Here is a 57,068-nt window from a genome sequence, read left to right on the forward strand (position 1 = left end):
AAGAGACAACGCGCGAAGGCCAGTCCGTCTACCTCCGGGGCTGGGCCGAGTGGCTGCACTCCAGCCTGATCGTCACCGAGGCCAAGGAGTCCGGCGTCGGGCGCATCGGATGGCGCACTTACGGTGCCGAGGATCCCGAGACCATCGCCAAGCGCCTCGGCGACACCGAGGAGCACGTGGGCTGGGTCGACGACTGGACCGGTCATGGGCGCACCTATCAGTACCGCTCGGCCTTCGGACGCCATCTCCACGAGGTGTTCTGGGACGTAGACCTCTACGAGGCGCCCGAAGACAAGAAGGACCACGCCGTCCCCAACCGTCCGCAGAAGATCCCTGCCACAGGAGGAGCGGCCGTGCGCTACCTCGACCACGTCACGATGCCCAGCGCCAACATGAGGGGCGACATAGAGTTCTACAAGAGGCTCGGTGCGCGTCACACCGCCGCGACAGAGGTCGAACCGGGCTTCTCGGTGTTCTCCACCCTCACGTGCAACGGCATCCGCTCGACCCACGACATCGCCCTCGTCCCCGACTTCAGTGGTGTGACCGGTCGTGCCCACCACATCGCGTTCCGTGTCGACCAGCGTGTCGACGTTGAGCGCGTGGCCGAGATCGCGGTCTCGCACGGCACGCCGATCGAGCTCGGGCCCGGCGTGCACGGCATCGACGAGATCACCTACCTCTACCTCCGGGAGCCCGGCGGCTTCCGCATGGAGGTGAACTCGGGCGGCTGGGTCAACAGCATGCCCGACTGGGAGCCCAAGACCTACCAGGCCGCCGGTGGCAATCCCGGTCAGTCGATCTACCGCAACGTCACCATGCCCGAATCGTTCTACGAGGCGTGGCCGTTGCCGCCCAAGGAGGCTGCCGAGAAGGAGCAGGCCGCAGTCAACGACGAAGCACTCGCCGACTTCTTCCAGCAGAAGCCCGCGGAGCTCAGCTGAGCTGAGCAACCTCCGCAATCGAGAACCGAGATCAACGACGATTTCAGAAGGGAGACCGCAATGGCTGCGGTTACTAAGGTGGCGATCGCCGGAAGCGGGGTCGCGGCACTGGCGGCGGCGATCCAGCTCGCCAAAGCGGGAGTCGAGGTCGATGTCTTCGAGAAGAAGCCCGAGCTCACGGCACTGGGGTCCGGCATCTCGCTTCAGGGCAACGCCCTGCGTGCGCTGGACCAGCTCGGAGTATGGGAGCAGGTGCTCGAGTCGGGCTACCCCGGCGATGGTCTTGTCATCCGAGCGCCCGGCCCCGGCGCGGCGGTCGTGATGTCGCTGCCGGAGGTGAAGACGGGCGGCCCCGACTACCCGGCGGGCCTGGGCATGTACCGGCCCGACCTCACGCGGATCCTCTACGACGAGGCGGTACGCAGCGGCGCCGCATTCCGCTTCGACGCGGAGCTCACCGGTGTCGCCCAGGACGGTGACACGGTCATTCCGACTGTCAACGGCGAGCCCGTCGGAGCTTACGACCTGCTGATCGGAGGGGATGGCCTGCACTCCGCGACGCGGGACCTCATCGGCATCGACGTGAAGCCGCAGCGGACCGGAATGGGGGCCTGGCGGGCGTTCGTGTCACGGCCCCCGGAGGTGACCGCGTCCGAGATGTTTTACGGCGGCCCGGTCTACATTGCCGGCTACACGCCGACCAGCGAAGACTCGATGTACGCGTTCCTCGTCGAAGCGGCGCAGGATCGCTCCGCACTTTCCGACGAAGAGCATGCGCGCCTCATGTACGAGACGTCGCTGGCGTACGAAGGGCCGTGGGAATCCATCCGGGCGGACCTCCTCGCCTCGCCGCGGGTGAACTACACATGGTTCACATCCCATCTCGTGCCGGATGCGTGGAACCGCGGCCGCGTCGTGATCATCGGCGACGCCGCGCACAGCTGCCCCCCGACCATCGCGCAGGGCGCAGCTCAGGCTCTCGAAGACGCGCTGGTTCTGACGGAACTGCTCGTGGCGCGCGACCAGGTGGATCAGGAGCTCTGGGACAAGTTCCACGCTCGGCGCCTTCCACGCGCAGCCGCGGTGGTCGCGGCATCCGTGCAGCTCGGACAATGGCAGATCGACGGTGACCAGCATGCGGACGTCGGCGGTCTGATCTCCTCGATCGCGCAGCAGATGGCCGTACCGGCATAACGATGGGTCGATCGGGCTGGACAGCAGCATGAGCGCCGCCGTCTCCGATGCGTCGGCGGAGGATCCCCGGCGCGTCATGGCTGAGGCGCTTTCCGTGGCGGGCCTCGCGCCCGCCACGGAGGCTGTGCGGTGGCTTGCCCTGGCCGGGGGCGTCTCGAACGACGTATTCCTGGCGGAGGTGGGAACCCAGCGGTTCGTCGTCAAGCGCGCTCTCGCCACGCTTCGGGTCGCGCAGCGGTGGGATGCCTCTCCCGAACGATCGTTCACGGAAGCAGCGGCGATCACCTGGGCCGGGCGCGCATCGCCGGAGCATGTGCCAACCATCCTCGCCGTCGATCGCGAGCGCAATGTGATCGTGGAGACGTGTGCCCCGGACGGCTGGCAGAACTGGAAGGTCTTGCTTCTGCGTGGCGAGGTGGATCCCGGAGTCGGTGCAGAGCTCGGTGCGGCGCTGGCGGTCTGGCAGAGAGCGTCGGCGGCCGACCCCACCGTGGCAGAACGATTCGGCGACGCTGAAGCGTTCCGGCAACTGCGCGTCGATCCCTTCTACGGAGCGTCGGCAGCCCGCAATCCTGCGGTCGCGGACCAGATCGATCGACTCGTCCGCAGGATGTCACAGAACCGATCCGTCGTTGTACACGGCGACTACTCGCCCAAGAACGTTCTCACTGGCGACAGCGGCTCATGGGTCATCGACTGGGAGGTCGCCCACTACGGCGATCCGGTCTTCGACGTCGCCTTCCTGCTGCACCACCTGCTCTGCAAGGCGATCGCGCTGCCGGAATCGGCTCGAGAGCTCGAGGAGACAGCGCGCGCATTCCTCGATACCTACACCGACAGAGGCCCTTCCGATCCCATGCCGTCGTCGTATCTGGCAGGGCACACGGCGGCACTTCTCCTCGCGCGCATCGACGGGAAGTCGCCTGTCGAGTATCTCTCCTCTTCACAGCGGGAAGTCGGTCGCCGCGTCGCGGTCAATGCGCTTGCTGACGGTGCCGAGGACGTTTCCGAACTCTGGAGGATGATCCATGTCTGACCCGATCGAGACGATCACGGCTTTCGAGGCCCTAGACTCGCGCGGCCGCCCCACGGTGGGGTGCACCGTCGTGACGCGAGGAGGCGCCCGCGGCCGTGCGATCGTGCCGTCCGGCGCCTCGACGGGCTCTCATGAAGCGCGCGAGTTGCGGGACGGCGGCGAGCGCTACGGCGGCTACGGCGTACGGCGCGCGGTGGCGAACGCGGAGGGTGAGCTGCTCGACGCGGTACGTGGGATCGATGTGACGGATCAGGATGTCGTCGACCGCGCTCTGCGAGAAGCCGACGGCACTGCGGACGGCGGTCGGCTCGGCGCCAACGCGATCCTCGCGATCTCCGTCGCCGCCGCTCAGGCGGCCGCGGCCGTTCGACGTCTTCCGCTCTACGCCGCCGTCGGTGACGGCCTTATGACCCTCCCGATGCCGATGATCAACATCATCTCGGGCGGCGCGCACGCCGCCCGGGCGCTGGACGTGCAGGACTTCCTTGTGGTCCCCGTCGGAGCCGCGACGTTCGCCGAGGCCATCGAGACAGTCGCCCGGGTGCGTGCCGCGACCGGCGATGTGCTGCGCGATCGCGGCGCGACCTGGGCCCTCGTCGCCGACGAGGGCGGCTACGGGCCGCAGCTGTCGTCGAACCGCGAGGCGCTCGAGGTGCTGTCGGCCGCCTTCGATCGCGCGCATCTGATCCCCGGCGACGACATCGCGATCGCGATCGATGTCGCCGCGACGCAGTTCCACTCCGCCTCCGATGGGACCTACCACTGGCAGACCGAGGATCGACGGATGCGGTCCGCGGAGCTCGTCGAAGAGCTCGCTGCATGGTCGGCGGACTTTCCCGTCGTCTCCATCGAGGATGCACTGGCGGAGGACGACTGGGACGGCTGGCGCACGGCGACGGAGCACCTCGGCGGCATCCAGCTGCTCGGCGACGATCTCTTCGTGACCTCTCCCGACCGACTGCGCCGCGGCATCGCCGAGGACGTCGCCAACGCCGTGCTCGTCAAGCCCAACCAGATCGGCACCCTGAGCGAGGCGCGGGAGGCGGTGGGGATCGCCCACGCCGCCGGGTACGCCACGGTGCTCTCGGCGCGTTCGGGCGAGACCGAGGACCACTGGCTGGCCGACCTCGCCGTCGGGTGGAACACCGGCCAGCTCAAGATCGGGTCGACCATGCGCTCAGAGCGCACGGCGAAATGGAACCGCGTGCTCGAGATCGAACGCGAACTCGGCGACGACATCGCCCTGGCACGGCCGATGTTCGGGCGAGGCTCGTGACATGGCGACGATCGTGATCACCGACATCGCCTGGCCGAGCCCGGCGATCGAGACCGGCCTGGCGCACGCGGCCAGGCACGAGATCCTGCTGGCCGAATCCGACGAGCACCTTCTCGCCCTCGCGCCGCAGGCGGATGCGATCCTCACGTGCTTCCGGCGGGTGCCGGGGGAGGTGCTCGACGCCGCGGAACGCTGTCTCACCGTCGCTCGCTACGGCGTCGGCGTCGACAACATCGACGTCGCTCGCGCAACGGACCTCGGCATCCTGGTCAGCAACGTTCCCGAGTTCTGCACGGAGGAGGTCGCCGACCACACCCTCGCCCTCACGCTCGCGACGCTGCGCAACCTCGTGCCCGCCGTCGACGCGACGCGCGGGGGAGGGTGGATGCCGCAGACGCAATCCCCGCCTCGACGGCTGCGCGGTCTCGTGTTCGGCGTCATCGGCTTCGGTGCCACGGGGCGGGCAGTGGCCGAGCGCGCCGCGGCGTTCGGATTCGAGGTGGTCGTATCGTCGCGTGCGCTCGCAGCCGAACCCGCTGCGGTGCCCCCGACGGTCGCGCGCGTCCTGGATCGCGACGACCTGCTGCGCGTCGCGGACGTGGTGTCGCTCCACGTGCCGCTCAACGCCCAGACGCGCCACCTCATCGGTGCCGGGCAGCTGGCGCAGATGAAGGACGGCGCATTGCTCATCAACGTCGGTCGTGGCGGTCTCGTCGACACCGAAGCGCTGCGGCCGGAGCTCGAGAGCGGACGGCTGCGTGTCGCCCTCGACGTCACCGACCCCGAGCCGCTCCCCGCCGATCATTGGCTCCGCTCGAGTCCGGCGGCCATCGTCACGCCACATGTCGCGTTCGCCTCCGACGGTTCTCTGGTCGAACTGGCCACGAAAGCGACGTCCAACGCGCTCGCCGTCCTCGCCGGGCGTCGCCCGTCGTCCATCGTCAATCCCGAGGTGCTCACCTCAGGCATCTCCCGCTCCAACCCGCAGTAACCCACCACACCGCACTCGACGAAGAGAGCAGGCCACACATGAACACCATCCCGTCCGAACCCGTTGCCGTCATCGGCGCAGGTCCCGCAGGCATCGCGACAGCTCTCGCAATGCACGCCGTCGGCATCCCCGTCAAGCTCTACGAGCGTTACGCGAGGCCGCGTGCCGCCGGCAACATCGTGAACCTCTGGCCGCCGGCGGTGCAGGCGCTCGAGCAGATCGGAGTCGACGTCGACGACATCGGCGCGTTCTGCGAGACCGAGTTCCGTAACGCCCGCGACAAGGTGCGCGCCCGCGTGCTCTTTCCGCCGTCGGTGGTCGACAAGTACGGGAACGGCGGCTTCATCGGCCTGACTCGTCCAGACCTCTACGAACGTATGGTCGACGCGCTCCCGGACGACATTCTTGTCGGGAACAAGGAGGTCGTCGGCATCGAAGACGAGGGCCGTCGCGTCGTGGTCCGCTTCAAGGACGGGTCGAGCATCACCACTCCTCTCGTCGTCGGCGCCGACGGGATCAACTCGTTCGTCCGCGAGAGCGTCTGGGGCCTGCCTCCCATCCGCGAGCACAACCTCCACGTCATCGGCGGCTTCACCTTCGACCTGCCGGCCGGCGTGAATCCTCGCGAGGCGATTCTGCGTCACTCCCGCACCATCCAGGCCAGCCACACGGGCATCCGCAGCAAAGGACGGGACGGCTCGGAGTGGTGGGTGCTCCAGGCGTGGGACGGGCAGAGGCCCGCTCCCGCCGATCTCAAGGCGCACGCGCTTTCGCTCGCGAGAGAGTTCCCACGTGAGATGGCGCAGCTGGTCGCGAACACGCCCGAGGAGCACATCTTCCGCTGGCCGATCCGGGACCGTGGGGACGTGCCGAAGGTCTGGAGCAAGGGCCGCGTCACCTTCGCCGGTGACGCCGTGCACGCCACAAGCCCCTACGCCGCCTATGGCGCGGGCATGTCGATCGTCGACGGCTACTTCCTCGGTCAGACGCTGAACGGTGTCGACCTCGGCGATGCCCCCGCGCTGCGCAAGGCGCTCGCGCGCTACGAGAAGCTTCGTGTCGAGCACACGGCGGGTCAGGTGAAACTCGCGTACATGCTAGGACGCAACTTCCACCACGTCCCCGCGCCGATGCGACCGCTCCGAGATGCGATCTTCGACCACACCAAGTTCCTGCAGAAGATGGTCGGCGACTCCAACCCGGCCGAAATCAGTGCTCAGCTCGAGATCATGGGTCCCGACCTCCGCACGCCAGCGCCGGTCACCGCGCAGCGCGCTGGGCGCGGCATCTGAGACACGACTTTCCGGCACGGCTGAGGACCAGCATCCGGATACACCGCGTGCGCGCACGCAGATTCAGAGAGGAATCCATATGTGCATTGACATTCCCGCTACGGCGTCCGGCGCCACTCGCCGAGGCTTTCTCGCCGGACTCGGGGTGACGGCCGCCGTGGGCGCGACGTTCCTCGCTGCTCGGCCCGAACCCGCTGCAGCCTCGACGCCGGGTACTCGAGGGCGTAGTAGCCGAACGCAGATCGTGCCCCTCGGAACGGCCGGCGGCCCGATCTATCAAGGAAGCGGCCGCAACGGCACGTCGACGGCGATCGTCGTCGGCGAACGCGTGTACATCGTGGATCTCGGTCTTGGTTCGCTGCAACAGCTGGCGTCGAGCGGGCTTGCTGCGTCGGCGACACTCCCGAGTTCTCTGGCGAACGTCTCGGGCGTCTTCTTCACACACCTCCATTCGGATCACACGGCGGAATGGCCCGCCATGTTCGCGACCTCACCGTCCAACATCAACGGTCGAACGGGACCGGCGATCCGCGTGTACGGCCCGGGGAGCCGAGGTACCCTCCCGCGGGTCTATCCCGCGGGGCGTCCCGAGCCCGCCGTCATCTCTCCAGAGGATCCGGCTCCGGGAATCACCGCGATGACAGGCTATTTGACCAAGGCGTTCGCGCAGGATCTGAACGACAGAATTCGAGACAACAACGCCCCGCCGCCGTCGTCGCTGTTCGAGATGCACGACATCGACATCTCGTCGATGTGGGCTGTCGACCCTGAAGGCATTCCGCCGCGCATAGATCCGTTCCCCATCTGGGAGGACGGCGACGTGAAGATCACAGCGACGCTCGTGGATCACCGGCCCACTGCACCCGCATTCGCCTACCGGTTCGATACGCCGGATGGATCGATCGTGGTCTCCGGCGACACGACTGTCAGCGCGAACCTCATAGCACTCGCCCATAACGCCGACTATCTCGTGCACGAGGTGATCGACGCGGCATGGATCGACGAGGTCGCGGCGAGTGTGCCCGAGCCGATCCGGGAGGGACTTCGTCAGCACCTTCTTGTGTCTCACACGACGATCGAGCAGGTGGGGAGAGACGTGGGCGAGCCCTCAGGAGCCAAGAATCTTGTCCTCACCCACCTTGCGCCCTCCGACAACCCCGACGGCAGATGGATGCAGGCTCGGCGCGGCTACAGCGGCAAGGTCATCGTCGCGCGGGAGTTGGTAGCGATCCCGGTCCGTGCGTGACGTGGCTGACGACGATCGCATGCCCCGGGCACCAGAACCGTTCGAGACGATAGAGCTCCCGGTCCCCTGAATGCCCCGCGGGGCTCGGCTTACTGGGTGGAACGCGCGTTGCCGGGCAATCGTGTCGCGCCTACAGTCCCGAGCAAAGAAGCACGACCGATCGAAGGAGATCACGTGAGATCGCTCATTCGCTCCGGAGTCGCACTCGTCGCCGCGGCAGCACTCGGCGGAGGGCTGGTGCTCGCGGGTTCCGCCGTGAGCAGCGACAAGGGCAACGGCAACGGACTCGGCGGCCAGCCGGCCACCGCGAACCAGATCTATCAGGACGGCGTGAAGGACTATGGCGTCTGTCGCGGAACGGATCCCGTCTGCTACCACGACTGGGGCGGCGGCTGGGAGGAGGGTGAGGAGAAACGCATCCTGATCTGGAGCCGCACACCGGGGCCCCGCCACGCCCATCTCGGTACCCCGCTCGGCCCGGGACTGAACCCGCCGCTGAACGCCGACAACGTTGCGCAGGCCGCGCTCAAGGCGTGGGCCGAGGAGCGTGGAATCGCGGTGGACTACACCGAGGATCTCGCGAGCTTCAGCCGCCTGAACAACTATCAGGCCGTGGTCTTCCTCAGCTCGAACCGCGACACGCTCGATGACACCGCACAGACCAGCCTGCTGCAGTACGTGCGACGTGGCGGCGGGTTCGTGGGCATCCACAACGCCTTCGGTGCCGAGTATCACTGGCCCTGGTACGAAGGGCTGCTCGGCGGTGCGAACTTCTACGACCACGCCCCGCACCGCGATGGCACGGTCGAGACGATCGACGGCGACGATGTGTCGACGTCGTTCATGCCGTCCGAGTGGGCGTTCAAGGACGAGTGGTACAACCTCGAGCCGTACCCCAGCTATGTCAACGTCCTGCTCGAAGTCGACGAAGCCACGAGTCTCAACGGCCGGGACTCCGGACACCCGGGTCACGGCGACGAGCACGCGATCAGCTGGTGCCACTACTACGACGGCGGCAAGGCCTGGCTGACGACTCTCGGACACGACCCGGCGGCGTGGACCGACGCCGCCATGGTCAACGACGACCTGTTCAAGCAGCACGTCATGGAAGGGCTGGAGAGCGCCATGGGGATCAAGCCGTTCTGCGCGGCCTGACGTCATCGATGCACGGGCTCGGGGTCGGATCGCCGACCTCGAGCCCATGCCATGTGCGGGGCTACGGGGCTCGTTCCACTGAATGGGACCATCGGACGGATGCCGCGGCGGAATCTTGCCTCGCCGACTCCGGCCGCCCATACTGCACACATGCGCACCGCTCAGTGGGACGAGCCGGTGTCGGTGCTCGACCGGATCATCGCCGTCCTCGAGGCGGTCCGCGAGTGCCACGGCACCACCACGATCTCGCAGCTCGCCCGTGCCACCGGCATCCCGAAGTCCACCGTGTCACGGTTGGTGGGCGACCTCGTCCGCCAGCGCTACCTCAGCCGTAGCGAGGACGGTGTGACGATCGGTCTGCGACTCTTCCAGCTCGGAGCGCGGGCCAGCACTCCGCGGCGGCTGAGCGTGGCCGCGCTGCCCGTGCTGGCCGAGCTCTTCCATGCCACCGGCGAGCACCTCAACGTCGCGGTGCAGGAGGGTCACGACATGCTCTCGGTCATCTCGGTACGCGGGCGCCTGCGTCCCGCGCCGTCGCGCGCCGGTGTGCGGGTGCCGTCCGCCACCACCGCGCTCGGCAAGGCGGTGCTCGCGTTCACGGACGACGAATCGGTGCTGCGGGGTGTCACGACCGGGTTCGACCTGCGGGCGCGCCGGACCTTCGAACGCGAACTCGACGTCGTGCGGGCCAGTTCGGTCGCGATCGACCGCTGCGAGACGTTCCCCGGCGTGGTCGGGGTGGCCAGTCCGGTCCTGTCGCCGGAGCGGCGCCCGGTGGCCGCGATCTCGGTCGCCGGCCCCGTCACCGACATGGACCCGAACCGGATGGTGCCGCTCGTCCGCCATGCCGCGCTCGCGCTGACCCGCCGGCTGGCGTCGAAGGTCGCCTGAGCGCATGTCGGGTTCCGTGGACGAGACGGTCGGCGTCCTCGACCGCGTCACAGCGATCTTCGAGGCGTTTGACGATGACGACAGCGGCCTCGGCGTCTCAGAGCTCGCGCTGCGATCGGGACTGCCCAAGTCCACGGTCTCGCGGCTGGTGGCCGATCTCGTCCGACAGCGCTACCTCGAGCGCGACGGGAGGCTCGTTCGCCTAGGCCTGCGGCTATTCGAGCTCGGCCGGCTCGCGGATGGTCCGCACCGACTGCGCGCGGCCGCACTGCCGGTGCTTGCTGAGCTGCGCCATGCGACCGGAGCGACCCTCCACCTCGCGATCCTCGAGGGGCGCGAGTTGACGTACGTCGCGGTCCTGCGCGGACGCGATCCCCTGCGCGACTCCGCGTGCGTCGGCGGGCGGGTGTCACCGACAACCGCCGCGCTCGGGCGCGCAGTGCTCGCCCGTTCGCCGGCGGCCGAAGTGGAGGTTGACGTCGAGGACCGAGGGATCTCCACTGTGGCGGCTGCGGTATTCGCGTCCGCTGGGAATGTGGTGGCGGCCGTAGCAGCGTGCGGCCTGACCGTTGCCTTCGATGTCGTACAGGCCGGCGCTGCACTGCAGGCCGCTGCGCTCGCCATCCAGGGCCGGCTTGCACCCGGCGCAGACAAGGCCTGACCGGACGCGTCACATGGCGGGGCGTCTCGCCGTCGTGTCGGTCATCGTGGCCACGACCATGTCTCCGATGAGCCTCCGATGCGAATCCTGCAGCGCGCCGTCGAGCAGATCGCGTTTGAAGATCGCCGCGAAGGTGTGGCGGTTGGCGACGTGGAAGCAGGCGTAGGCGCTGATGATCATGTGCACGTCGAGCGCATCGACGTCGTCGCGGAAGATCCCCTGCTCGACGCCTCGCGCGATGACCTGCTCGAGCAGGGTGATCGCAGTGGCGTTCTCTCGGAGGATCGTCTCGGACTGGCGCAGGTGCTCGGCGCGGTGGATGTTCTCGATGCTCACCAGCTGAATGAAGGCCTCATGCGTCGTGTGGTGGTCGTACGTCGCCTCGGCGAGCCGGCGCAGCGCCTCATCCGGCGAGAGCTCGTCGACCTGCACCCCGCGCTCCACCCGGCGGATCTGCGCGTACACGCGTTCCAGCACGGTGAGGTAGAGACCCTGCTTCGAACCGAAGTAGTAGTAGATCATCCGCTTGGTCGTGCGGGTGCGGGCAGCGATCTCGTCGACGCGCGCACCGGCGTAGCCGTTGGCGGCGAACTCCGCGGTGGCGACGTCGAGGATGTCCTCACGCGTGCGCTCGGCCCGCGGAGTCGCGGCGGCGCGGACCTCGCGCAGCTGATCCGTCATCGAGAGCTCCCCTTCGCGCCGTCCGACATCATGGTGTCCGCCACGAGGGCTCGGAAGTGCGCCTCCATGCGGTCGCGATCGGGCATTCTGCCCGTGATGATGTGGAGACTAGCGTAAGCCTGACCGACGGCCATCCGGCCCCCGTCCAGCACGGGGTGACCGCGCCGCGCCGCAGCGCGGACGAGCTCGGTCTCGAGCGGGCGGTAGACCACATCCGAGACCCACGCGCCGGGTTGCAGCAGCGCGACGTCGAACGCGACGCCCGGGTGATGCAGCATGCCGAGCGGGGTGGCGTGCACGACGCCGGACGCGCGGGGAATCGCATCGGTCAATCCACCCGCAGGCACCGTCTCGACAGGATGCGAGGGAAACAGCGACCGCATCCGCGCGGCGAGCTCTTCTGCTCGGCCCTGCTCGACGTCGAACAGCGCGAGTCGTCCCGCACCGTGTGCGAGCAGCGCATAGGCCGTCGCCGCGCCGGCCCCGCCGCAGCCCACCTGCACGACACGGTCGAATGACGCGCCGGGCAGACCGGCGACAAGGCTGTCACGGTAGCCGATCCAGTCGGTGTTGTGGCCGACCAGGCGCCCGTTGTCGAACACCACGAGGTTCACCGCGCCCAGGCGCGCGGCATCCGGATCCAGCTCGTCCACGATCTCGACGACCAGCTGCTTGCAGGGGTGGGTGATGTTCATGGCGGCGAAGCCGTCGTGCTGCGCCTTCGCGAGCAGGCGCGCGACGTCCGGTGCCGGTAGGCCAAGCTCGATGAGGTCGAGGATGCGGTACTCGTACGAGAGGCCGAGCGCGGCCGCTTCGGCCTCGTGCAGCGGAGGAGACAGGGATGCCCCGATCCCCTCGCCGATGAGACCGACGACGTAGTGAGCGGGCGGTGGTGCCGCATGTGGAGAGGGGTGTGTCGTCATGACGGGTCCGGCACCTCGAAATCGACGGTCGCCAGCGAGACTTTGACGGGGGTCGAGATCGCCAGCACCTCGGCGTGGGCCGGGTGCCGGGTATACGCGTCGAGACCCTCGAGGTCGTCGAAGTCGGCGACGATGGCCAGCTCGTTTGACGACGGTCCGCCGAGCACGTCGACTCCGACGCTCATGCGGCGAAGCTCCGGGATCTGCTCGGGCAGGGACCGCAGCATCGCCATCCAGGCGTCGCGCTGCGCGTCGGTGAACGACGGCGCGAACCGGAACACTGCGACATGGCGGATCACGCGGATGACTCCGCGTGGCGGCGCTGATGGTATTGCGCAGCGAGCCGGACCGGGGCGTTGAGCGCCCCATACCCCTCGTATCCGCCGCGCCGCTCGAGGACCTCGAGGAACACCGTGCCGATCGGCGGCGTGTAGAAGTGCAGGAACTCGCCGGACTCGTCTCGGTCGTACATCACGTTGAGCTCCCTCAGCTCGTCCAGCAGCAGTGGGTCCATCGCGTGTCGCGCCTGCAGGTCGTCGAAGTAGTTGGCCGGGATGTCGAGCGGACGGAACCCGCGTTCTCGCGCGGATCGGGCGAGGGAGAGCACATCGGATGCGGCGAACGCGATGTGCTGCGGCAGGATGGCCTCGCCACGCTCTCCGGAGGGCACGAGGTTCAAGGCGATGCGCACGATCCCGTCGGCGCTGCGCAGAACCTGGCTGCGGACGAGCCCGACGGGGGCGGCGACGTCAGTCGACGGCTGCGTCTGCAGATCGAGCACCGAGTGCAAGAAGAGCACGCCGGCATCGAAGTGCTGCCAGGGCTGCGCCAGATTGAGGTGGTCGACCCGCTCGATGAGGGGCGTCCCGCCGGCTACCGGGTCGCCGAACTCGTGCACCCACGGCGGCTGCGTCCGGGTCGCAGCGCCGAAGAAGACCTCCGAGCCGTCGGGGGCGCGCACCCCCACCAACGGCTCGTCGCCGGCGTCCTGCTCCCGAGGGACCTCGTTCGCGAACAGCTCGATCGCGCGGCGGAGAGCGGTGCCAGGGTCGGGCACCGAGAGCCCGATCCCGGCGACCGTCGGCTGCGGGGCGTCCGTGCGCGGGCGCCCGAGCACGATCCGCGCCCCGCCCTGCGACCACAGCTCCACGCTCTTGGTCCGATGACGCCCCTGCGACTGGAACCCGAGCTGTCCGAGGAGTTCCCGCATGTCCTCGAGGGCCTCAGTGCGCAGCTCGACATAGGCGACCTCGGATGCCGGCCGCACGCCAGGCAGTTCAGTGACCGACATGCGTGCCGCACGACCGCCCGAGGCGCCCAGGAATGTCGACGCCTCGTGCTCGAGCCAGCGCAGGGATCGGCGTGCCTCGATCGCCGTTGCGCCGGGCTCTGCCTGGCGGAAGGTGTCGTTGAAGATCTCCAGCGACACCGGTCCGTCGTACCCGGTGCGCACGAGGTGGGCCATGAACGCGCCGAGTCCGAATCCGCCCTCGCCGGGGAAGAGCCGGTGATGACGGCTCCACGAGAGGACGTCCATCGACAGCAGCGGGGCGTCGGCGACCTGCACGAAGAAGATCTTCTCGGCGGGGATGGTCTCGATCGCCTCGGGGTTGTGGCCTTTCGACAGGATGTGGAAGCTGTCGAGGCACAGCCCGATGTTCGCGTGGTCGGCGAGACGGACGATGCGCGCCGCTTGCTCGTAACCGTCCACGAAGCGGCCCCAGGCCAGCGCCTCATACGCCACGCGGACTCCGAAGCGCTCGGCGAGGTCGCCGAGCTCGCGCAGCTGTGCGGCCGCGAGCTGCTCGTCGCCGCTGCGGGCGGTCGCGACGTTGCTGCACAGCAGCATGGTCTCGATGCCGAGGCGGTTCATCAGCGCGAACTTCGAAGCGGCCCGCCGCAGGTTCTGCTCGAGCAGGTCGGGACCGACGCCCTCGAAATCCCTGAAGGGCTGGTAGAGGTCGAGTGACAGGCCCAGCTCCTCGGCGCGAGTCCGGATCTGCTCGGGAGAGTCGGAGGACGCGACCAGATCCGGCTCGAAGATCTCGACGCCGTCGAACCCGGCGTCCCGGGCTGCGACGAGCTTCTCGTCCAGCGTGCCGCTCAGGCATACCGTGGCGATCGACGTCCGCATCACACCTCCGACGGATCAGGCCGGTCTCCGCCCGAAACATCCATTGCACCAGAACGTACTAACTAGTACGTTCGATCGCACAGCACCGATGTGGGGGCGATCGACGTCGATTCAACCTTGCGGAAGGGGATCCTCGATGGGGAGTCTCGCCGAGTGGAACACGCAACCGGCCACGCCGGTGGCGCCGGTCGCCGTGCTCGACCGGATCATCGCGATCCTCGACGTCGTCAAGGAGCACGGCGGGACGGCGTCGATCACCGAGATCGCGCTGGACACCCGGATGCCGAAATCCACGGTTTCGCGGCTGGCCGCCGGTCTCGTGCACCAGCGCTACCTCGAGCGCACGGACGAAGGCGTGACGCTCGGCCTCCGGCTGTTCGAGCTCGGATCCCGCGCACGGCTCCCGCGGCGGCTGATCGCCGCGGCAGGCCCGGTCATCAAGAACCTGTGGGATGCCACCGGCGAGCGGATCGTGCTGTGGGTTCCCCAGGGCGCGCACATGGTGTCGGTCGCGGCCGTCCCGGGGCGGCTCCCCATGCTGCCCACGCACGCCGGCATGCGGACCCCCGCCCTCACGACAGCCAGCGGCAAGGCCTATCTCGCCTTCTGCGCGGACCAGCGTCTCGTCGATCGTGTGAGCGCACCGCTGGTCGACGACGACGCCGACCACTTCCGCGACGAACTGAACCAGGTTCGCGCCGCCGTCGTCGCGACCGATCCGGGTGTCTCCTACCCGGGGATCGTCGCCGTGGCGAGCCCCGTTCTCTCAGCGGATCGGGTCGTCCTCGGCGCCATCTCGATCGCGGGACCCAACGGCGAGATGAACCCCGACCGGGTCGCACCATTGGTGCGCGCCGCCGGCGCCACCCTCACCGCCCGGTTGACCGCCGCGTAGAACGATGCGCACCGCCGGATGGACCGACTCGGTCAGCGTGCTGGACCGGGTCACGGCCGTCTTCGATGCGTTCGGCGACGACGACGCCCTGGGAGTCTCGGAACTCGCCCGTCGCGCAAACCTGCCGAAGTCGACGGTCTCGCGGATCGCCGCAGATCTCGTCGAGCAGCGTCTGCTCGATCGCGACGGTGACAAGCTCTCGCTCGGCGTGCGGCTGTTCGAATTCGGCCAGACCGTCGAGCAGCCCCGTCTGCTGCGCAGGCACGCACTCCCCGTGATGGCCGAACTGCGCAATCAGACCGGCCTCGCCGTACATCTCGGGGTGCGCGACGGATCGGATGTCGTCATCGTCGCCGCGCTCCGCGCGCCCGGCGCCGCCGCGCCGCCGTCCCGCGTGGGCTCCCGGCGGCCGGCACATGTCACCGCCCTCGGCAAGGCCCTGCTCGCAGGCTCACCTCCCGACCCGAGCGACCCGCCGGGCCTCCGGCACGACTTGGCGGATGTGCGACGGGTCGGCGTGGCGGTCCAGGGCGACGATTGCGAGATCGGCACGGTAGGCGTCGCGGCCGCCGTACTCGGCTACGCCGGGCTCGTGGTCGCGGCGCTCGGGGTGACGGCATCCGTTGACGACAGTGGCTCGGTCGAGGTGCTGCCGCAGCGCTCGGCTCCCGCGGTGCGAGCGGCAGCCCACGCGATCGGGCGACGGCTCGTCGCGCCGCGCGTGCCGTGAGCCCGCCGCGGCACAAACATGATCGGGGGTCGGCGCGCATCCACGCGCCGACCCCGAGGCGTGACGACTCAGCCGGCCATCTCGCGGATGGCCTCGTAGGCTTCCAGGCTCTCGCCGGTGAAGTACTCGCCGAAGAACTCCTCCGACTTGGTGATGAAGGCATCCATGTCGATGTCCTCCTGCTCGATCACCGTGAACGCATCGTTCGCGCGGTACTCGTCGAGGATCTCCTCGGTCGCCTCGTCGACGCACTGTGCGTTCTCGGGGCGGATCTCGTGAATGGTCTCCTCGAGGAGCGCGGCCTGCTCGTCGCTCATCTTCTCGTAGGTCTTGTCGCTGACGAGGATCCAATGGATGCCGACGTTGTGGTTGTTGAGCACCGCGACGTTGAGGATCTCGTCATAGCTGGACGAGCGGGTCGCGACGATGGGATTCTCCTGACCGACGGCGATGCCCTGCTGCAGAGCGGTGTAGACCTCCTCGACCGCGACCGAGACGGGGTTGGTGACGCCGAGAGCTTCGGCGTTGGCGAGGAACGCCGGCGAGTTCGGGAAGCGGATCGGCACGCCGTCGAGGTCGCCCGGGCTGCGCACCTCGACGTCCTTGGTCGTGAAGGTGCGGTTGCCGAAGAACCAGCCGTCGACGATGCTCACGCCCGTCGCCTCTTGGAAGGAGGCGAAGAGGTCCTCCGACCCCTCGTCGATCCAGCGGAAGGCGTGATCGACATCGTCGAACGCGTAGGTCGCATCCACGACGCCGATCGGCTCGAATGTCGAGCTGAGCGCCGACGCGCCCTGCAGATCGATGTCGATGTCTCCGGCCTGCACGAGCGGGAAGCGGTCGGCGTCGGGTCCGAGTTGACTGGCCGGGTACAGCTCGACGGTGAAGCCGAGGTCGGCTTCTTCGAGCCGCTCCTTGAGCAGCTCCACGCCGCAGTAGTAGTTCGGGGTCTGCTCGTTCTGGCTGGTGGCGACGGTGAGCGTGACCGGGTTGTTCTCCGATCCGCCGTCATCGCCCTCGGTCGCTTCCGGCGTACCGCCGCCGGCGCAACCGGTCACGGCGAGGACGGCTGCGGCGAAGACCGACACGGCGATGGTGCCTCGGCGTGTCGAGCGGGCTGTGCGCATGTGACTCTCCTCTTCTTCGAGCACGTCGTGCGGTGTGCCGTCGACGTGTCGTTCGGCGGCCGCTGCGGCGACGCGTTCGACGAGGTCCCGGCACGGGTGAGGGGCTTCGTCGCCCACGCCATCGGCAGACGGCCCGGTGACAGTGCCGACTCTGGCCGAGCGGGATCGGTTCGCAAAGCGATGTCCCGACGAGTGGAACATGCGGTCGGCGCGATCCGGTGGTCGCCCCGTTCAGTGGAACGACGCGTGTGATGCCGTTTCATGCTGGCATAGCCTGACCCTCACTCGTCAGCCCGAACGACGAAGGAGCGCCCGTGACCGCATCTGACACTCGACCGATCCGCATCGGGGTCGTCGGCCTGGGGTTCATGGGCCGGCAGCACGCCGAATTCGTGCGAACCGCACGCGGCGCCGAGCTGGCCGCCGTCGCGGATCCGGCGCTCGAGCGAGCCTCGGCGCGCGATGCCGCGGCGGCGGAGTCCGACTGTCCGCGCTACGCGGACGCCGTCGCGATGGTGAACGCCGAAAGGCTGGATGCGGTGATCATCGCCAACCCGAACGGGCTCCACGTCGACACCGCGATCGCCTGCCTCGAGGCGGGCGTCGCGGTGCTCGTCGAAAAGCCGGTCGCGGTCGACTACGCAGAGTCGCTCCGGCTTGTCAGCGCCGTCGCGCGGCTCAGCGGGCGACTGCTCGTCGGCCATCACCGTCGCCACCATCCCGCTGTGGCACGGGCACGCGACGCGATCCACTCGGGCGCGCTGGGAGACCTCGTCGCGGTGAGCGGCATGTGGTCAGCTCGCAAGGAGGACACGTACTTCACGGACACGCCGTGGCATCGCAGCCCGGGCGCGGGCGTGCTGCTCATCAACGCGGTGCACGACCTCGACCTGCTCCGTCATCTGTGCGGCGAGGTGTCCGACGTGAATGCGGTCGTCAGTTCGCACGCGCGTGGGTGGGTGGTGGAAGACACCGCTGCGATCACGCTGCGATTCGAGAACGGCGTGATCGGCAACCTTCTGGCGTCGGATGCCGGCGTCTCGCCTTGGGGATGGGACCAAGCCACCGAAGAGACACCGGCGTTCCCCTTCCTTCCCGACGGCGAGGCCTACCGATTCGTCGGGACGCGCGGCGCCCTCTCGGTGCCGAACCTCGCGCTGTATTCGTACGCCCCCGCGGTGATGCCGGACTGGCATTCCCCACTGTCGCGGACATACTTGCCCACCCGGCCGCAGAACACGTTCGCGGTCCAGCTCGGCCATTTCCTCGATGTGGTGCGAGGCGTCGCCGAGCCGCTCGTCTCGGCCGACGACGCGTCGCAGACCCTCGCCCTCGTCGAGGCGGCGGCTCTCGCCGCCCGCACCGGACGCACGGTGGAGATCGAGCGCTTCCGCGCCGACGCAGGCGCCCGCTGACCACTCGGGCGCCGGCCGATCCCGCCGGTTCGCCTCGGTCGGCTCGCCCCGGTCAGTCGGCACCGGTCAGGCGGTTGGCCGCACGGATCGCCAGTTCGTACCCGTAGACGCCCGCACCGGCGATCACGGTGCGCGCGACCGACGACACCAGCGAATTCCGGTGCGCCTCGTCGCGCGCGTGGATGTTCGTGATGTGTATCTCGACCACCGGGGTGCGCAGCATCCGGAGTGCGTCCAGCACCGGTATCGAGCGAAAGCTGAAACCTGCGGGGTTGATGACGACCGTCGCTTCTTGCCGATACGCGTCGTGCAGCCACGCGATGATCTCGTGCTCGGCGTTGGTCTGAGCGAAGAACAGGTCGAAGTCCAGTTCGTCCGCGACGCGGACGCACTCCTGACGCACGTCGTCCAGGGTCGCGCTGCCGTACAGCTCGGGCTCGCGCTGGCCGAGCATATTCAGGTTCGGGCCGTTGAGCACGAAGAGTTTTCTGGTCACGGAGCGTTCCTTTCGAGGGATCTGGATCACATGAGGCCGAGAAGCGTCGGCACGATCGTGACGATCGGCTCGAACACCGTCAGCAGCAGCAGCACGATCCCGAGGGGGATGAGGAAGGGCAGGATGCCGCGGAACAGCTCGCCCATGGGCCTTCGCGTGATCGACCCGACCACGAACAGGACGGCGCCGACCGGCGGTGTGAGGGAACCGATCATGAGGTTCAGGATCATGATCACGCCCAGCTGCACCGGGTCGATCCCGAACTGGCCGATGATCGGCATCAGGATCGGTACGAGGACCAAGATCACCGGCGGCGCCTCGAGGAAGATCCCGAGGAGGATCAGCAGCACGTTCAGCAGCAGCAGGAAAACGATGGGGTTGTCGGTGAGCGCGGAGAGCCATTCGCCGAGGTTGCGCGACACCTGCTCGCGGGCGAGCACCTGACCCATGAGGTTCGACGCCCCCAGGATCAGCAGGATGCCGCCCGAGATGACGACCGTCTCTTTGGCCGCACGCCAGAACACCTTCAGCGTGAGCGTGCGGTAGATCAGCCCGAGCAGCAGCATGTACGCCGCGGCGATGCCCGCGCTCTCCGTGGGGGTGAACCACCCGCTGAAAATGCCGCCGAGGATGATGACGGGCAGCAGCATCGGCCCGATCACCCGCACGGAGGCCTTGCCGAGCATCCGGCCGTCGAATCGGCGGCTCGTCGCCACCTCGGGGTGCAGGCGCACCCACACGAAGATGTAGACGGCCAGGCCGACAGCCATGAGCATGGCGGGCAGGATCGACCCCGCGAACAGCGCGCCGGTGGAGATCGACGCCGTCGCCGCGAAGAGGACCGCGGGAATGCTCGGCGGCATGACGGTGCTCATGAGGGAGCCCGAGGCCGTCAGGCCGGCCGAGAAACCGTAGGGGTAGCCCGCCTTCAGCATCTGCGGGATCTGGACCTTGCTCGTCGACGCGGCGTCGGCGAGCGCCGAGCCGCTGATCCACGAGAACCCGATGGCGGTACCGAGATTGACGTAGGCGAGGTTGCCCGGCAGGCGCGGGAGCAGCGCCTTCGCGAAGTCGTAGAGCCGAGTCGCGATGCCGAGGTGGTTCGCAATGGTGCCCACGAAGATGAACAGCGGCACCGCGAGCAGCGGGAAGCTGTTGATGCCGTTGACGATCGACGAGATGGCGTAGCCCGACGACAGTCCGTGGCTGTAGAAGTACAGCATGCTGGGCGCGATCATCGCGAAGGCGACGGGCACGCGCAGCAGCAGAAGGACGACGAGCAGGAGGAGGTAGAGCCAGAGGTCCAACGCCTAGCCCTCCATCTCGGAGATGTCGAGCTTTCGTTCCGGACGGTGGGCGTAGGGGATCTTGAATCCCGAATGGACGGCCGCGGAGAGGAAGCCGATGAAGGCGAAGATGTACAGCACGCCGAGCGGCACGTGCATCGCGGCGCTGGCCCGCCCCCACTCGGTGTCGATCTTGACGAACGCCTCGTAGACAAGCGCCAGGCTCGTGATCACCATGATCACCGCCGAGATGACCCGGAGAGCCACGAAGAGCTTCTTCCCTGCGAGCAGCTCGTCGAACACCTCGAGCACGATGTGGCCGTTGCGGCCGACGAGGTAGCCGGTCGTGATGAACGTCATCGCGACCATCGACATGAGCGCGAGCTCGCCGGCGCCGACCCACGCGATTCCGGGGAGATACCGCCCGATCACCTGGTACATCACGCCGATGACGATGAGAGCGAACAGGACGACTCCGAGCGTGACCTCCACGGCCGAGAGACCTCGGATGAGGGCGGGGTCGGGCGGCACGCCCTGGTTGAGCTTCGGGACCGTGTAATACGTGTCGGTGTGCCCGTAGATCGACTGCTCCGCCGCCGGCACGGCGCCGGGCGCGTCCGGGTCCTCGCCCCCGCGAAGCTCGTCGGGATCCTTGTCGGAAACCATGGCCAACCTCCCTGTTGGTGCGCGACCTGCGCACTCCTGCGCGGCCGCCCCCTGCGACTCTGAATCGTCAGGCCGACGTCTGCAAAATCGTGTTTCGACGAATGGGACACAGCAGGCACCGGACGGCACGCGCGCAGCGCGCCGTCCGGCGCCTTCGATGTGAACGGTCTACTTGACGACTGTGACGATCGCCGACGAGCTCAGCCGCTTCTGCGCGCCGTCGGGACCTGTCACGTACGCCTGCACCGTGAGCGTGACCTCCCCTTCGGGCACGTTGTTGTCGACGGCGGCCTTGTCGAACTGGACGATCAGCCGGTTCTTGTTGGCGGTGACCTTCACCGCCGGCACCGGCGTCTGCGAGAGCGGCGTGATCAACACGGCCCCGCTGTCGTACGCAGCACCTTCCGGTAGTTCGAAGTGCGCCGTGACAACCCCCTCCACCCCGGTGAAGATCCCCGTCTCCGACCCCAGGTCGAGCCTGCCGGGCCGGAACGTCAGCGCACCCGGCTGATCCTGCGGATCGAGGTAGACCTCGATTTTGCCGGTCGGCCGCGGGTCGGTGCAGTCGTTGAAGAAGTACTCACCGGCTCGGTCGAACGTGTGCTGATAGCTCTCGCCCGGTTGCAGCTTCACGTTGAACTCGCCCTCGAAGAACTGCGTGGCGCAGTGCGGTTTCAGGTTGGGGAAGCTCGGGAAGGTCTCCGCGCCGGGGTTGAGGAAGGTGACGGTCGTGCCCACCGGAACGCGCAGGTGCGTCGGCTGCATCGCGTTCTGCGCCGTGGCATCGCGGGCGGCAGCGGTGTCGGCCGTACGGCTGCTGCGCGCCAGCAGCACCGTGTTCCCGACCGTCTCGCCTGCGACGGCGGCACCGCTGACCGGGCGGCGGATCGACAGCGGTGCGGTGGCCGGACCTTCCTGGCTCCCCGAGTCGGTGGTGTACGCGCCGTCGAGCTTGAACGCCCACAGCGAGTCGCCCTGGGTCACGGATCCGCCATACGGATTCGTCGAGCCGGCCGCGAACACCGCGACGTACTGCTCGCCGTCGACCTCGTACGTGACCGGCGCCGCGGCGATGCCCGAACCGGTCTGGAAGTCCCACAGCACATCGCCGGTCGCAGCATCCATCGCCAGCACGCGGCCGTCGATCTGACCGACGAAGAGGAGATCGGATGCCGTGACCAGAGGTCCCTGGCCGTGCGACATGTCGGTGCCCAGGTGATTGCGCCATTGCACCTCGCCGGTGGATGCGTCGTATGCGAGGATGCCGCCGGTCTGGTACTGCCCCATGGCGCGCTGACCGTTGGCGGAGGCGCCGTTCCAGTGGGCGACCGGGTTCGTGCCGTACGGGTAGTAGACCAGGTTCGTGCGGTGACTGTAGGCGTTGTTCGACCAGTCCGCGCCGCCGTTCTGGCTCGTCGTGGACAGGATCGGCAGATCCCACTGGGGGTCGTACATGCAGCCCTCGCGGTGGCCCGACGAGCCCTCGGGATAGGTCAGGAACGGCTCGTCGGCGGCGACATAGCTGTCGGGGTTGAAGACGAGGTTGCCATCGGCGTCGGGCTGGTAGCCGTTGTAGTTGGGCACCGCGCGCCAGGGGTCCCCCGGGATGTTGTCGGGGTCGAGCTTCTCCCATACCAGACACTCCGGCAGGAGCCGCTGCACAGGGAAGGGCTGTGTCTCGGCGTGGGCCTGACGCGAGTCGGTGATCATCGGCTTCTGGATCACCGGGAGCACGGGCTCACCGTCGGTGCGATCGAGGACGAACTGATGTCCCGACTTGCTGCCGTAGAAGAGCACCTTGCGCTCCTCGCCGTCGACTTCGACATCTGCCAGCGTCGGCGGGTGCACGTTGTCCATGTCCCACACGTCGTGACGGATGGACTGGTAGTGCCACTTGTACTCGCCCGTGTCGGCGTCGGCCGCAACCAGGGTGCTCGAGAACAGGTTGTCGCCGGGACGCTGCGAGCCATCCTGCGACGACGTGCAGCTGCGGGCGTTCCCGAACGTCATGTAGTACATATCGAGTTCGGGGTCCACCGCGCCGTGGATCCATGGCGTCGAGCCGCCGACCAGCGCGCACTCGGTGCCGTCGGGAAGGGTCGGTCCCCACGTCTCGCCCGCGGCGACGGTGTTGCCGTTGACGTCCGTGTACACGGCATCACGGTCGGGCCCGCCGAAGAAGTGCCAGACATAGCTGCCGTCGCTCGCGTTCAGTGCGACGACCGCGGCGCGGTCGCCGTTGGCGGCGTGGGCGTAGACGATGCCGTCGTGGTAGACGGTCGCCACCCGCTCGAGGTTGCCCAGGAACTCGCCGTTCGGACCGGTCGGCTGCACCACCCAGACCTGCTCGCCGGTCGCCTGGTCGAGGGCGACCACGCGGTCGCCGTCGGCGTGGGTGAAGATCTTGCCGTCGCCGGCGGAGACGCCGCGCCTTGTCTGCGCCGTGGCGAACTCGGTGGGCTCCCACTTCCAGACGGCCTCACCGGACGCACCGTCGACGGCGATGACACCGCCGCTCGGGGTGTCGAGGTAGAGCACGCCGTCGACAACGATGGGTGTCGTCTGCTGGCCCAGGTCGTCCGTGGCCGGCGCGACGGCGGACACGTGCGTGCGCCAGGCCGGTCCAAGCCGGTCGAGGGTGGACTGGTCGATCTGAGTGAGACCGCTGTAGTGCTGATTGCCCAGGTTGCCCCCGACGGTCGGCATATCGCTCCCGGTCGGTTCGAGGCCGGTCAGCCCCGATGGCGGAATGGGCTCGGCGGGCCTGGACAGCCCGTAGGCCGGTCCGGCGAGCGCGAGCACGACGATCGCGCCGATCCCCGCTGCTCCCAACCTGGTGGTCAGACGTGTACGCATCCGTTGACTCCTTGATCGTCACTGATCCGATGACAGCGCGCTGGCGTTGTGCCCTGGACGCTAGGGCCACCGGATGGGTCCGGCAAGGCTGCGGCCCACCGAGTGGTACACCCTCACGCGCGGCGAGTGCTTCCGCGGGATCCGGCGTATCCCCACGTGGTGCCCACATCCGAGCGAGATCGAGCACGCACGAGGAGCATCGGAAGCAGGACGCTCGGGCGACGAACCCGCATGAAACCCCGGAATGGGGCCTCGAAGGACTGAGATATCTGTAGGCGGAGCGCCTGAGCGGGGCTAATTCCCTCCGTCCTTCGCGGCGGAGGGTCGGGCATCCGGTGCTCTCCCGGCCGCCACACGTGTGCATGGGCGCTATCGACCTCCGTCGGGGCGGAACGAGCAGGATCGAACCTCGTTGGGTTCAAATCCCACCATCATCGCCAGAAAACCCCTGCTTAGCAGGGGTTCTCTATTTCACCGTGGCAACGGTTGGCAACGGCGCCCGACCTCGGCGGACAGCACCCATGTGACTTCGACCAGATCAGGGTGCAGGCTGTCAGCGCCCGCCGACCTCACACCCCGCGGAGTACGGTCGCCGGAAAGGCCGCCGTGGACCGGGACCGCTGTGTATCAGGAACCACGCCACCTGCCCTCTTCCCTCTGAGCGACCGAACCGGTCGCGGAATCCAGAAGGAAGGTTCTCATGAGCACTCTGCACGTGGAGAATTTCGGGTCCGTGGAGCTTCTGCGCGCGCACCGGACGCTGGGCATCTCACCCGGCGATCTCGCGTCCGTCATCGAGGACGAGGCCCGGCGCGTCATCGAAGAGGCTGGTGGAAGCCGCCAGCGGGCGATCGGCCTCGGCATCCGGCGACTACGCGCCCGCGGCCTGATCACCGACGTCGACGTGAAGCGGCTGGAGCAGGCGAGTCGGATCGTCTCCCTGGTCGACGCGGGCAAGCAGCCGCCCGAGGAGGCCGCGGCCACCCTCGACACGCTCTTCCGGGAGTCGCTGGACGACCCCGGCGCAAGCGAGATGGGATCGACCATGGTCGGCGTCACTTACGCTGCGCGCAACAGCACGGTGGCGCCGGCGATGGGGCTGTTCGGGATGCTCATCGGCGGACTCCTCACCGGAGGTTCGGGCGGGATGCTGATCGGCGGTCTCATCGGTTGGGGCGTCGGCAAGGTCTGCGGAGATGAGGAGGAGTGACATGGCCATTCTCAGGCTCACGTCAATCACCTGCCAGGGGCAGGCGGAGACGTTCACCGACGAGCTGTATGTGACCTTCAACGGCACGAAGCGCTCGCTGCCGAACATGACCAAAGGGCAGACGAAGTTGCTCGGAGACGAGTTCATCTTCGAGGGGACGCGGCAGCTCAGCCTGTTCGAGAACGACGGAGACCACTGGTATGACCGCGACGATTTCATCGCGGCGCACATGATCACCGAGTCGCCGGGGGATGCGTCCCTCGAGTTCGCGACGAACAGCGGCAACGCAGCCGGCGCACGCTACACGCTCGGCGTCCGCGTGGGCGAGCCGAGCGGAACGGTCGTGCTACGCCTTCGGTCGATCACATGCGTCGAGCAGGCGGAGACGTTCACCGATGAGCTGTACGTGACCTTCAACGGCACGAAGCGCTCCCTGCCCAACATGACCAAGGGCCAGACGCTGCCGCTCAGTGACGAGTTCCGCTTCGTGGGCTCGCGGGATCTGAGCCTGTTCGAGAACGACGGCGATCACTGGTACGACCGCGACGACTTCATCGCGAAGCGCACGATCTCGACCTCGCCCGTTGACGGGACCTTCGAGTTCGTGGCAAGCAGCGGAAACGCCAAGGGCGCGCACTACTCGCTCAGCCTGAGCGTCAGCCCGGCTCCCTAGGCACGGAAAGGATTGGGATCATGCCTGTCCGAGAGAAGTTCGTCCGCGCGGGGGACTGGCGGACGCTGGAGACGTTCTGGAACGTGTCGACGACCGCCTGGCTCCAGATGCCCGCCGGCGCCGAGGTCAAGATCCGCTACTCGGGGTGGTGGTTCGGCGCCGACCGGCAGCGCACGCGGCTTGACGGGACGACGGTGAAGCGGCTGGTGATCAGCCGGTGGTCGGTGTTCACTGCTCGGCTCCAGATGAAGGTGCCGGCCGACACTGCGGTGATCTACGTGGTCGAACCGGGGAACGTCGCCAACCTCCCGCCCGGCATCTCATTCTGAGCCCGAAGCCTCGCGTCAGCGGCAACGCCGTGGCAACGACTCATGCCGAATGAGGCCGATCTGCCTGATTTGCTAGTGCCCCTGGTCTGAGCGAATCCGGGAAGCCAGCGGTTCTTGATCGCGGTTGTTAGGATTGATCCTACCAACACTTACGGAGTTAAGTGTTGGTAAGATGGTCTCATGACCACACGTACTGACAGCCTGGTCCCCATCCATGCGGTGTCGTACGAGACCTTCGATTGGCGGCCGCGTGCGCCCGAGATGCACTCGCGCGCGGAAGTGGAGCGCCAGACCGGTCCCTACGACGCCGCGATCACGCCGCCCGTCGCGACGTGGTCGCCGGTCATCTCGAGCGAGGACTCAGCCAACGTCGAGGATGCGACGCGTCAGCTGGTCGAATTCGACCACCACGCCCAGAAGAAGCTGGGCACGGACAACCCAGCGCTCGGGCCAATGACGGCGATGCTGCTGCGCACCGAGTCGGCGTCGAGTTCGCAGATCGAGCAGCTGACAACATCGGCCAAGCAGCTCGCCCTCGCCGAGATCGACGAGGGCGACAAGCAGAACGCGCTCACCGTCGTCGGCAACGTGCGCGCCATGGAAGCCGCGCTCGCTCTGGCCGACGACATCAGCGAGAACTCCATCCTTGCGATGCACAAGGCGCTGATGCTTCACCACACGGGGTTCCCTCCTGAGGACGCCGGCCGGTACCGCCAGGAGCAGGTATGGATCGGCCCAGGTGAGGCTGGTCCTCGACTGGCTGACTTCGTCGCCCCGCATCATGACCGCATCCCCGGTGCGATCGACGATCTCGTCAGCTTTGTCAGGCGTCAGGACATCCCCGTGCTCGTCCAGGTCGCTGTCGCGCACGCCCAGTTCGAGACCATCCACCCGTTCCCGGACGGCAACGGCCGGGCTGGCCGGGCGTTCGCGCAGTCGATCCTCCGGAACAAGGGTCTCGTCGGCTCAACCGCGGTGCCGATCTCGGCCGGCCTCCTCGTCGATGTCCGCAGGTACTTCGACGCGCTCTCTGAATACCGGAAGGGTGACACCGGCCCGATCATCCGCGACTTCGCCAACGCGAGCCGGATCGCCGCGACCACGGGAACGCTGCTCGTCGACGAGCTCGTCGAGCAGCTTGAGGAGTCCCGCAAGAAGATGGCAGGCATCCGTGCGGACGCCGCAGCGTGGAAGATCCTGCCCACCCTCGTCGGCCAGCCCGCGGTCAACGTGAAGTACCTCAAGCGCGCGATCGGCCTCGGCGAGATGGCCGCGCTGCGCGCGCTGGACGCGCTCACCGAGCGGAAGGTCCTCACCGAGACCACGGGGAAGAGTCGCGGTCGTGTCTGGCAGCATGGCGGCATCTTCGATGTACTCGACTCGTACGCCTCAATGATCCGCCGGATGTCAGCGCGCTGAACGAGAGCCTCGAGGGCGCCCGTCGCCCACGCGGGGGCGGGGTTTCTTCTGAGGCTCGGCCGTCCCGGCTGCAGTCGGGGTTGCCGCATGCGCCCGCGACCGAGAGCTCGAAGCGACACTCAGGGCACAATCCACCGCGGCGCTTCGGTGTTGCTCCACTCATCGGTCGAGAGTCTCGCCCACCGGCCGCGGCTTCCCGGTCGACTTCACGATCGAGATGTCGGTCGAGATTCTGAGCTCAACCCGAGCCCGCGATGTGGGTAGGGCGCGAGCAAGAACCTGAGCATCAAGCATCACCTTGGGACAGGGCCCAAATCCCGCCGTCGTTACCATGAAAAGCTCTGGTAAAGCGGGGAATTTGCATGTCCGCACGTCGTGCGTTGCTTCTGCGGTGCAGCCCCGGTGGTCCGGGATGGCATGTTGCGGAGTTCGACAGCGTCCAAATTGCAGCCGCCATCCGGAAGAGGTGGACTGCGTTGTCAGCCCACCCGTCAGCCGGGGTGATCCGTCTTGCCTCGTCAGACCGGCTGCCCGACCGGTCGGATCGTGAGCGTGTTCACATCGACGCCCGCGGGCTGATCGATTGCGAAGCCGATGGCCGCCGCGACGTGCCGTGGTGCGAGCGCGAAGTCGGGGGCTGCGCCATGCCAGAACGCGGTGTCGATCATCCCGGGGTTGACGAGCGTGACTCCGATGCCGCGGGTAGTCGCGTGGAGTCGGAGGTTCTCCGCCAGGCCCACGACGGCCCATTTGGTCGCACCGTAGAGGTTGCCGGGAGCGTTCTTCACTCCCGCGACGCTCCCCAGCAGCACGAGTCGGCCGCCTGTTGCCTCGAGATGCGGTAGCGCTGCCTTCGCCAGCAGGGCGGGGCCGAGCACGTTGGTGAGCACCATCGGCGCCCACAGCTCCGGGTCGCCTTCCGCCACAACCGCCGCGCCTGGCCGGGCGAATTGATCGCTCGAGGTGAAGCCGGCGTTCGCCACCGCCGCGTCGAGCGAACCGAAGTGCTCGACGGCCCGGTCGACCGCCGCACGGGTGTCGTGCCAGTCGGCCGCGTCCGAGACCAGGCCGAGCACGCGATCGGGTTCGCCAACCTGGTTCAGGAATGCCTGGAGCTTCTCGCCGTCGCGGCCGGTGACCGCCACCCGGTGGCCGCGGTCGAGCAGCAGGCGGGCGGTGTGAGCGCCGATGCCGCTCGTGCCACCAGTGATCAGGATCGTCTTCTGCGTCGTGTTCATGTCTTCGACCCTGCGTCTCGGGGATGCCGCGTGGCAGTTGCTGCCGAAAGGGGGGACGGCATCCCCTGGTCGAGCAGGCCGCCAGGGCGTCATGCTGGCCCCATGCCGAACACCAGATACACCGAACTGGGCGCCTTCCTGCGCGCACGGCGTGAGCGCATCCGTCCGCAAGACGTCGGGCTTTCGCCCGGTCCGCGCCGCCGGGTCCCCGGGCTGCGCCGCGACGAGGTCGCCGTTCTCGCGGGCGCCTCGGTCGAGTACTACACCGAGCTCGAACGGGGCGCCGGCTCGCAGCCATCGGATCAGATGCTCGCCGCACTCGCTCGCGCGCTGCGCCTCAGCCGCGACGAGCGCGACCACCTCTATCGCCTAGCCAATCGCCCGATCCCCTCCCAGGGTGGGACGAGCTCACATGTGCATCCTGGCATGCTCGACCTGCTCTCGCGCATTCAGGCGACCACGCCGGCCATGGTGATCACTGATCTGCATACCGTTCTGCTGCAGAACCCGCTCGCGGTCAGCATGCTCGGCGACCTGTCCGTTTATCGCGGGCGCTCGGCGAGCTTCCTCTACCGCTGGTTCACCGACCCTGCATCGCGGCGCATCTATCCCGAGGAGGACCACCGACCGCAGTCCGGCTCGTTCGTCGCCGATCTGCGTGCGGCGATCGGACGTCGCGGACCCGGAGACGCCGAGGTCGCGGAGCTGCTCGAGGAGCTGCTCGGGATGTCGCCCGAGTTCGCGACCCTGTGGGCCGCGCACGATGTGGCGGTGAGGCGGGACGAGCGCAAGCGCATCCTGCACCCCGCCGTCGGTCTGCTCGACTTGCACGTCCTCAATCTCTTCAGCGAGGACAGCCGGCAGCGACTGCTGTGGTTCACACCCCGAGCAGGCACCGACGCGGCCGAGAAGCTCGAGCTCCTCACCGTGGTTGGCACTCAAGCGATGCAATCCCCGCAAGAAGGTCCGGTCCTATGAAGTCGACGCCATTGCTGCGCATATGGCTTGCAGTGGGGGCGCTCTCTTTGATCCTCGCCGGGTGCGCGCCCTCGACGGTCGAGCCGGATCCGGCAGGTTCGCCGGCGTCGGGTGGCTCGGCGTCGGCCACGCTCGGCGAGCCGGTCGAGATGTCGACCGGCCTCGAGGCGCCGTGGGGGCTGACCTTCCTGCCGGACGGGTCGGCGCTGGTGTCGGAGCGGATCAGCGGCCAGATCGTGCGCATCGCGGCCGAGGGCGGAGATCCCGAGACCGTCGGCGTCGTTCCCGACGTGACGGTCAGCTCAGAGGGCGGCCTGCTCGGGATTGTCGCGTCGCCGCGATTCACCGAGGACCGCACGGTGTTCGCATCCGTCTCCGGGGCGGAGCAAAACCGGATCGTCGCACTCACCATCGCGGAGGATTTCCGCTCCCTCACAGTCGAGCGTGTCCTGCTCGACGGGATTCAGACAGCTGACCGCCATCACGGCGGCCGGCTTGCGATCGGACCGGACGGGCACCTCTGGATCGGCACCGGAGACGCGTTCGAGCCCGAGAACGCCGCGACGGCCGACTCGCTGAACGGCAAGATCCTGCGCATCGCCGTGGACGGAAGCATTCCCGACGACAACCCCGAGGACTCGCCGATCTACTCTCGCGGACACCGCAACGTTCAGGGAATCACCTTCGGCCCGGACGGCACGGCGTATGCCTCAGAGCTGGGGCACCGCACCTGGGACGAGGTCAACGTGCTGCGGCCGGGTGCCGACTACGGCTGGCCGGCAACCGAGGGCATCGAGGGATCGAGTGGCGAGCCCCCGATTGCCACGATGCGCCCTGACGAGGCGAGTCCGTCGGGCGTCGCATACGCGGCGGGTTCGCTGTGGATCGGCGCCCTGGGTGGTTGGCGGCTGTGGCAGCTTCCCGTCGACGGCGAGGCGGCGACCTCCGAGCCGATCGAGCACTTCGCGGGCGTCTTCGGTCGCATCCGGACCGTCGAAGTCGCACCAGACGGGGCTCTGTGGTTGGTCACATCCAACACCGATCGTGCGACATGGGGCGGCACTGAGCCTCGTCCCGGCGACGACCGAATCCTGCGTGTCGAGGTTGCTCAGGATTGAGGGAGCGAGCACGACAGCGGGGCGCTCCAAGGGCCCGCACGCCGGTCAGGTGGAGGTGGTGCGCTGAACGGCGCCGAGTGCTTTCATGCCGTGGACGATGCCACCACCCGCACGCAGCGCGGCGGTGATGCAGGTGGCCTCGGCGAGCTCCTCCTCTGACGCACCGTGTTCGACCGCCGCGCGGGCGTGCCCCTTGAGGCGCGCATCGCACTGCGTCGTCAACGCGACACCCAGGGCGATGAGCTCGCGTTACTTTCGCCGGATCTCGCCCTCGGCGTTGAGCACAGTGTGGTCGAAGGCGGCGAACTCAGCTCCCATCTCGCCGGCGAGCTCTCCGAGGGGTGCGGGGTGTGTTCCGACATCGGGCTGATTCTCTTCTGTGAGGTGGAGTGGTCAGTGTTGGTGCGCGAGTGAGCCTGGCCCGCTGATTGCCGGTGCCGCCAGCAGTTCGAAGTCGGGGCGGTCGCGGCGTGGAGGGCTGCATACGCGGACGCGGGTGGACACCTTGTCATTGGAATTCGCACCGGATATGGCGACGAAGCGGCTCGCGCGCCACGCAGCGGCGCCCGCTCTTCTCAGCGACGCCCGCGGGGGCCCGGTACGACGAATACTGGAACGCTCCCGCCGCCGTCTCAGTCTTGTCGTCCGGATCCACTGCTCTCTCAGATGATCGCGGGGCGACCCGGTGGTTTGACCTCCTTCATCTGAAGGGCGCGGAATCACTCGTCGAGCACAACCACCCGGAGTTCGGCAATATCCCCGTAGTGACCACGCACGCACACGGGTGGGACGCATGACCTACGTCGGAACGGTGCCCAACCATATCGCCAGCGAGAGACATCTATCGCTGGCCCAACCCGAGCCTCTACCCGCCGGGTGGCGTCATTCGGAGTCGATCACGGTTTCGTCAGGTGCGGCGGTACTCGGCCACAGCGATATTCGGCACGAACCCTGATCGAACACCACGCGCAATGTCAGTGTGCGCGAGCAACACGCTGACTGATGTCAGTGGGTCCATTGCTCGGGGTCTGGGAACGATGGTCAAGACAGATGTACGGCCGGCGGTCGCACGCTACGAGGCCCCTCGCGTTGGAGAGTTGTATCGACCGAGCTGCGTCGTTCATTGGTCTCGGACGACCTCGACGGCATTCGCCTCGACCGAAGTGGGCAGCGCCACCCCTTCCTCCGCCGTTCCGCGACGCGGCCGCAGCCCGAACCAGATGAAGACGACGCTGACGAGCGTCACCGTCACGTTCACGATCAAGGCGAGACTGATGCCCGCGGTCTGAATCGCCTGGGTCGCGGCGATGGCACTCAGGATCGGGATGCCAACAGTCAGCGCCACCTGCTGCGTCATCGAGGTGAGCCCGGACGCGAGGCCCTGCTCCTCATTGGGCAGACCAGAGGTCGCGGTCACGGTGAATGCGACGATGGCCGAGACGTGTGCGAAGAATCCGACGAAGAGGGCGGCGATCAGGATGGCGAGGGCGATGGGGTCGCTGCCGAGGAAGGCCAGCGGGAGGGTCGCCAGCGCCTGAACGGTCAGGCCGACCACCAGCACCCGGCGACTGCCGAAGCGCCCGATGAAGCGACCGGCGGTGACGCCCGCGAACACGGCGGCGAGACCCGGGATGCCGAAGACGAGACCCGTGACGAAGGCGCTGAAGCCGAGCACATTCTGCAGATAGAGCGTCATCAGGAAGATCATCCCGGTCTCCATACCGAAGATCAGTAGGCCGGCGTAGTTGCCCCACTTGACCGAGGGCCGCCTCAGGATGTGCACGGGTGCCAGCGGTGCCGGCGAGCGCAGCTCGATCAGCCAGAAGAGCACGAGCAGGGCGATGCCGATCACGGCGGCGATGAGGTTCCACTCGATGATGGCGTAGATCAGTGCAAGGAGTCCTGCGGACACCGTCACAGCGCCGGGCACGTCGAGCCTCGGCCGCTCCGGCAGCCGACTCTCGGGAATCAGAGCCACGGTCAGCACGATCACGGCGAGCGCCACCGGCACATTGATGAAGAAGGCCGCGCGCCAGCTGAGAAGCTCCACGAGGGTGCCGCCGAGCAGGGCGCCGATCGTGAATCCGCCCGACAGCAGGGCGCCGTTCAGCCCGAGCGCGCGGTCGCGCAGGGGGCCCTCGGCGAAGGTCGTCGTGAGGAGCGACAGGCCGGTGGGGATGGAGAAGGCGGTCGCGAAGCCCTGCAACGTCCGGGCCAGCAGCAGCACCTCGGGGGTGGTGGCGAATCCGCCGAGGAGCGAGGCGCCGGTCAGCAGCACCATCCCGAGGATGAAGAGCCTGCGGCGGCCGAACAGGTCGGCCATCCGCCCGAAGGTCAGGGCGAATCCGGCGGCGGGAAGCGCGAACGCGGCGGCGATCCAGGGAAGGGCCGTCACAGCCATTCCGACGCCGGCGCCGACCTCCGGCAGCGCGACGTTCAGGATGGCGAAGTCGGCCGACAGCATGAAGCCCGACGCCAGCAGGGTGAGCAGGATCATTCGCTGCCTGCCGGTGAATCTGGGTCGCGTGATAAGCGTCGTCATCCTTGGTTCCCCTTCTCGAGCACTGCAATCATAGGGTTGCACATGCGTATAATGGATGCAACTATACGGTTGCACTTGAAGAGGCCGTGTCGACCAGGACAGAACCTCGGCAGCGCCCGCCCTCACCCCAGCGGCGCGCGCGTAGCATGAGGGGCTGCTCCTCCAGACCGTGACGTACCACCGCGAAGAAAGGCAGACGCTGTGCCGCAGCACGATTTCGACAGTCTCACCGAGGCCGACCTCCGGGACGCGGGGAGTGTCAAGTGGACGATGTTCCCCGACACCATCGGTGCCTTCGTGGCCGAGATGGACTTCGGTCTTGCTCCCGCCGTCAACGGTGCGTTGAAGGCAGCGCTCGACAGCGGGCTGACGGGATACCTGCCGCAGCGGGTGGCGCAAGACATGTCGGAGGCGACCGCCGCCTGGTACGCCGACAACTACGGGTGGGAGGTGCCGGCTGACCGCGTCCACCACGTCCCCGATGTCATCGCTGCTTTCGAGCTGGCGATCGAGAAGTTCACCGAACCGGGCAGCGCGGTCATCGTCCCTACGCCCGCGTATATGCCGTTCCTCTTCGTGCCTCAGCTCCACGGACGTGACGTGATCGAAGTCCCGAGCATCGAGATCGACGGCCGCATGACGATGGACCTCGACGCGATCTCGCGCGCCTTCGATGATGGAGCGGGGCTCGTGGTCCTGTGCAACCCGCACAACCCACTCGGCACGGTGTTTCGTCGGGAGGAGCTCGTCGCGCTCTCGGAGGTCGTCGCAGCCAACGGAGGCCGCGTCTTCGCCGACGAGATCCACGCGCCGATCGTTTACAGCCCTGCGAAACACATCCCATACGCCTCGGTATCGGACGCTGCTTCCTCCCACACCATCATGGCGGCGTCGGCGTCCAAAGCATGGAATCTCGCCGGCCTGAAGTGCGCGCAGGTGATCCTGTCGAATGACACGGATGCTGCGACATGGGAGTCGTTCGGCATGTGGGCCGGGCACGGCACGTCGACGCTGGGAGTGCTCGCGAACACCGCCGCGTACTCGGCGGGCGGTGAATGGCTCGGCAACGTCCTGGAGTACCTCGACGGCAACCGCCGCTTGCTCGCAGACCTGCTTCGCGAGCATCTTCCCCTCGCGCGCATGATCCTGCCCGAAGCGACGTACATCGCCCTGATCGATTTCCGCGCCTATCAGCTCGAGGGCGACCTCGGCGAGTGGTTCCGAGAGAACGCAGGAGTGGCGATGACCGACGGTGCAGCGTGCGGCGAGGCCGCCGTCGGCCACACCCGCTTCGTGTTCGCCCTGCCTCGGCCGTTGCTCGAGGAGGCAGTCTTGCGTATGGCGCGCGCCGTGGACGCTCACATCGCCGAAAGGGACGCCGCGGCCTAGACGGGGCGACTGCGCGGCCTTGACCCTGACGCTGCGTCAACTCTTACGCTGACGGCGGAGGGAGGAGTCATGGCCGTCATCGAAGCGTCGGAGCAGGACCTGCGCAGCATCCGAGTCGCCCTGAAGGCCCCGGCGCGCCGGACGGTGGTCGTGGACGACCTCGAGAACATCGCGACGGCGGCGCGCTCGGGCGTCGAGATTCGCGCTGTGTTCTCGACTGACGAGTTCGAGGCTCCCGAAGCGCTCGACCTGCCTGTGCGGCGGATCAGCCGAGGTCGCGCTGCAGAGCTCTTCGGCAACGAGAGGCTGTCTCGCACATTCGCGCTCGCCGTAGCGCCGGCATCCGCCTCCCTTGATGACCTTCGGAGACGACCCGGGGACATCGTCGTGCTGGACGGTGTGCGCTTGGCGGGGAACATCGGGGCAGTGGTGCGCACAACGGTCGCACTGGGCGGAGCGGGGGTCGTCCTGCTCGACTCCGGGCTGCCGAGCATCTTCGATCGGCGCCTCGTTCGAGCGAGCCGAGGGTTGATCTTCGCGCTGCCGACCGTGACCACGAGTCCGCACAGGCTGCTGTCGTTCCTGCGCAGTGCTGATCTGCCCCTGTTCGTCGCGGACTCGCACGGAACCATGAGTGTCGAAGACTACGCCCGGGTGGGAGGACGGACCGCGGTCGCATTCGGCAGCGAGCGGCGTGGCTGCTCGGCTATCCTTCGTGCCGCGGCCGCGGGGATCGTGTCCATCTCCACCTCCGCCGAAGTGGATTCGTTGAACGTCTCGGTGGCTGCAGGGATCGCGATGCACGCGCGTCGCCACCACAACAGAGAAGATGCGCGTGTACTCGCTCACTGAGCTCTGCCGACGCACGGGCATCAGCGCGAGGACGCTGCGCCACTACGAGCGGCTCGGTCTTCTTTCGCCGACGGCGACCACCGAGCATGGTCGACGCTTCTACGGCGGGCGCGAGCTCGAAGTGATCGCGGAACTGCAGATGCTCGGCATCCTCGGGCATGCGCTCAGCCGACGACCTGCCGTCGGACACCTCGATGAGGTCTGTCGACAGCTTCAGCGGCACCTCGACGCGATGGAGCAGTCAGTGGCAGCGATTCGCGCCGAGATCTCCCGATTGGCCCGTCCAGGGGAGGGATGCCTGGGCGACGAGGTTCTGCTGGGCGTCATCCGGGCGCTTGTCACAGGGACGGCAAGCGCGCGAACAGCATGACCACTGGCACATGCATCCATCGCACGGTCGGCGTACCGTTCCAGAGCCTGCCCCTCGCGACGCGAGGGCCGGATCGATGAGACCAGGCACAGGGACCTCACGCTTCGCAAGGGAGTCTTCATGGACATTCAGACGCTCCGTATCGGGACCAGCGGCGCGACGCTCGAAGCCGAGAGCTGGGGCGCGAGCGCCGATCCGCCGGTGCTGCTGATCGCCGGCACCTCGTGTACGCGCGATTGGTGGCCGCCGGAGTTCTGTCGCCTTCTGGTCGCACGCGGCTGCCGGGTGATTCGGTACGACCAACGCGATACCGGGGCGGCGTCGCTCTGGCCCGTCGGGCAACCGGATTACACGCTCGATGACATGGTGATTGACGCGATCGCGATCCTGGACTCCTTGGGCGAGGATCGTGCGCACGTCGTCGGGTTCTCTCAGGGAGGCTGGGTCGCCCAGCTTCTCGCCCTCGACCACCCGGATCGGATGTCGTCGATGACACTCATCTCCTCGCGCCCGACCCCGCACGGGGCGGCAGATCCCGATCTGCCCGAGGTCTCGGAGCGACTGCTCGCCGGCTGGGAGGCGATCTCAGAGCCTGATTGGGATGACGAGGCGGCGGTCATCGACTTCTACGTCGAGAACGAAAGACTGCTGGCCGGCGATGAGTTCGATGCGGATGCCGCGAGACGTATCTGTTCCGCGGCCGTTGCCCGCAGCGTCGACGCGCGAACGGCAGGCAACCATCCTTATATGCGCAGTGTTCCGCGCTGGCGCGAGCGCCTCTCGCAGATCACGGTGCCGACAGCGGTCTTCCACGGCACGGCTGACCCTCTGTTCCCGCTGGAGAACGGATCGGCTCTGGCGCAGGAGATCCCGGGCGCATCGTTCACGGCGCTGACCAGGGTGGGTCACGAGTTCCCGAGTGCTACGTGGCCGGCGGTGGTCGAACACGTCAGTCGGCAGGTGCGGGGGCATGCCTAGGCAGAGCTCCACGCGGCTGCCGTTGGGTCGGCCCTCTGAGCCTGCCGTGACCAACGGCACATGCGCGCCCGGATGTCCGGTCCTAGCGTCGGAGCATCGAGGAAGGATGGATCCATGAACCTGATGAGCCTGTACCCGGTCCTGATGACAACGGATGTCGCGTCGACGGCGGACTTCTACCGAACGCACTTCGACTTCGAGGTCGCGTTCGAATCGGACTGGTACGTGAGCCTCCAACGCGGCCGGTGGGAACTCGCGGTGCTCGACGCAAGTCATGCCACCATCCCCGACGGATACCGGAACGGTGCCGCCGGCGGCCTGCTGCTCAACTTCGAAGTGGACGATGTCGACGCCGTGCACGATCGACTCGTTGCGGCCGGCCTGACCCCGGTGCGTCCGCTTCGTTCGGAGGACTTCGGTCAGCGCCATGCGATCTTCGCCGGCCCGGACAACGTGCTCCTGGACATCATCACGCCGATCGCGCCGACCGGGGAGTTCGCCGACCAGTTCTCCGAGTCGGCCCTGGCCGAAGCTCACGCAGGCGCGCACGAATAGGCCATACCGGGTGCACGGTCCCGCGGCTGGGCATCCCCGGTATCGGTCCCGTCAGCCGCCCGGCCCGACGGGGTCGATCGGGGCACCATCCCCGTTGTCGGGCAGGTCCCCGCGCTCGACCGGAGCGGCCGGAACCTTGGGGAGGTCGGAGAACAGGAGCTCCAGTTCGGCACCTGACGGCACGTGCACGGCCTCGGCCGCCGCCAGAAGATCCTCGGACGGGACGTTGTTCATCCCGGTCACCATGATCAACGCACCATCACGAACCGTGACGTACTCGTGCACGCCGCCGCCCGACCTGTGCCAGATTCCATCCTCCTCGGTGCACGTCACAGCCGCGTCGGATGCATCCCACAGCGGTATCTCGGCGCAGGAAGCCGCCGTCAGTTCGCCGCGGTCCGTACGGATGGTCAGCATGGCGCCCGTCGCCTGATTGAACCAGGTGGCCGACATCCCGTCAGCGGCACCGGTGCCGACCGACTGCGGCGCCAGATCGTAGCCGTCCACCTCGGTCGTATAGACGAGTTCGGGTGCGATGCCGACGGCACTCGCTCGCGCGGCGATCGTGTCCGGGTCGGCGACATCCGTTCCCGGCATCGCTGAGGCACACCCACCGAGCGACACGGCGACGACAGCGACGGCGACGCTCAGGGCCGCGGGCGCGATCGCACGGAGCGGTCGGGTTCGAGCCATGAGAGCATCCTTCCTCATGCGCGCGATCCTCGCCTCGCGACACGGTTGTGCGGGATGGGCGACAGAGGTCGCCGGCACCCGCCGCCGTTAGGCTTCTGCGGATGGACCTCGTGTTTCTCCACGGCGGCGCGGCCGCCGGAAAGCTCACCGTAGCGAGAGAGCTCGGCGCGAAGTCGGGGTTTGCGGTCTTCCACAACCACCTGATCGTCGACGCTCTCACCTCCGTCTTCACCTTCGGTACGGCGCCGTTCGTCGCCCTCCGCGAGCAGTTCTGGCTGGCCACCTTCGAAGAGGCGGCCCGCAACGACATCTCCACCGTCTTCACCTTCGCGCCGGAGCCCACGGTGGGGGCTGGCTTTTCGGAGCGGGTCCGATCCTCCGTCGAAGCACACGGCGGCCGCATCCACTTCGTCGAACTGAAGGTCAGTCCGCAGGAGCAGGAGCGTCGCGTCACGCTGCCGAGCAGGGAGGAGTTCGCCAAACTCGCCAGCGTCGAGACCTTGCGCCGGCTGCGAGCCGAACAGTCGATCATCGAACTCCCGCCCTCCGATCTGACCATCGACACGGATCGCACAACGCCTGCCGACGCCGCGGAGCTGATCATCGGCACCTTCGCGCTGAGCCCCGTGGATCGTCTGCCGCGGTATCCGGACTGAGCGGAGCGCTTCTCGGATTCGGATGACGCCGAAACCGACCCGCACCCTTGTCCTAGCATGGCGCCATGACGGAGTTCCGATTCCTCTATCAGCCCGTCGACGACCTGGGTGCCTCGGTGGATTTCTACGTCGATGTGCTCGGCTTCGAGGAGGCGTGGACGGACGGCGATGTATCGGTGGGCTTGTGGTTTCCCGGGCGCGCGGGTCAGGTGATGCTCTCGACATCCGGAAAGCCGGCGGGGCCCATGTATCTGGTCGAGAGCCTCGACGAGTGGGTCGCACAGCATCCCGAAATCGCGCTCGCGGTCGAGAGGGATGCCGCAGGCATGGGAAGCGTCGCCGGGTTCAAGGACCCAGGCGGCAACGTGTTCTACATCTTCGATCAGCCCGCCCGCTGAGGGCGAGGTCTATCAGGGGCGACTCGGCCTACGGTGCAACGACGTCGGCGACTCGAGCGTGTGGTCTTCGACAGGATGCACGCGCTGGGCGTGCACCTCACTCAGATCAGCCGCCCGACCCAGGGGATCGATCGGCGGCCGTCACCGTCCTCGCGCCATCTCGAGCCTATGCGGTCTCCCGTCGGATGAGGCTCGCCAACGCGTGCGAGATGTTCTCGCGGTCGGTCTTGCCGTTGAGGAACCGGTCGGCGAGCGTCCAGCCGGTGTTATGGCCGTCAATGGCGATGGTGGTCAACGGCGGGGTGAAGAACGCGGCGAACGGGGCATCGTCCACTCCGATCACCCGAACCTGATCCGGCACGCGCAATCCCAATCGCTGGACTGCTGCCAGGGCCACACCGGCGATCTCGTCGTCGAACGCGCACACGCCGAAGATCCGGTCAGCATCGATCGCCGATCGAAATGCCTCGATCGCGCGGTCGAGATCGAACCCGAGCGAGATGTGAGTGGGAGTGGCCAGCCCATGATCTGCGGCGGATCTCGATGCCCCCAGCTCTCGAGCGTTTGCCATGACCCTGCGGGGGTTGTCTCGGCGCGGCGCGGCGTAGATGAGGTGCTGAGCTCCCCCGTCGATCAGCACGTCTGCCTGAAGCTGACCGATCTCCTCTTCCCATGGTCGCGGAAACGTCGGATCACCATGGGTTGAGGAGTAGACGTTCGGAACGCCCGCTTCGCGAAAGGCATTCAGAAGCTCCGGTGAGAGCGCTGTCAACGCCAGCACGCCGAAAGGACGGATCTCGGAAACCAACGCACGCAACGCGTCATTCGTCGCGAACTGGTGCGTGACAGGGACGTACCCGCCCTCGATAAGGCGCTCGGCGATGGCCGTCAGGAAGGGCTGCGTGACGAAGCCTGCGAGCGACGAGTCCGTGACCAGCAGAACGATTCGAGAATGACCGCGGCGCAGGGATGCCGCCGCGGCGCTGGGCACATAGCCGAGTTCGAGGGCCGCTGCCCTGACGCGATTCTTCGTCTTCTCGGGAATCGTTTGGCCGGCGACATCATTCAGGACGTAGCTGACGGTGGCCCGTGACACGCCGCTGCGCACCGCGACGTCCGCGACCGTCGCTCGACGCGGCTTTGCCGCGATCGCTTCGTCCTCGTTCATGCTCCCAGTGTGTCGTAAGGGTGCCCGCGAAGGGAGGATTGCTTAACCGATTACGTTGTCCGCTTGCACGATTAAGTGATTCGAGGCTAAAGTGACTCCCTGCCGGGTGGACCGGCGCCTCGACGGCCTGGCCGATCGCACTCGACTACAAGGGAGTATCGAATGAAGACTGTGGCATCGCGCCGAGGGCGGCGAGCACTCACCGCCGCAGCGGCGGCCCTGATGGCGATTTCACTCGCGGCGTGCAGCGGAGGCACCGGTGCCGCGTCGTCTGGATCGGGAGCCGCGAAGGACTACTCGGAACTCCGGCTGGCGAGCTCCACAGCGATGGCATCGTGGGATCCGGCCATGCAGACGAGCGCGTTCGACGGGATCTGGCAGTGGACCGCCGTCTACGACACGCTGCTGACGTGCAACGAAGACGGGTCTGTCGGGCCGGGAGCCGCGGAGGAGTTCGAATTCACCGACGACAACACGAAGCTGACCATGACGCTCCGGGAGGGCATGACCTTCGAGGATGGCAGCGCCGTGGATTCCGCTGCCGTGAAGGCGTCGATCGAACACATGCAGACGGGCGGGGGCTCCGGCGCCGTGCGCGTTGCCGGAATCACTGTTGAGGCCCCGGATGACCGCACGGTCATCCTGACGTCGCCCGCCCCCCGGGGGCTGCTCGCGACCTACATGTGCCTGAGCCCCGGCATCGTCGCTTCTCCCGGCGCGATCGCTTCGACGGATGTCGACTCCGTCCCGGTGAGCTCCGGGCCGTACACGTTCGACGGGGCGGCATCGACGAGTGGGTCGGTGATGACCTTCGTCAAGCGAGATGACTATTGGAACGCCGACGCGTATCCGTACGAGAAGATCGTCGTCAACATCATGTCCGACGTCACTGCTCGACTGAACGCCCTGAAGACGGGACAGGTGGACGGAGCGACGCTGTCGGCCGAGACCGTCGCCGAGGCAGAGGCATCCCGCCTCTCGATCACCGAGTGGGTGGACGCCACAAACGGCATCGTCATCTTCGATCGCGACGGTACGTCCGTTCCGGCACTGCGGGACGCGAAGGTCCGGCGGGCGATGAACATGGTCTTCGATCGAGAAGGCATCGCTGCCGGTCTCTTCCAGGGTCGTGTCGACACGACGAATCAGATGTTCGGTCCGCACGCTGAGGGTTACGACCCCGAATTGGAGGAGGCCTACCCGTACGACATCGAGGCCGCGAAGGAGCTGATGGCCGACGCCGGGTATGCAGACGGCTTCACCATCGAGATCCCCTCGAGGACACCCCAGACAGACCAGGCGAACCCCCTGATCGTTCAACAGCTCGCCGAGATCGGGATCACCGTGACCGAGACACCGATCGCTGGCGCGACCGCCGTGCAGGAACTGCTCAGCGGCAGGTTCCCGATGACCTACATCAGCATGCCGCTGTCCTCGGGCCTGTGGGGCGTCGAGCAGGAGATCAGCGAGAGCGCGACGTGGAATGTGATGAACAACACCACGCCAGAGCTGAAGGCACTCACCGATGCGGCGCAGGTGGCGCAGGGTGACGATCTCACCCAGACGCTGCGGAAGATCAATCAGTACGTGGTCGACAACGCCTGGTTCGTGCCGTGGACGCTCCGCAATGCATATTTCGGTACGTCGGGAGGCGTTTCAGTCGACGGGACCCCAGACCCGTACTTCCAGATCCCGCAGCTGAAGTCATTCAATTAGGTCCGACGCGAGAGGTATGTCCAGATGTTGACCTTCGTCGTCAGGCGAGTCGCGTTCAGCCTTCTGCTGGCGCTGGGTGTTTCGTTCGTGACGTTCGTGCTGATCTCCAGCAACGGCAGCGCCATCGCTCGAACCATCCTCGGAGTCGACGCGAGTCAGGCTCAGGTCGACGCGAAGGCTGCTGAGCTCGGTCTGGACCGTCCGGTCGTGGCGCAGTACGCCGAGTGGATGCTCGGCGTCCTGCGCGGCGACCTCGGGGTCAGCTACTACACGGGTGAAGCTGTCACGAGCATCATGGCCAACCGCATTCCGGTGACTCTGGCGCTGGTCGGGATCGCGATGCTCCTCACCGCGGTCCTGAGCGCGCTCCTCGGAATCGCGAGCGCTGTCGCAGGTGGATGGATCGATCGGGCGCTGCAGATCGTCGCGCTCATCGGAACGGCGATTCCGAACTTCATCGTCGCCATTGTCCTGGTCATGACGCTCGCAGTGGGAGCAAGACTCTTCCCGGCGACCGGATTCGTCCCCTTCCAAGTAGACCCCGCCGCGTGGGCACTCAGCCTGATCCTCCCGGTCACGGCCGTCGTGATCGCATCGGTGGGTCCCGCATCCCAGCAGTTCCGCGGAGCCGTCAAAGATGTCATGGAGAAGGACTTCGTCCGAACCCTCCGCGCTCGGGGCATGCGGCCCCGTGCGATCGTCTTCGGGCACGTCTTCCGCAACGCGGCCGGTCCGGGCATCATCATCCTCGGTCTGCAGATCATCGTGTTGATGGGCGGCGTCGTCGTCATCGAGCGCGTGTTCTCGCTGCCGGGCGTCGGAGAACTGACAGTGACCAACTCCCTGCTCGGCGACATCCCCGTCGTCCTGGGGTGCGTCCTGTTCATCATCGTCGTGGTGGTCATCGTCAACCTCGCGACAGACCTCGCGAATGCTGCCCTCAACCCGAAAGTGAGGCAGCGATGAGCGAAGCCGTCGTCACGCCGGTGCCGATCGTCGCGTCGCGCGCCGAGATCCGGCATCCGTTCCGGCGCCTATTGAAAAATCCGTTGGGGATCGTGTCTCTGGTGATCCTCGCCGCAATCGTGCTGGTGGCCATCTTCGCGCCGTCGATCGCCCCGTTCGACCCGAACGCCACGCGCGTCGAACTGACCAACGCTCCGCCTTTCACGACGGAGTACATCCTCGGGGGCGACTCCGCGGGCCGCGATGTGCTCTCACGGCTGATCTGGGCGACCCGCGGCACCTTGCTGGCGAGTATCACCGTGCTCGTGGTCTCCGTGATGGTGGGCGGTGTCTCGGGGCTTCTCGCCGGGTATTACAGCGGTCCCGCGAAGACGGTCGCGAGCTGGGTCTCCGACGTCCTCCTCGCCCTCCCGGGGGTCGTCCTGCTGATCGCGCTGTACGCCGTCATCGGCCCCAACATTCTGCTCGCGATGGCGATCTACGGCTTCATGGTTGCCCCGATCTTCTACCGGCTCGTGTCGGGCGTCGTCGCCGGCGTGCGACAGGAGCTCTACATCGACGCCGCAAAGATCTCGGGTCTCAGTGACGTGCGTATCATCTTCCGACACGTCGCGCGCGCGGTGCGGTCGCCGATCATCATCCAGAGCGCCTTCATTCTCGGCGCGGCGGTGGGCATCCAGGCCGCGTTGGAGTTCCTCGGGCTGGGCAGCCCGAGCGAGCCGTCGTGGGGCGGGATCCTCGACTTCGCATTCCGAAACATCTACGTCGCACCGACAGGGGTCCTCTGGCCGGCCCTCGTCGTCACGATCACGGTGCTCGCCTTCGTCCTTCTCGGCAATGCTCTGCGAGACGCGCTGGATCCCGCGTCGAAGCGAGTCACCCTCAGCCGGCGAGCGCTGCGAGGGTTGCGCTCGGCGTCGTCTCCGCTCCCGACGGGTCCGGAACCGAGTGATCCCGCCCTGGCGCTCCGCATTCGCGGACTCCGCGTCGCGTACCCGACGAACCGCGACGAGCACCGAGAGGTGGTGCGCGGGGTGGACCTCGACGTCCGCCGAGGCGAGATCGTCGGACTCGTCGGCGAGTCGGGATCTGGCAAGTCGCAGACGGCCTTCAGCGTGCTCGGCGTGCTGCCGCGCAACGCCATCGTCCTCGGGGGTTCCGTGCTGTTCGAGGGCGTCAGCATCCTCGATGACGAAGATCGCCTGCGTGCCGTGCGGGGAACGAAGATCGCATACATCCCCCAGGAGCCGATGACGAATCTCGACCCGGCGATGACGATCGGGACGCAGATGCAGCGCTGGCTGCTCGCGACCCGAAGGATGCCGAAGGCCGAGGCGCGGCGCCGGATCATCGGTCTCCTCCGACGCGTCGGCATCGAAGACGCCGAGGACGTCGTCCGTAAATACCCGCACGAGATCTCCGGCGGGATGGCGCAGCGCGTCCTGATCGCGGGCGCCGTCGCCGGAGATCCGGAGCTCATCATCGCCGACGAGCCGACGACGGCACTCGACGTGACAGTGCAGGCGGAAGCCCTGGATCTGATCAGGGAGCTGCGCGACGAGCGGGGTCTGGCCGTCCTCCTCGTCACCCACAATCTCGGAGTCGTGTCCGACATCTGCGATCGAGTGGCGGTCATGAGAGATGGGCGCATCGTGGAGAACACGCCGACGACAGAGTTCTTCGGCGGCCCGCAGGCCGAGTACTCGCGCGAGTTGCTGCGCGCGGCGTCGGAACTCGAGTAGGGAGGAGAGAGGGTGCCGGAACCGGTCATCGAGGTCGAAGACCTCCACGTCGAGTACCGTCTGCGGGGTCGCAGCAGCGCCAAACAAGTCATCTGCGGCGTCGACCTCGTCATCAACGAGGGCGAGACCCTCAGCTTGGTGGGGGAGTCGGGCTCGGGAAAGAGCACGATCGGCCGCGCGCTCCTCGGGCTCGCGCCGGTCTCTCGCGGAACGGTGCGGTTCGACGGTGTGGATGTCACTCGGATGACGCGCCGCCAGCGTCGCCCACACACCGCCGGACTGCAGGCGATCTTCCAGGATCCCTACTCATCGCTCAATCCCGCCATGACAGTCGAGAGCATTCTGAGCGAGCCGTTGCTCGCACGTGGCGTCAAAGATGCGCGCCGACAGGTGCAGCAGCTGCTTGACAGCGTGCAGCTCCCCGCGGACGCGGGTCGGCGATTGGCCAGCGAGTTCTCGGGCGGACAGAGGCAGCGGATCGCGATCGCACGGGCGCTGGCGTTGAGTCCGAGACTGATCGTGTGCGACGAGCCGACGAGCGCCCTCGACGTGTCGACACAGGCACGCATTCTGGCTCTGCTGCGTGAGCTTCAGGAACGCACGGACGTGGCGTATCTCTTCATCAGCCATGACCTGGGCGTTGTACGCCACATCAGCGATCGCATCGCGGTGCTGCGGCACGGCGAGATCGTGGAGACCGGCAGCACGGTCAAGGTCACCTCCAGCCCGACACATCCTTATACTCGTGAACTTCTTCTCGCCACCCCCGTCACTGATCCCGCCGAGCAGGAGCGGCGGCGGCGAGCCCGCCTCGAGCTGCGGGCGCAGGGAGGGCAGCAGCATCACCATGCAGCTTGAGGGAGACCGGGCCAGCTGGCGCGGTGGCTGGGTGGGGGCTCCGCAGTCGGTGGACGGATCGCGACTGCACCGTGTCGCATTTCGCACCCGCGTCGATCTGGCCACCACTCCCACGTCATTGCCGATTCGAATCAGTGCCGATTCGCGGTACGTCCTGTGGGTGAACGGTCGGGAGATCGGCCGGGGTCCGGTCAGAGGCCAGCCGTATCGATGGACCTTCGACTCATACGACATCGCACCGGATCTGACCGTCGGAGTGAACGTCGTGGCTGTGCTCGTCACCTTCTACGGCTCGGAGAACGCCATCTGGCAGCGCTCGCGGGCCGTGGACGGCTTGGGAACTCGCGCCGCCCTCGTCGTCGACGCTCCGAGCGACCAGCCTGGATTGTCGACCGGAGGCGACTGGCTGGCGCAGCCACTGGACGCATGGTCTACGACGCCTGCGCGGGGTTTGCTCGGCGCCCTTCCGATCGAGATCCTGGATCAACGACTCTTGAACGACGCCTGGAAGACGGCGCCTGCCGCATCCGCGGGATTCGCGCCGGTCGGTTCGGCGCACGCGACGCACCCGGGCAGTTCCCGGCGATCGCGTCCGCCGGTGTACCCGTACGGTGCCCTCCGTCCGCGGGGGATGGCACCGCTTGAAGGTGCGGTCGTCTCGCCCGACGTCGCTCGGGTGACGCGGCCCGGTCCCGTGGACGAGCACACCCCGGTCGACACGGTCCACCGAGCACTCTCGGCGGCGGCCCAGTGGAGAGATGAGCAGGGGCCTGAGCAATCGACCGGGCCAGCCGATCCGATCCTCTGGACCTTCGACTTCGGGAGGGTGCTCTCGGGATTCGTCGAGTTCGACTTCGAGGCGCCGGAAGGGACGGTGCTGGATCTGGCCTACCTCGAGCGCAGCTTCGACCCGTCCAAGACGCGATACCTACCGGTCGCCGGCGCGCGGGTCATCGCGTCCGGTGGCCGCGGCCGGTTTCGAGCCCTCGAGACCAACGGTCTTCGTATCGTCGCGGTGCTGGCCACACCCCCGCTCCGCGGCGCCGTGACGATCCAGCAGCTACGCGTGCACGAGCATCTTTACCCCATATCGGGCGGCGCCTCATATTCCTCCAGTGATGCCGACCTGGAGCGGCTATGGCGTGCTGGTCGACGCACCGTGCACCTGAACTCGGTTGACGCATTCACCGACTGCCCCACTCGGGAGCAGCGCGCCTGGGTGGGCGACGCCGTGGTGCATACTGCAGTGCAGCTCGTGGCCAATGAGGACTGGCGACTGATTGAACGGCACCTCGAGATGAGCGACTCGCCTCGTCCGGACGGCATGCTGCCGATGTCGGTCGCGGGCGACATCGAATCAGCCGGGCGCTATTCGATCCCGGACTGGTCTCTGCACTGGCTGCACGCCGTCTGGTTGTACGCGCGGACGTCCAAGCGGGCCGAGTTTATTCGCGCGCGGCTGCCGACAGCCGAGCGCATGCTCACGTGGTTCGAACAGTACATGACGCCCGACGGCGTGCTGACGGATGTCCCGGAATGGGCGATCATCGACTGGTCGAGCGTCTTCACGACCGGCAAGAGCGCCATCCTCACGGCGCTCTGGACGCGCGGGCTGGCGGAGTTCGCCGAGCTCAGCGAGTGGGTGGGAAATCACGGCAACGCGCGCCGCGCGAGCAATCTGGTGGCGCGTATCACCCCGGCGTTCGAATGCTTCTGGGACAGCGACCGACAGCTGTACGTCGACCACATTGTCGACGGATGCCAGCAGCCGGCCGTGTCGCAAGCAGCCAACGCTGCGGCGATCGTCGCCGGTGTCGTCCCTCCGGACCGGCTCGAACCGATAGTTCTCCGTCTGACCGACGAGGACGCCCTCGTGACTCGCGGATGGAACAGCGCGTCTCCCACGGTCCCGCTGGATCGGAAGATCCAGGATCGGGCGGACGGCGTGCAGCGGGTCGACTGGGATGTGAACCGGCAGATCGTGCGGGCCGAGCCGTTCTTCTCGTCCGTCGTGCACGAGGCGGTCGCGAAGGCCGGTCGTGCGGACCTTATCCCCGGCCTTCTGCGTCGGTGGCTCACCTTCCTCGAAGACGGCTACGACACATTCGGTGAGTGCTGGGAATGGGGCACCCCGGCACACGGATGGAGCAGCACCCCGACCAGCGACCTGGTCCGGCACGTCCTCGGCATCCGACCCCAGGACCTCCCGCGTGACGCGTACCTCATCGAGCCGGTGCCCGGTCAGGCGGATTGGACGACGGCGGACGTTCCCACTCATCGCGGACTCCTGTCCGTCGAGGTGAGGGGGAGTCATCTGCGCGTCGACGCGCCGCTGCCCGTCGTCATCAAGACATGGGACGGTCAGAGCGTGGAGCGTGCAGCCGGAACGCATCGGATAGACCTCGCCACTGGAGCCCTCGTCACGAGCGTTCCTGAACCGCGGGCGACGACAGGGCGAACGGAAGGACGCACATGACTGACGATCTGACCGAGACGCGTGCTGAACGACCCAACGTGCTCGTGATCCTCACCGACGAGTGGCGCGCCCACAACGTGGGCTACGCGGGCGACCAGCACGCCCGGACTCCGAACATCGACCGGCTCGCGTCCGAAGCCATCAATTTCTCGCAGGCCGTCTCCGGACAGCCGATCTGCTGTCCCGCCCGGGCGAGCTTTCTCACGGGCCAGTATCCCCTCGAGCACGGGGTGTACATCAACGACGTCGAGCTTCGTCCCACGGGACCCACGCTCGCCGAAGCGTTCCGCGACAACGGCTACCGCACCGGGTACATCGGCAAATGGCACCTGTACGGCAGCCCGGACGGTCGATTCGAACGCCGGGACGCCTTCATTCCTGTCGAGTCGCGTCACGGCTTCGAGTATTGGAAGGCCCTGGAGTGCACGCACGACTACAACCACTCCGCGTACTACGCCGGTGACGACACGACCAAGAGGCACTGGGACGGATACGACGCGTTCGCGCAGACGGACGATGCGCTGGGCTTCATCTCGGACGGTGAAGCCGGCGAGCCGTTCTTCCTGATGCTCTCCTACGGTCCGCCCCATTTCCCGCTCCAGACTGCGCCGGAGCGATTCCGCCAGCTCTATCAGGACGCCGACATCCAGGTCCCCCCGAACGTCCCGGAATGGGCGGCGGACAGCGCCCTCCACGATCTGCGCGGCTACTACGCGCACATCGCCGCTCTGGACGAATGCGTCGGTCGTCTCCTCGATGGCGTCCAGTCGACCAACACGATCGTGGTCTTCACCTCGGACCACGGCGACATGCTGTGGTCGCAGGGTCTCGAGCACAAGCTGACCGGTTGGGAGGAAGCCGTCAGGGTGCCGCTGCTCATCCGGACGCCTACGCGCCAGGCGGCCCGCTCGACTCAGCTGTTCAACAGCCCGGACCTCATGCCGACGCTCTTGGGGTTCGCCGGGCTGCCGGTCCCCGACACCGTGTCGGGCATCGACCTGTCGCATCCGGATGCGGGACCGACGACCGCGTTCCTGAGCGCTCCTGTGGCCTACTCGAGCATGCGCCGGGCCGGCTTGGCGGAGTACCGCGGCGTACGGGACGGTCAGTACACCTACATACGCAGCATCCACGGGCCTTGGCTGCTGTACGACAACGTCGACGACCCGTTCCAGCTGCGCAACCGCTGTGGAGATCCAGACCTTGCCTTTGTGCAGGAACGGCTCGAGCGGGAGCTCGCAGGCTGGCTGACGCGTCTCGGTGACGAGTTTCTCCCGGGTGACAACTACCTGCGTCGCGATGGGCTGGGGCATTATTTCGAGGTCAACGAGCCTCTCGGATTCAGCGGGACGAGGCAGTGGGCGTCGACCATTCAACGCGGCCGTGCGTTCAGCATCGACACGGCGCTCAAGGCGATCACTGAAGATCCCGCCGCGCGCGCCATCGTCGACGCTGCTCGGCCCGGCGTGCTCGGCTCCGACGTCCCCCTTCATGACCGACGGTCTCTTCGGCTCCTGGCGATGTCCGACGCGGAGCTGTTCACCGACGATGAGCTCATCGACTTGGACCGCAGCCTCCTGGCGCTCGGCCCGCGGCCGAGCGATCCGATCGACTCAGTCGCGCTGCCGGCCTGGCCTCCGAAGGAGCGGCTGGTGCCGATGCAATCACCGACGGCGGCACCGGTGTAGACGCCGGCACCGACGCGGATAGCGACGCGGGTCCGGTCACAACCGGAGTCGATCGTCACGCTCGTGCGCGGACGCCCCGGTCACGGGTGGATCCCAGACACTCTGGTTGGCGCCGGTAGGAGCTCTCTTGCCGACGATCGGGGGCCGCCCTCGTGCTCATGAGGCGGATGCGCGCCGAGCGCTGAGGTGAGCGGTGTGTGGCTGCAGCCGAGTTGGCCGCACACCGCTCGCGGCGGGTAGCGCGAGGCATCATCGCCGCTCCGAGCCGGATGTCGGAGCAGAAGTACATCTGGCGAAGGATGTGCTCTCCTGCAACCTCAACCTACGTTCGTTGATGTGCGTGCGCCATCGTCCTTCGCTTCCTTCCGCTTCTCCGCTGTCGCGCTGGTGCTCATGCTCTGCGCCGCAGTGGTGCTCCCGTTCCCGGGCAGCCTCAGCGTGGTCGTCACGCGGGCGCTGTCGTCATTCGCTTCGGCACCTGGGATTGAGGTGGCATCCGACGGAGGCTTGATACTGCTTGCCGCCGCAACTGTCCAGGCAGTCGCGTTCGCTTGGGTCCGGCGTCCCGTGGATCGACCTGCGCTTCTCGCCGGCGTCTTCGGGGTGGTGCTGGCATATGGGTTCAGCGAATCGCTGAAGCTCGTCTTCGCGCAGGCGCGCCCATGCACCGTGTGGGTGACGGGCGGCGAGTGCCCGCCTGCCGGCGATTGGTCCCTGCCCTCGAATCACGCAACACTGGCGTTCGGGGCCGTGGTCGTCCTGGCGGTCGCTACTCGGTCGCTCTGGCTTGCGGGCGCGGCCCTCGTCGTCGCTTTCGCCGTCGCTGCGGGGCGGGTCCTGCAAGGCGTCCACTATTCGCACGATGTGGCGATCGGGGCACTGCTGGGGCTGGGTACTGTCCTCGCCTTGGTGTGGTTCGCAAGAAGCCGGCAGCTTCGCCGCCTCGACTCGGACGCTCATTGAGGGCGGCGTTGCCGACGAAAAGGACACGCCAGCAATGGGCGAGAATGTCCTGCGCGGCCTGGTGCGCATCTAGCTGCCAGCGTTCACGGCCGCGCGCGGGAGCCCTCGTGCGGTTGCCCGTGTGCAATTGCGAACCGTCCGGGCGTTGTCCCGAGTACCTTGCGGAAATGCCGGGTGAGGTGGGCCTGGTCGTAGAAGCCGGCTTTCACGGCGACGGAGGCCGGCGTTGCGCCGTCGAGCAGCAGTCTTCGCGCGAGGTCGACCCTCCGGCTGGTCACATAGCGGTGTGGCGGTGCTCCGAACTCTGTCGCGAAGGCGCGCGCGAGGTGACCGGGGTGGGCACCTAAGAGCCGGCCGGCCTGAGCGAGCGTGATGCCGTCGACAAGATGAACCTCGAGCAGATCGCGCAGACGTCGGGCGACGGTGCCGTCGGGCGTGTCGCGAAGGTTCTCGCCGACGTCGGTCGCGAGGCGGGACGCGAGCGCGAGGAGGGTCGCTTCTGCCGCGAGTTCCTCGCCGGGGGTTGCCAACGCTTGGTGCGCACGGCGGGCGGCGGGGACGAGATCGATGCGACTGGGCTGATCCACGATGCGGCCGGCGCGTCCCTCCGGCATCCATGATGCGTGGAGGTAGGCGACGCGTTTGCGGAACCCGGAACTCTGGGGTGCGGCGCGCCCATCGTGCGCGACTCCGGGCGGCAGCAGCGTGACGGCCGACGCGTCAGCGATGCGTGCCCGGCCGCCGAGTTCGTAGGCCACCGCGCCCTCGTCGACGAGAAGAATGGCCCAGTCGGCGTGCACATGCGGGGGATACGCGTGATCGGTCATGCGGGCATGAAGCACCTCACGCACTCCGGGGACGGCGGGATGCCAGGCCTGCATCCAGTTGTCGTCACCCATGCGAGAAACGTACAAGACCGACTGACTGCAGGGGGCGGATCATCGGAGGATGATCGACGAGCCCGTACGTTTCTCCACCCGAATCGCCCTGGTGCTGCGGGATGATTTGCTGCCTTGGCAGGCGGTGAACGTCGCCGCGTTTCTTGCAAGCGGTGTCGCCGTCCAGCATGATCTCTTGGGCGAGCCGTACGTCGACGCCGAGGGCGCCGAGTATCTGCCCATGTTCGGGCAGCCCGTTGTCGTGCTGCAAGGCGATGGTGAAACGCTGCAGGGAGTTCGGGCAAAGGCCATGGTGCGTCAGCTGCGCGTCGCGATCTACGACCGGGGAATGTTCTCCACCGGTCACGACTCGGCGAACCGCGACGTGGTGGCGCGGGCGGCCGGCGCTGATCTGGACCTCGTGGGTGTCGGGATCCACGGGGCGAAGAACGCCGTGGATCGCATCCTCAAGGGTGTGGCGCGCCACCGCTGAGCATTCGACGCCAGTGTTTGCACAGCATCCCGAATCGCGCTCGCGGTCGAGAGGGATGCCGCAGGCGCGGGAAGCGTCACCGGGTTCAAGGATCCAGGCGGCAACGTGTTCTACATCTTCGACCAGCCCGCACGCTGAGAGCCGGGTCGCCGCACGCCGGGCGCGGACGCCCGCGATCGAGTGGCGCGGGCCAGATCCGCCGCGCGCCACTCGATCCCGGACCGCACGCTCAGACGCGGCTCATCGTCGACGGATACCCGCCGCCCCCGGGATAGACCCACTCGCCGATCATCTCTCGGTCGTCGTCCGAGAACGTGCCCCGGAAGTACGCCGGACTGCCCTTGGCGCCCGCCCAGATCGTGAGGGTGTCGCCATCGAGCTCGTAGACGTAGTCGAACGTGTTGCCCTGCGAGTCGTAGAAGCGCGATGCGACGTCCTCGCCGACCGGCTCTCCAAACGGGTGCAGGTTGCCGATCACTTCGAAGCCCTGCACCTTCTGACCGAACTGCTCCAGGTCCACGTCCTGGATGAGGAAGAACCCTCCGAGAGCCCACTTGTAGGTGACTCGGCCCGGCGCTCCTCCGGTGACCGTCCATTCGCCGACGAGCCGGTCCAGCGCGGCCAGCTGTGTGCTGGGCGTCGCGAGCTCGCTCTGGTAGCCGTCGATCTCGGGCGTCGTGTTGTCAGACATGTCATCTCCTATCGATTGGGGCGGCCGGATGCCGCTTTCACAGGTCACGACGGAGCCGTCATCGTGTTCTCGACATCGAGGTCGAAGAATCCGGCTCGGCGAATTCCGGCGGCGATGTCAATCCGACGCGGCCGGCTCCGTGGTGTCTTTCGATACCCCCGTCCGGGGGTCGAGAAAGGAAGGCACCATGACCATCGACACGACAACAGGACGCACCGTGATGGCGCCGCTCCTTCGAGTGTCCGCGTGACGCGCGCCGATATCCTGCCCGTGCACACCTCAGCGCAAGGGAGAACCGTGAAGTTCCTGCTGCTCAGCTACACACCCGCCGATTCGTGGGATGCCGCCACCGCCGACACGCCCAGCCAGGAGGCGCTCGATGCCTTCGCCGCTTATCAGAAGTTCGAGGCGCGCCTGCGGGAGACGGGCGAGTTCGTTCTCAGCGAAGGACTGGGGCATCCGGCCGTCACGACGACGGTCCGCAAGACGGCGGACGGCGTCATCGCGACAGACGGTCCGTTCGCCGAGCTCAAGGAAGTGCTCGCCAGCTTCGCCATCCTCGAGTGCAGCAGCATCGAGCGTGCGCGCGAGATCGTCGCCGAGATGGTCGCTGTGCTCGGCGAGCCCATGGAGATCCGTCCGATCATGGGCGACGACTTCGCGTGAACCACCCGTCCGACGGCCGGCGCATCGAGGACCTGCTCCGCGAGGAGGCGCCACAGGTGCTCGGTGCGCTGGTCCGCCGGTTCGGACGCTTCGACGCGGCAGAGGATGCCACCCAGGAGGCCCTCCTCGCCGCATATCGCACGTGGCCCACTGACGGCATTCCCACCGAGCCGCGCAGCTGGCTGATCAGGGTCGGCTACCGCAAGCTCGTCGATCTGCTGCGCTCTGAGGACGCCGACCGGCGCCGTGAACACGACTGGATCGCCGGCGACCCCCGCGTTGTGAATCCCGCCGAACCCGGACCAGCCGTCGTCCACGGCGACGACAGCCTGGAACTGCTCGTCCTGTGCTGTCACCCGACGCTCAGCGCGCCCTCGCAGATCGCCCTCACCCTGCGCGCCGTGGGTGGTCTCACGACTGCCGAGATCGCGCACGCGTACGGTGTGACCGAGAGGACGATGGCCACCCGCATCAGTCGCGCCAAGCAGAGTCTCAAGAAGGCGGGTGCGCGATTCGAGCTGGGCGCTACGGGCGACCTCTCGGAACGGATCACCGCTGTCGAGCGGGTGCTGTACCTGATCTTCAACGAGGGATACACCGCGACGGCCGGGCCCGATCTCACTCGCGTGGATCTCACGAGCGAGGCGATCCGGTTGACGCGTCTGCTCGTGAGCTCGCGACCCGACGATCCGGAGGCCCATGGCCTGCTGGCTCTCATGCTGCTGACAGAGGCGCGACGAGATGTCCGGCAGCTCGACGACGGGCTCGTCCCGCTCGAGGATCAGGACCGCGCGGGCTGGGACAGACGGCTGATCGAAGAAGGCACGCGACTGATCGAAGCCGCGTGGGCGCGTGAAGCCGTCGGGACGTATCAGCTGCAGGCTGCGATCGGCGCCGTCCACGCGAACGCTGCGACCGCGGCCGACACGGACTGGTCGCAGATCGCGGCGCTCTACCTCTGGCTCGAGCGTCTCGAGCCGACCAACCCGATCCGGCTGAGCCGTGTCGTCGCGGTGGCGCGGGCCTTCGGTGCTCTGCGTGGTCTCGCGCTCCTGGACGAGCTCGATCGCACGCACTCGCTCACCGCTGACCCACTGACGGCCCTCCGAGCTCAGATCGTGAGGGCGCATCTGCTGGACGAGCTCGGCGACCATGATGCCGCCCGGTCGGGCTTCGCGGACGCCGAGCAGCTCGCCACCAACGACGTCGAGAAGCGATACCTCGCCGAGCGCGCACGTCCTTGACGTCGCCGTGGTCAGCGCGGCGCCCGGCGCGACACCACCGCCTGGCGCACCGGTTCCCCAGTGGGGTGGGGCGTCGCTCCGCGTACCGGCCCGAGACGTGGTCGTGCGCGCCGCTCGCAGACGCTGATCTTCGAAGCGGAGAAGGAACCCGCGGGCGTTACCTCGCGACCCGCTCCGTCACGGCGCCCAGCCGTGAGACTGCAGCCACGACAGGCACAGGGCCGTCCACGCCGAGGCGGTGCCGGCATCGCGCGCGAGGCTGAGTGCATGGTTTCCGCGTTCGAAGATGTGCGTCTCGTGGGGAACGCCGGCGCGCGCGAGGGCTGACGCGAGCAGGTAGGCGTGCTCGACCGGCACGACAGTGTCGCCGCCGGTGTGCCACAGGAAGGTGGGCGGCGCCTCGGGCGCGACGAGACGGTCGAGCGAGGTCGCCGCGCGAAGGGCGGGGTCGGCGTCCTCGCCGAGCAGGTTGACCCGCGAGGCGCCGTGCGTGCCGAGCTCCATCGAGACGGGCGGGTAGGCGAGCGCCACGAAGTCGGGCACCTCGTCGCGCTCGCCGTCCGGCGCGTAGGCGGCCAGGCCTGCCGCGTGCCCGCCCGCCGAGAAGCCCATCACGCCCACGGTCTCGACGCCTGTCGAGCGCGTCTCGCGGATGGCCTCCCGGATCGCGAGGAGCGGAGCCGGATGCCGCGTCAGGACGGGATAGCGGAAGACGGATGCCGCAACCCCGGCCGACGCCAGCCACTCGACGATCGGCTCCGACGAGCGCTCCGCATGCATCGCGTAGCTCCCGCCCGGCAGCACCAGGACGTGCACCGACGCGCTGCTCACTGGGGCACCGCCCGACCCCGCTGCCGGAAGTCCTCGAGCACGCGATCCCACGGGATGACACCGCTTGCCTCGGCCCACCGCTGCCACGCCGCCTCGAGGTCGGCGACGAGCCCGGGATCCTTGGCGGCGATGTCCGCCGTCTCGCCGCGGTCGGCATCTATGTCGTACAGCTCCCAGGGGCGGCCGTACTCACGGACGAGCTTGAAGCGTCCGCGACGGGCGGCAGCGTTGCCCATGTGCTCCCAGCACAGGGTCCGCTCCGCCGGAGCATCCCGAGAGGCGGGTTCCCTCCAGATCTCGAGCAGGCTCGCCCTGGGCCTCTGGACAGGATTCCCGACGGCATCGAGGATGCTGGGCACGATGTCGGTGATGTGGGCGGGTGCGTGCGCGACGGCTCCGCCGGCGATCCCGCCGGCCGGCCAGTTCGCGATGAACGGGGATGCGATGCCGCCCTCGTGGACCCAGCGCTTGTAGAGGCGGAACGGCGCGTTCGAGAGGTGCGCCCACGGCCGTCCGTAGCTGGAGTACCCCGCCTCCGGGCCGGGACGGATGCCGGGCTCGTTCCCGACCTCGACCTCGATGCCGTCCCGCGTGAGCGGCGGGCAGATGTCGGGGTTCATGCGTCGTCCCGAGAACGGCAGCTCCTCCGCGCACGCGCCGTTGTCGGAGCAGAAGACGATCAGCGTGTCGTCGCGCACGCCGTGAGCCTCGAGCGTGGCGACCACACGGCCGATGCCGCGGTCCATGATCTCGACCTGCGCCGCGTAGACGGCCATTCGCTCGGCCTCCCACTCCTGGTCCGCAGCATCCGTCCACTCCGAGACCTCGGGGTCGCGCGCCGAGTCCACGGCAGGCGTGATGCCGAGTTCATGAAGCCGCTCCGCGCGCTCTTCCCGCAGCCGGTCCCAGCCGGCGCGGTAGCGGTCGCGGTAGCTCGCGACATCCGCTTCGCGCGCGTGCAGCGGCCAGTGCGGTGCCGTATAAGAGAGGTACAGGAAGAACGGCGTCTCCTGCTGCGCCGATCGTCCGACGAAGTCCGCCGCACGGCGGGACAGGTCGTCGGTGAGGTAGTAGTCATCGGACGGCTGCTCATCCACGCGTCGCTCCCCGTCGTACAGCGGGGGCCGGTAGTAGCTGGAGGCGCCGGGGAGGATGCCGTAGAACTCGTCGAATCCGCGACGGGTCGGCCACGTCTCGTTCGGTGCGGAGATGTCGGAGGAGAGGTGCCACTTGCCGACCAGTGCCGTTGCGTATCCCCGAGCCTTCAGCAGCTCGGCGATCGTCGGGACCTCGAGGCTCAACGATCCCGCATACCCGTGCGGTCGGTCGTCGGTCGTGAGGATGCCGATGCCGACGGAGTGGGATTCCCGGCCTGTGAGCAGAGCCGCGCGCGAT

At 67.6% G+C, this 57,068-nt stretch carries 55 protein-coding genes (2 of these 55 running past the window's edge); 37 read left to right on the plus strand and 18 right to left on the minus strand.

Translation table 11 applies throughout. The annotated features are described in order from the left end of the window. The 10 genes from HF576_RS14985 to HF576_RS15030 form a co-directional block, all read left to right on the plus strand. On the plus strand, window positions 1-944 hold the 3' portion of the coding sequence (locus HF576_RS14985; protein ID WP_168913584.1) for a VOC family protein. It extends 97 nt beyond the left edge of the window; only the last 944 of its 1,041 coding nucleotides appear in the window; the start codon falls outside the window, past its left edge; the stop codon is at window positions 942-944. 60 nt (window positions 945-1,004) lie between these two features. Further along, window positions 1,005-2,138, plus strand: a complete 1,134-nt coding sequence (locus tag HF576_RS14990) for an FAD-dependent monooxygenase (protein WP_168913585.1) — start codon at window positions 1,005-1,007, stop codon at window positions 2,136-2,138. 76 nt (window positions 2,139-2,214) lie between these two features. After that, a complete protein-coding gene (locus HF576_RS14995; RefSeq protein ID WP_168913586.1) occupies window positions 2,215-3,174 on the plus strand; it encodes a phosphotransferase family protein in 960 nt (319 codons plus the stop codon). Beyond that, a complete protein-coding gene (gene eno / locus HF576_RS15000; RefSeq protein WP_168913587.1) occupies window positions 3,167-4,450 on the plus strand; it encodes a phosphopyruvate hydratase in 1,284 nt (427 codons plus the stop codon). The genes HF576_RS14995 and eno overlap by 8 nt, the downstream gene beginning before the upstream one ends. A gap of 1 nt (window position 4,451) precedes the next feature. Continuing rightward, entirely contained in the window at window positions 4,452-5,441 is a 990-nt protein-coding gene (locus HF576_RS15005; RefSeq protein ID WP_168913588.1) for a C-terminal binding protein, read from the plus strand. Between the two features lie 38 nt (window positions 5,442-5,479). Beyond that, window positions 5,480-6,733 (plus strand): FAD-dependent oxidoreductase, encoded by a 1,254-nt coding sequence (locus tag HF576_RS15010; RefSeq protein ID WP_168913589.1) that lies wholly within the window; start codon window positions 5,480-5,482, stop codon window positions 6,731-6,733. 244 nt (window positions 6,734-6,977) lie between these two features. Next, window positions 6,978-7,979, plus strand: a complete 1,002-nt coding sequence (locus HF576_RS15015) for an MBL fold metallo-hydrolase (RefSeq protein WP_205835257.1) — start codon at window positions 6,978-6,980, stop codon at window positions 7,977-7,979. A 174-nt stretch (window positions 7,980-8,153) separates the two neighbouring features. Beyond that, window positions 8,154-9,134, plus strand: a complete 981-nt coding sequence (locus HF576_RS15020; protein WP_168913591.1) for a ThuA domain-containing protein — start codon at window positions 8,154-8,156, stop codon at window positions 9,132-9,134. Between the two features lie 150 nt (window positions 9,135-9,284). Next, window positions 9,285-10,025, plus strand: coding sequence for an IclR family transcriptional regulator (locus HF576_RS15025; protein WP_168913592.1), 741 nt, complete (start codon window positions 9,285-9,287; stop codon window positions 10,023-10,025). Window positions 10,026-10,029: 4 nt separating this feature from the next. Continuing rightward, window positions 10,030-10,686, plus strand: a complete 657-nt coding sequence (locus tag HF576_RS15030; protein WP_168913593.1) for an IclR family transcriptional regulator — start codon at window positions 10,030-10,032, stop codon at window positions 10,684-10,686. Between the two features lie 9 nt (window positions 10,687-10,695). On the opposite strand, the gene HF576_RS15035 is transcribed toward HF576_RS15030, so the two are convergent. From HF576_RS15035 to HF576_RS15050, 4 genes are read right to left on the minus strand one after another with little or no spacing between them, the layout of a single operon-like run. Beyond that, window positions 10,696-11,367, minus strand: coding sequence for a TetR family transcriptional regulator (locus tag HF576_RS15035; protein ID WP_168913594.1), 672 nt, complete (start codon window positions 11,365-11,367; stop codon window positions 10,696-10,698). Then, a complete protein-coding gene (locus HF576_RS15040) occupies window positions 11,364-12,290 on the minus strand; it encodes a shikimate dehydrogenase (RefSeq protein ID WP_168913595.1) in 927 nt (308 codons plus the stop codon). Before HF576_RS15040 ends, HF576_RS15035 begins: the two co-directional genes overlap by 4 nt. After that, window positions 12,287-12,589 (minus strand): Dabb family protein, encoded by a 303-nt coding sequence (locus HF576_RS15045; RefSeq protein WP_168913596.1) that lies wholly within the window; start codon window positions 12,587-12,589, stop codon window positions 12,287-12,289. Before HF576_RS15045 ends, HF576_RS15040 begins: the two co-directional genes overlap by 4 nt. Then, complete coding sequence (locus HF576_RS15050; RefSeq protein ID WP_168913597.1) at window positions 12,586-14,424, minus strand: bifunctional sugar phosphate isomerase/epimerase/4-hydroxyphenylpyruvate dioxygenase family protein; 1,839 nt, start codon at window positions 14,422-14,424, stop codon at window positions 12,586-12,588. Before HF576_RS15050 ends, HF576_RS15045 begins: the two co-directional genes overlap by 4 nt. Before the next feature lie 136 nt (window positions 14,425-14,560). Here HF576_RS15050 and HF576_RS15055 point away from each other — a divergent pair, with 136 nt between their 5' ends. Together HF576_RS15055 and HF576_RS15060 are read left to right on the plus strand one after the other, a co-directional pair. Beyond that, window positions 14,561-15,319 carry an IclR family transcriptional regulator gene (locus tag HF576_RS15055; RefSeq protein WP_168913598.1) on the plus strand — a complete coding sequence of 253 codons (759 nt, stop codon included), beginning with the start codon at window positions 14,561-14,563 and terminating at the stop codon, window positions 15,317-15,319. 4 nt (window positions 15,320-15,323) lie between these two features. Then, window positions 15,324-16,049: an IclR family transcriptional regulator gene (locus HF576_RS15060; RefSeq protein ID WP_168913599.1), complete on the plus strand. Its 726-nt coding sequence runs from the start codon at window positions 15,324-15,326 to the stop codon at window positions 16,047-16,049. Between the two features lie 68 nt (window positions 16,050-16,117). Here the strand turns inward: HF576_RS15060 and dctP are convergent, their stop codons facing one another. Next, entirely contained in the window at window positions 16,118-17,176 is a 1,059-nt protein-coding gene (gene dctP / locus HF576_RS15065; RefSeq protein WP_168913600.1) for a TRAP transporter substrate-binding protein DctP, read from the minus strand. A 314-nt stretch (window positions 17,177-17,490) separates the two neighbouring features. On the opposite strand from dctP, the gene HF576_RS15070 reads away from it, so the two are divergent. Continuing rightward, a complete protein-coding gene (locus HF576_RS15070) occupies window positions 17,491-18,591 on the plus strand; it encodes a Gfo/Idh/MocA family oxidoreductase (RefSeq protein ID WP_205835258.1) in 1,101 nt (366 codons plus the stop codon). 52 nt (window positions 18,592-18,643) lie between these two features. Here HF576_RS15070 and HF576_RS15075 read toward each other — a convergent pair whose 3' ends face one another. The 4 genes from HF576_RS15075 to HF576_RS15090 form a co-directional block, all read right to left on the minus strand. Next, entirely contained in the window at window positions 18,644-19,087 is a 444-nt protein-coding gene (locus HF576_RS15075) for a type II 3-dehydroquinate dehydratase (protein WP_168913601.1), read from the minus strand. Window positions 19,088-19,113: 26 nt separating this feature from the next. Further along, a complete protein-coding gene (locus HF576_RS15080; protein ID WP_168913602.1) occupies window positions 19,114-20,394 on the minus strand; it encodes a TRAP transporter large permease in 1,281 nt (426 codons plus the stop codon). Window positions 20,395-20,397: 3 nt separating this feature from the next. Next, window positions 20,398-21,039 (minus strand): TRAP transporter small permease, encoded by a 642-nt coding sequence (locus HF576_RS15085; protein WP_168913603.1) that lies wholly within the window; start codon window positions 21,037-21,039, stop codon window positions 20,398-20,400. A 168-nt stretch (window positions 21,040-21,207) separates the two neighbouring features. Then, window positions 21,208-23,895 carry an outer membrane protein assembly factor BamB family protein gene (locus HF576_RS15090; RefSeq protein WP_168913604.1) on the minus strand — a complete coding sequence of 896 codons (2,688 nt, stop codon included), beginning with the start codon at window positions 23,893-23,895 and terminating at the stop codon, window positions 21,208-21,210. Window positions 23,896-24,595: 700 nt separating this feature from the next. Between HF576_RS15090 and HF576_RS15095 the strand changes: the two genes are divergently transcribed. From HF576_RS15095 to HF576_RS15110, 4 genes are all read left to right on the plus strand, one after another. Next, window positions 24,596-25,105 (plus strand): hypothetical protein, encoded by a 510-nt coding sequence (locus tag HF576_RS15095; RefSeq protein ID WP_168913605.1) that lies wholly within the window; start codon window positions 24,596-24,598, stop codon window positions 25,103-25,105. A 1-nt stretch (window position 25,106) separates the two neighbouring features. Beyond that, the gene (locus tag HF576_RS15100) at window positions 25,107-25,778 is read left to right on the plus strand and encodes a hypothetical protein (protein WP_168913606.1); all 672 of its coding nucleotides are present in this window, start codon (window positions 25,107-25,109) and stop codon (window positions 25,776-25,778) included. Between the two features lie 20 nt (window positions 25,779-25,798). Beyond that, window positions 25,799-26,107 (plus strand): hypothetical protein, encoded by a 309-nt coding sequence (locus tag HF576_RS15105; protein WP_168913607.1) that lies wholly within the window; start codon window positions 25,799-25,801, stop codon window positions 26,105-26,107. Window positions 26,108-26,287: 180 nt separating this feature from the next. Continuing rightward, window positions 26,288-27,526, plus strand: a complete 1,239-nt coding sequence (locus HF576_RS15110; protein ID WP_168913608.1) for a Fic family protein — start codon at window positions 26,288-26,290, stop codon at window positions 27,524-27,526. Between the two features lie 518 nt (window positions 27,527-28,044). On the opposite strand, the gene HF576_RS15115 is transcribed toward HF576_RS15110, so the two are convergent. After that, window positions 28,045-28,764 carry an SDR family oxidoreductase gene (locus tag HF576_RS15115; RefSeq protein ID WP_168913609.1) on the minus strand — a complete coding sequence of 240 codons (720 nt, stop codon included), beginning with the start codon at window positions 28,762-28,764 and terminating at the stop codon, window positions 28,045-28,047. A 102-nt stretch (window positions 28,765-28,866) separates the two neighbouring features. Between HF576_RS15115 and HF576_RS15120 the strand changes: the two genes are divergently transcribed. Continuing rightward, window positions 28,867-29,742, plus strand: a complete 876-nt coding sequence (locus HF576_RS15120) for a helix-turn-helix transcriptional regulator (RefSeq protein WP_168913610.1) — start codon at window positions 28,867-28,869, stop codon at window positions 29,740-29,742. After that, on the plus strand, window positions 29,739-30,860 hold the full coding sequence (locus tag HF576_RS15125; protein WP_168913611.1) for a PQQ-dependent sugar dehydrogenase: 1,122 nt from the start codon (window positions 29,739-29,741) through the stop codon (window positions 30,858-30,860). Before HF576_RS15120 ends, HF576_RS15125 begins: the two co-directional genes overlap by 4 nt. A gap of 45 nt (window positions 30,861-30,905) precedes the next feature. On the opposite strand, the gene HF576_RS20870 is transcribed toward HF576_RS15125, so the two are convergent. After that, window positions 30,906-31,082, minus strand: a complete 177-nt coding sequence (locus tag HF576_RS20870; RefSeq protein ID WP_205835259.1) for a carboxymuconolactone decarboxylase family protein — start codon at window positions 31,080-31,082, stop codon at window positions 30,906-30,908. On the opposite strand from HF576_RS20870, the gene HF576_RS20140 reads away from it, so the two are divergent. Continuing rightward, complete coding sequence (locus HF576_RS20140; protein ID WP_205835378.1) at window positions 31,026-31,274, plus strand: hypothetical protein; 249 nt, start codon at window positions 31,026-31,028, stop codon at window positions 31,272-31,274. The genes HF576_RS20870 and HF576_RS20140 overlap by 57 nt on opposite strands. A 706-nt stretch (window positions 31,275-31,980) precedes the next feature. Here HF576_RS20140 and HF576_RS15135 read toward each other — a convergent pair. Next, on the minus strand, window positions 31,981-33,402 hold the full coding sequence (locus tag HF576_RS15135; RefSeq protein WP_205835260.1) for an MFS transporter: 1,422 nt from the start codon (window positions 33,400-33,402) through the stop codon (window positions 31,981-31,983). A 201-nt stretch (window positions 33,403-33,603) separates the two neighbouring features. Here HF576_RS15135 and HF576_RS15140 point away from each other — a divergent pair, with 201 nt between their 5' ends. From HF576_RS15140 to HF576_RS15160, 5 genes are all read left to right on the plus strand, one after another. Beyond that, complete coding sequence (locus HF576_RS15140; RefSeq protein ID WP_343234299.1) at window positions 33,604-34,791, plus strand: MalY/PatB family protein; 1,188 nt, start codon at window positions 33,604-33,606, stop codon at window positions 34,789-34,791. Window positions 34,792-34,860: 69 nt separating this feature from the next. Continuing rightward, window positions 34,861-35,643, plus strand: coding sequence for a TrmH family RNA methyltransferase (locus HF576_RS15145; RefSeq protein ID WP_168913612.1), 783 nt, complete (start codon window positions 34,861-34,863; stop codon window positions 35,641-35,643). Then, window positions 35,627-36,013, plus strand: coding sequence for a MerR family DNA-binding transcriptional regulator (locus HF576_RS15150; protein ID WP_168913613.1), 387 nt, complete (start codon window positions 35,627-35,629; stop codon window positions 36,011-36,013). Before HF576_RS15145 ends, HF576_RS15150 begins: the two co-directional genes overlap by 17 nt. Before the next feature lie 120 nt (window positions 36,014-36,133). After that, a complete protein-coding gene (locus tag HF576_RS15155) occupies window positions 36,134-36,991 on the plus strand; it encodes an alpha/beta fold hydrolase (RefSeq protein WP_168913614.1) in 858 nt (285 codons plus the stop codon). Between the two features lie 114 nt (window positions 36,992-37,105). Continuing rightward, window positions 37,106-37,546 carry a VOC family protein gene (locus HF576_RS15160; protein WP_168913615.1) on the plus strand — a complete coding sequence of 147 codons (441 nt, stop codon included), beginning with the start codon at window positions 37,106-37,108 and terminating at the stop codon, window positions 37,544-37,546. Between the two features lie 51 nt (window positions 37,547-37,597). Here the strand turns inward: HF576_RS15160 and HF576_RS15165 are convergent, their stop codons facing one another. Continuing rightward, window positions 37,598-38,239 (minus strand): hypothetical protein, encoded by a 642-nt coding sequence (locus tag HF576_RS15165; RefSeq protein WP_168913616.1) that lies wholly within the window; start codon window positions 38,237-38,239, stop codon window positions 37,598-37,600. A 101-nt stretch (window positions 38,240-38,340) separates the two neighbouring features. Here HF576_RS15165 and HF576_RS15170 point away from each other — a divergent pair, with 101 nt between their 5' ends. Together HF576_RS15170 and HF576_RS15175 are read left to right on the plus strand one after the other, a co-directional pair. After that, window positions 38,341-38,895 (plus strand): P-loop nucleotide/nucleoside kinase family protein, encoded by a 555-nt coding sequence (locus tag HF576_RS15170; protein ID WP_168913617.1) that lies wholly within the window; start codon window positions 38,341-38,343, stop codon window positions 38,893-38,895. A gap of 65 nt (window positions 38,896-38,960) precedes the next feature. After that, complete coding sequence (locus tag HF576_RS15175) at window positions 38,961-39,293, plus strand: VOC family protein (RefSeq protein WP_168913618.1); 333 nt, start codon at window positions 38,961-38,963, stop codon at window positions 39,291-39,293. A gap of 166 nt (window positions 39,294-39,459) precedes the next feature. Here HF576_RS15175 and HF576_RS15180 read toward each other — a convergent pair whose 3' ends face one another. Beyond that, a complete protein-coding gene (locus HF576_RS15180; RefSeq protein WP_168913619.1) occupies window positions 39,460-40,461 on the minus strand; it encodes a LacI family DNA-binding transcriptional regulator in 1,002 nt (333 codons plus the stop codon). 222 nt (window positions 40,462-40,683) lie between these two features. Here HF576_RS15180 and HF576_RS15185 point away from each other — a divergent pair, with 222 nt between their 5' ends. The 7 genes from HF576_RS15185 to HF576_RS15215 all read left to right on the plus strand — a co-directional run bounded on the left by HF576_RS15185 (window position 40,684) and on the right by HF576_RS15215 (window position 50,870). Then, window positions 40,684-42,177, plus strand: a complete 1,494-nt coding sequence (locus tag HF576_RS15185) for an ABC transporter substrate-binding protein (protein WP_168913620.1) — start codon at window positions 40,684-40,686, stop codon at window positions 42,175-42,177. Between the two features lie 24 nt (window positions 42,178-42,201). Continuing rightward, window positions 42,202-43,143, plus strand: a complete 942-nt coding sequence (locus HF576_RS15190; protein WP_168913621.1) for an ABC transporter permease — start codon at window positions 42,202-42,204, stop codon at window positions 43,141-43,143. Then, window positions 43,140-44,885: a dipeptide/oligopeptide/nickel ABC transporter permease/ATP-binding protein gene (locus HF576_RS15195; RefSeq protein WP_168913622.1), complete on the plus strand. Its 1,746-nt coding sequence runs from the start codon at window positions 43,140-43,142 to the stop codon at window positions 44,883-44,885. The genes HF576_RS15190 and HF576_RS15195 overlap by 4 nt, the downstream gene beginning before the upstream one ends. Window positions 44,886-44,897: 12 nt before the next feature. After that, window positions 44,898-45,743: an ATP-binding cassette domain-containing protein gene (locus HF576_RS15200; RefSeq protein WP_168913623.1), complete on the plus strand. Its 846-nt coding sequence runs from the start codon at window positions 44,898-44,900 to the stop codon at window positions 45,741-45,743. Continuing rightward, complete coding sequence (locus HF576_RS15205; protein WP_168913624.1) at window positions 45,733-48,219, plus strand: alpha-L-rhamnosidase-related protein; 2,487 nt, start codon at window positions 45,733-45,735, stop codon at window positions 48,217-48,219. The genes HF576_RS15200 and HF576_RS15205 overlap by 11 nt, the downstream gene beginning before the upstream one ends. Then, window positions 48,216-49,907 carry a sulfatase family protein gene (locus tag HF576_RS15210; protein ID WP_168913625.1) on the plus strand — a complete coding sequence of 564 codons (1,692 nt, stop codon included), beginning with the start codon at window positions 48,216-48,218 and terminating at the stop codon, window positions 49,905-49,907. Before HF576_RS15205 ends, HF576_RS15210 begins: the two co-directional genes overlap by 4 nt. Window positions 49,908-50,243: 336 nt before the next feature. Further along, entirely contained in the window at window positions 50,244-50,870 is a 627-nt protein-coding gene (locus tag HF576_RS15215) for a phosphatase PAP2 family protein (protein WP_168913626.1), read from the plus strand. Between the two features lie 83 nt (window positions 50,871-50,953). On the opposite strand, the gene HF576_RS15220 is transcribed toward HF576_RS15215, so the two are convergent. Continuing rightward, on the minus strand, window positions 50,954-51,769 hold the full coding sequence (locus HF576_RS15220; RefSeq protein WP_168913627.1) for a helix-turn-helix transcriptional regulator: 816 nt from the start codon (window positions 51,767-51,769) through the stop codon (window positions 50,954-50,956). Between the two features lie 49 nt (window positions 51,770-51,818). On the opposite strand from HF576_RS15220, the gene HF576_RS15225 reads away from it, so the two are divergent. Continuing rightward, window positions 51,819-52,241 carry a DUF2000 domain-containing protein gene (locus HF576_RS15225; protein WP_168913628.1) on the plus strand — a complete coding sequence of 141 codons (423 nt, stop codon included), beginning with the start codon at window positions 51,819-51,821 and terminating at the stop codon, window positions 52,239-52,241. 229 nt (window positions 52,242-52,470) lie between these two features. Here HF576_RS15225 and HF576_RS15230 read toward each other — a convergent pair whose 3' ends face one another. Continuing rightward, window positions 52,471-52,932 carry a hypothetical protein gene (locus tag HF576_RS15230; protein ID WP_168913629.1) on the minus strand — a complete coding sequence of 154 codons (462 nt, stop codon included), beginning with the start codon at window positions 52,930-52,932 and terminating at the stop codon, window positions 52,471-52,473. Window positions 52,933-53,178: 246 nt separating this feature from the next. On the opposite strand from HF576_RS15230, the gene HF576_RS20425 reads away from it, so the two are divergent. Continuing rightward, window positions 53,179-53,598: a YciI family protein gene (locus tag HF576_RS20425; RefSeq protein WP_343234300.1), complete on the plus strand. Its 420-nt coding sequence runs from the start codon at window positions 53,179-53,181 to the stop codon at window positions 53,596-53,598. After that, window positions 53,595-54,842: a DUF6596 domain-containing protein gene (locus HF576_RS15240; protein WP_168913630.1), complete on the plus strand. Its 1,248-nt coding sequence runs from the start codon at window positions 53,595-53,597 to the stop codon at window positions 54,840-54,842. Before HF576_RS20425 ends, HF576_RS15240 begins: the two co-directional genes overlap by 4 nt. Window positions 54,843-55,019: 177 nt before the next feature. Here HF576_RS15240 and HF576_RS15245 read toward each other — a convergent pair whose 3' ends face one another. Together HF576_RS15245 and HF576_RS15250 are read right to left on the minus strand one after the other, a co-directional pair. Continuing rightward, on the minus strand, window positions 55,020-55,673 hold the full coding sequence (locus HF576_RS15245) for an alpha/beta hydrolase (protein WP_343234301.1): 654 nt from the start codon (window positions 55,671-55,673) through the stop codon (window positions 55,020-55,022). Further along, window positions 55,670-57,068 carry the 3' portion of an arylsulfatase gene (locus tag HF576_RS15250; RefSeq protein WP_168913631.1) on the minus strand. It continues 155 nt past the right edge of the window, so 1,399 of the gene's 1,554 nt are visible here — the last part of the coding sequence; its start codon lies beyond the right edge, outside the window; its stop codon occupies window positions 55,670-55,672. The genes HF576_RS15245 and HF576_RS15250 overlap by 4 nt, the downstream gene beginning before the upstream one ends.

It is taken from the genome of Microbacterium salsuginis, from assembly GCF_012524205.1.
Lineage (GTDB): Bacteria > Actinomycetota > Actinomycetes > Actinomycetales > Microbacteriaceae > Microbacterium > Microbacterium salsuginis.

Bases quoted from the DNA above. Each gene is read 5' to 3' on its own strand.
- HF576_RS14990 (WP_168913585.1), top strand. From the start codon at position 1,005: ATGGCTGCGGTTACTAAGGTGGCGATCGCCGGAAGCGGGGTCGCGGCA.
- HF576_RS14995 (WP_168913586.1), top strand. From the start codon at position 2,215: ATGGCTGAGGCGCTTTCCGTGGCGGGCCTCGCGCCCGCCACGGAGGCT.
- eno (WP_168913587.1), top strand. From the start codon at position 3,167: ATGTCTGACCCGATCGAGACGATCACGGCTTTCGAGGCCCTAGACTCG.
- HF576_RS15005 (WP_168913588.1), top strand. From the start codon at position 4,452: ATGGCGACGATCGTGATCACCGACATCGCCTGGCCGAGCCCGGCGATC.
- HF576_RS15010 (WP_168913589.1), top strand. From the start codon at position 5,480: ATGAACACCATCCCGTCCGAACCCGTTGCCGTCATCGGCGCAGGTCCC.
- HF576_RS15025 (WP_168913592.1), top strand. From the start codon at position 9,285: ATGCGCACCGCTCAGTGGGACGAGCCGGTGTCGGTGCTCGACCGGATC.
- HF576_RS15030 (WP_168913593.1), top strand. From the start codon at position 10,030: ATGTCGGGTTCCGTGGACGAGACGGTCGGCGTCCTCGACCGCGTCACA.
- HF576_RS15035 (WP_168913594.1), bottom strand. From the start codon at position 11,367: ATGACGGATCAGCTGCGCGAGGTCCGCGCCGCCGCGACTCCGCGGGCC.
- HF576_RS15040 (WP_168913595.1), bottom strand. From the start codon at position 12,290: ATGACGACACACCCCTCTCCACATGCGGCACCACCGCCCGCTCACTAC.
- HF576_RS15050 (WP_168913597.1), bottom strand. From the start codon at position 14,424: ATGCGGACGTCGATCGCCACGGTATGCCTGAGCGGCACGCTGGACGAG.
- HF576_RS15055 (WP_168913598.1), top strand. From the start codon at position 14,561: ATGGGGAGTCTCGCCGAGTGGAACACGCAACCGGCCACGCCGGTGGCG.
- HF576_RS15060 (WP_168913599.1), top strand. From the start codon at position 15,324: ATGCGCACCGCCGGATGGACCGACTCGGTCAGCGTGCTGGACCGGGTC.
- dctP (WP_168913600.1), bottom strand. From the start codon at position 17,176: ATGCGCACAGCCCGCTCGACACGCCGAGGCACCATCGCCGTGTCGGTC.
- HF576_RS15085 (WP_168913603.1), bottom strand. From the start codon at position 21,039: ATGGTTTCCGACAAGGATCCCGACGAGCTTCGCGGGGGCGAGGACCCG.
- HF576_RS15090 (WP_168913604.1), bottom strand. From the start codon at position 23,895: ATGCGTACACGTCTGACCACCAGGTTGGGAGCAGCGGGGATCGGCGCG.
- HF576_RS15095 (WP_168913605.1), top strand. From the start codon at position 24,596: ATGAGCACTCTGCACGTGGAGAATTTCGGGTCCGTGGAGCTTCTGCGC.
- HF576_RS15100 (WP_168913606.1), top strand. From the start codon at position 25,107: ATGGCCATTCTCAGGCTCACGTCAATCACCTGCCAGGGGCAGGCGGAG.
- HF576_RS15105 (WP_168913607.1), top strand. From the start codon at position 25,799: ATGCCTGTCCGAGAGAAGTTCGTCCGCGCGGGGGACTGGCGGACGCTG.
- HF576_RS15110 (WP_168913608.1), top strand. From the start codon at position 26,288: ATGACCACACGTACTGACAGCCTGGTCCCCATCCATGCGGTGTCGTAC.
- HF576_RS15115 (WP_168913609.1), bottom strand. From the start codon at position 28,764: ATGAACACGACGCAGAAGACGATCCTGATCACTGGTGGCACGAGCGGC.
- HF576_RS15120 (WP_168913610.1), top strand. From the start codon at position 28,867: ATGCCGAACACCAGATACACCGAACTGGGCGCCTTCCTGCGCGCACGG.
- HF576_RS15125 (WP_168913611.1), top strand. From the start codon at position 29,739: ATGAAGTCGACGCCATTGCTGCGCATATGGCTTGCAGTGGGGGCGCTC.
- HF576_RS15135 (WP_205835260.1), bottom strand. From the start codon at position 33,402: ATGACGACGCTTATCACGCGACCCAGATTCACCGGCAGGCAGCGAATG.
- HF576_RS15145 (WP_168913612.1), top strand. From the start codon at position 34,861: ATGGCCGTCATCGAAGCGTCGGAGCAGGACCTGCGCAGCATCCGAGTC.
- HF576_RS15155 (WP_168913614.1), top strand. From the start codon at position 36,134: ATGGACATTCAGACGCTCCGTATCGGGACCAGCGGCGCGACGCTCGAA.
- HF576_RS15160 (WP_168913615.1), top strand. From the start codon at position 37,106: ATGAACCTGATGAGCCTGTACCCGGTCCTGATGACAACGGATGTCGCG.
- HF576_RS15165 (WP_168913616.1), bottom strand. From the start codon at position 38,239: ATGGCTCGAACCCGACCGCTCCGTGCGATCGCGCCCGCGGCCCTGAGC.
- HF576_RS15170 (WP_168913617.1), top strand. From the start codon at position 38,341: ATGGACCTCGTGTTTCTCCACGGCGGCGCGGCCGCCGGAAAGCTCACC.
- HF576_RS15175 (WP_168913618.1), top strand. From the start codon at position 38,961: ATGACGGAGTTCCGATTCCTCTATCAGCCCGTCGACGACCTGGGTGCC.
- HF576_RS15180 (WP_168913619.1), bottom strand. From the start codon at position 40,461: ATGAACGAGGACGAAGCGATCGCGGCAAAGCCGCGTCGAGCGACGGTC.
- HF576_RS15185 (WP_168913620.1), top strand. From the start codon at position 40,684: ATGGCGATTTCACTCGCGGCGTGCAGCGGAGGCACCGGTGCCGCGTCG.
- HF576_RS15190 (WP_168913621.1), top strand. From the start codon at position 42,202: ATGTTGACCTTCGTCGTCAGGCGAGTCGCGTTCAGCCTTCTGCTGGCG.
- HF576_RS15195 (WP_168913622.1), top strand. From the start codon at position 43,140: ATGAGCGAAGCCGTCGTCACGCCGGTGCCGATCGTCGCGTCGCGCGCC.
- HF576_RS15205 (WP_168913624.1), top strand. From the start codon at position 45,733: ATGCAGCTTGAGGGAGACCGGGCCAGCTGGCGCGGTGGCTGGGTGGGG.
- HF576_RS15210 (WP_168913625.1), top strand. From the start codon at position 48,216: ATGACTGACGATCTGACCGAGACGCGTGCTGAACGACCCAACGTGCTC.
- HF576_RS15220 (WP_168913627.1), bottom strand. From the start codon at position 51,769: ATGGGTGACGACAACTGGATGCAGGCCTGGCATCCCGCCGTCCCCGGA.
- HF576_RS15225 (WP_168913628.1), top strand. From the start codon at position 51,819: ATGATCGACGAGCCCGTACGTTTCTCCACCCGAATCGCCCTGGTGCTG.
- HF576_RS15230 (WP_168913629.1), bottom strand. From the start codon at position 52,932: ATGTCTGACAACACGACGCCCGAGATCGACGGCTACCAGAGCGAGCTC.